This window comes from Pseudarthrobacter sp. MDT3-1 (assembly GCF_054510755.1).
In genome coordinates this window covers 1-57,671 of the sequence record NZ_JBTNDX010000024.1, presented here as the reverse complement: position 1 = coordinate 57,671, position 57,671 = coordinate 1, and the positions used below count along the sequence as shown (strand labels likewise).

General features: G+C 63.6%; 46 protein-coding genes, 2 tRNA genes and 1 pseudogene (1 of these 49 running past the window's edge). 26 read left to right on the top strand and 23 right to left on the bottom strand.

Features of this window, described 5'->3' with window-relative positions:
• The 7 genes in view from ACX80X_RS16805 to pknB are tightly spaced (at most 15 nt apart) and all read left to right on the top strand, a layout consistent with a single transcriptional unit that may run on beyond the window.
• Nucleotides 1–487: the 3' portion of an FhaA domain-containing protein gene (locus ACX80X_RS16805; RefSeq protein ID WP_252600938.1), read on the top strand. It extends 257 nt beyond the left edge of the window; 487 of the gene's 744 nt are visible here — the last part of the coding sequence; the start codon falls outside the window, past its left edge; it ends in the stop codon at nt 485–487.
• Nucleotides 484–966, top strand: coding sequence for an FHA domain-containing protein FhaB/FipA (locus ACX80X_RS16800; protein ID WP_252600935.1), 483 nt, complete (start codon nt 484–486; stop codon nt 964–966). Before ACX80X_RS16805 ends, ACX80X_RS16800 begins: the two co-directional genes overlap by 4 nt.
• Nucleotides 967–968: 2 nt before the next feature.
• Entirely contained in the window at nt 969–2,606 is a 1,638-nt protein-coding gene (locus ACX80X_RS16795) for a PP2C family protein-serine/threonine phosphatase (RefSeq protein ID WP_252600933.1), read from the top strand.
• Entirely contained in the window at nt 2,603–3,991 is a 1,389-nt protein-coding gene (locus tag ACX80X_RS16790; protein ID WP_252600931.1) for an FtsW/RodA/SpoVE family cell cycle protein, read from the top strand. Before ACX80X_RS16795 ends, ACX80X_RS16790 begins: the two co-directional genes overlap by 4 nt.
• Nucleotides 3,988–5,448, top strand: coding sequence for a penicillin-binding transpeptidase domain-containing protein (locus ACX80X_RS16785; protein ID WP_252600929.1), 1,461 nt, complete (start codon nt 3,988–3,990; stop codon nt 5,446–5,448). The genes ACX80X_RS16790 and ACX80X_RS16785 overlap by 4 nt, the downstream gene beginning before the upstream one ends.
• Complete coding sequence (locus tag ACX80X_RS16780) at nt 5,445–7,112, top strand: protein kinase domain-containing protein (protein ID WP_252600927.1); 1,668 nt, start codon at nt 5,445–5,447, stop codon at nt 7,110–7,112. Before ACX80X_RS16785 ends, ACX80X_RS16780 begins: the two co-directional genes overlap by 4 nt.
• Nucleotides 7,113–7,127: 15 nt before the next feature.
• The gene (pknB, locus tag ACX80X_RS16775; protein WP_308216197.1) at nt 7,128–9,065 is read left to right on the top strand and encodes a Stk1 family PASTA domain-containing Ser/Thr kinase; all 1,938 of its coding nucleotides are present in this window, start codon (nt 7,128–7,130) and stop codon (nt 9,063–9,065) included.
• A gap of 102 nt (nt 9,066–9,167) precedes the next feature.
• Here pknB and ACX80X_RS16770 read toward each other — a convergent pair whose 3' ends face one another.
• The 3 genes from ACX80X_RS16770 to ACX80X_RS16760 are packed head-to-tail and all read right to left on the bottom strand — an operon-like array spanning nt 9,168 to nt 10,779.
• The gene (locus ACX80X_RS16770) at nt 9,168–9,809 is read right to left on the bottom strand and encodes an aminodeoxychorismate/anthranilate synthase component II (RefSeq protein WP_252600925.1); all 642 of its coding nucleotides are present in this window, start codon (nt 9,807–9,809) and stop codon (nt 9,168–9,170) included.
• Nucleotides 9,806–9,976: a hypothetical protein gene (locus tag ACX80X_RS16765; protein ID WP_167349826.1), complete on the bottom strand. Its 171-nt coding sequence runs from the start codon at nt 9,974–9,976 to the stop codon at nt 9,806–9,808. The genes ACX80X_RS16770 and ACX80X_RS16765 overlap by 4 nt, the downstream gene beginning before the upstream one ends.
• A gap of 2 nt (nt 9,977–9,978) precedes the next feature.
• Nucleotides 9,979–10,779 carry a class E sortase gene (locus ACX80X_RS16760; RefSeq protein WP_374210036.1) on the bottom strand — a complete coding sequence of 267 codons (801 nt, stop codon included), beginning with the start codon at nt 10,777–10,779 and terminating at the stop codon, nt 9,979–9,981.
• A 175-nt stretch (nt 10,780–10,954) separates the two neighbouring features.
• On the opposite strand from ACX80X_RS16760, the gene ACX80X_RS16755 reads away from it, so the two are divergent.
• Complete coding sequence (locus ACX80X_RS16755; RefSeq protein WP_056342777.1) at nt 10,955–11,209, top strand: cell division protein CrgA; 255 nt, start codon at nt 10,955–10,957, stop codon at nt 11,207–11,209.
• 18 nt (nt 11,210–11,227) lie between these two features.
• Nucleotides 11,228–11,860 carry a DNA-3-methyladenine glycosylase I gene (locus ACX80X_RS16750; RefSeq protein WP_252600924.1) on the top strand — a complete coding sequence of 211 codons (633 nt, stop codon included), beginning with the start codon at nt 11,228–11,230 and terminating at the stop codon, nt 11,858–11,860.
• Nucleotides 11,861–12,083: 223 nt separating this feature from the next.
• Here ACX80X_RS16750 and ACX80X_RS16745 read toward each other — a convergent pair whose 3' ends face one another.
• The 3 genes from ACX80X_RS16745 to ACX80X_RS16735 form a co-directional block, all read right to left on the bottom strand.
• The gene (locus tag ACX80X_RS16745) at nt 12,084–12,557 is read right to left on the bottom strand and encodes a carboxymuconolactone decarboxylase family protein (protein WP_252611319.1); all 474 of its coding nucleotides are present in this window, start codon (nt 12,555–12,557) and stop codon (nt 12,084–12,086) included.
• Nucleotides 12,558–13,212: 655 nt separating this feature from the next.
• Complete coding sequence (locus ACX80X_RS16740) at nt 13,213–14,094, bottom strand: rhomboid family intramembrane serine protease (RefSeq protein ID WP_252600918.1); 882 nt, start codon at nt 14,092–14,094, stop codon at nt 13,213–13,215.
• Nucleotides 14,095–14,102: 8 nt separating this feature from the next.
• The gene (locus ACX80X_RS16735) at nt 14,103–14,648 is read right to left on the bottom strand and encodes a peptidylprolyl isomerase (protein ID WP_141138883.1); all 546 of its coding nucleotides are present in this window, start codon (nt 14,646–14,648) and stop codon (nt 14,103–14,105) included.
• A 155-nt stretch (nt 14,649–14,803) separates the two neighbouring features.
• Between ACX80X_RS16735 and ACX80X_RS16730 the strand changes: the two genes are divergently transcribed.
• Both ACX80X_RS16730 and ACX80X_RS16725 read left to right on the top strand, forming a co-directional pair.
• Nucleotides 14,804–15,775, top strand: coding sequence for a hypothetical protein (locus tag ACX80X_RS16730; protein WP_252614798.1), 972 nt, complete (start codon nt 14,804–14,806; stop codon nt 15,773–15,775).
• A 136-nt stretch (nt 15,776–15,911) separates the two neighbouring features.
• Complete coding sequence (locus ACX80X_RS16725) at nt 15,912–16,787, top strand: glycosyltransferase family 2 protein (RefSeq protein ID WP_252600910.1); 876 nt, start codon at nt 15,912–15,914, stop codon at nt 16,785–16,787.
• A gap of 26 nt (nt 16,788–16,813) precedes the next feature.
• Here ACX80X_RS16725 and ACX80X_RS16720 read toward each other — a convergent pair whose 3' ends face one another.
• The 12 genes and pseudogenes from ACX80X_RS16720 to dnaA form a co-directional block, all read right to left on the bottom strand.
• Nucleotides 16,814–17,758, bottom strand: coding sequence for a DMT family transporter (locus ACX80X_RS16720; RefSeq protein WP_252600908.1), 945 nt, complete (start codon nt 17,756–17,758; stop codon nt 16,814–16,816).
• Nucleotides 17,759–17,845: 87 nt separating this feature from the next.
• Nucleotides 17,846–17,921, bottom strand: a tRNA-Ala gene (locus ACX80X_RS16715).
• Between the two features lie 72 nt (nt 17,922–17,993).
• Nucleotides 17,994–18,110, bottom strand: a complete 117-nt coding sequence (locus tag ACX80X_RS16710; protein ID WP_210412373.1) for a DLW-39 family protein — start codon at nt 18,108–18,110, stop codon at nt 17,994–17,996.
• Nucleotides 18,111–18,179: 69 nt separating this feature from the next.
• A tRNA-Ile gene (locus tag ACX80X_RS16705) sits at nt 18,180–18,253 on the bottom strand.
• Between the two features lie 99 nt (nt 18,254–18,352).
• Complete coding sequence (locus ACX80X_RS16700) at nt 18,353–19,024, bottom strand: DUF3566 domain-containing protein (RefSeq protein ID WP_252600906.1); 672 nt, start codon at nt 19,022–19,024, stop codon at nt 18,353–18,355.
• Nucleotides 19,021–21,699: a DNA gyrase subunit A gene (gene gyrA, locus ACX80X_RS16695; protein WP_252600904.1), complete on the bottom strand. Its 2,679-nt coding sequence runs from the start codon at nt 21,697–21,699 to the stop codon at nt 19,021–19,023. Before gyrA ends, ACX80X_RS16700 begins: the two co-directional genes overlap by 4 nt.
• 59 nt (nt 21,700–21,758) lie before the next feature.
• Entirely contained in the window at nt 21,759–23,849 is a 2,091-nt protein-coding gene (gene gyrB, locus ACX80X_RS16690) for a DNA topoisomerase (ATP-hydrolyzing) subunit B (protein WP_252600903.1), read from the bottom strand.
• Nucleotides 23,850–24,223: 374 nt separating this feature from the next.
• A complete protein-coding gene (locus ACX80X_RS16685; RefSeq protein ID WP_056342749.1) occupies nt 24,224–24,781 on the bottom strand; it encodes a DciA family protein in 558 nt (185 codons plus the stop codon).
• Nucleotides 24,774–25,976 carry a DNA replication/repair protein RecF gene (gene recF / locus ACX80X_RS16680; protein ID WP_252614799.1) on the bottom strand — a complete coding sequence of 401 codons (1,203 nt, stop codon included), beginning with the start codon at nt 25,974–25,976 and terminating at the stop codon, nt 24,774–24,776. The genes ACX80X_RS16685 and recF overlap by 8 nt, the downstream gene beginning before the upstream one ends.
• 45 nt (nt 25,977–26,021) lie before the next feature.
• Nucleotides 26,022–26,865 (bottom strand): annotated as a pseudogene (locus tag ACX80X_RS16675) (NADP(+)-dependent, decarboxylating phosphogluconate dehydrogenase).
• Between the two features lie 103 nt (nt 26,866–26,968).
• A complete protein-coding gene (gene dnaN / locus ACX80X_RS16670) occupies nt 26,969–28,093 on the bottom strand; it encodes a DNA polymerase III subunit beta (RefSeq protein ID WP_058930635.1) in 1,125 nt (374 codons plus the stop codon).
• A gap of 527 nt (nt 28,094–28,620) precedes the next feature.
• The gene (gene dnaA / locus ACX80X_RS16665) at nt 28,621–30,042 is read right to left on the bottom strand and encodes a chromosomal replication initiator protein DnaA (RefSeq protein ID WP_056342735.1); all 1,422 of its coding nucleotides are present in this window, start codon (nt 30,040–30,042) and stop codon (nt 28,621–28,623) included.
• Between the two features lie 468 nt (nt 30,043–30,510).
• On the opposite strand from dnaA, the gene rpmH reads away from it, so the two are divergent.
• From rpmH to ACX80X_RS16625, 8 genes are all read left to right on the top strand, one after another.
• Entirely contained in the window at nt 30,511–30,648 is a 138-nt protein-coding gene (rpmH, locus tag ACX80X_RS16660) for a 50S ribosomal protein L34 (protein ID WP_003800212.1), read from the top strand.
• Nucleotides 30,649–30,689: 41 nt separating this feature from the next.
• A complete protein-coding gene (gene rnpA, locus ACX80X_RS16655; RefSeq protein ID WP_056342732.1) occupies nt 30,690–31,100 on the top strand; it encodes a ribonuclease P protein component in 411 nt (136 codons plus the stop codon).
• Entirely contained in the window at nt 31,093–31,488 is a 396-nt protein-coding gene (gene yidD / locus ACX80X_RS16650; RefSeq protein ID WP_252600890.1) for a membrane protein insertion efficiency factor YidD, read from the top strand. Before rnpA ends, yidD begins: the two co-directional genes overlap by 8 nt.
• 16 nt (nt 31,489–31,504) lie before the next feature.
• Entirely contained in the window at nt 31,505–32,482 is a 978-nt protein-coding gene (gene yidC, locus ACX80X_RS16645; RefSeq protein ID WP_252600888.1) for a membrane protein insertase YidC, read from the top strand.
• Nucleotides 32,482–33,048, top strand: a complete 567-nt coding sequence (locus ACX80X_RS16640; RefSeq protein WP_252600885.1) for a Jag family protein — start codon at nt 32,482–32,484, stop codon at nt 33,046–33,048. The genes yidC and ACX80X_RS16640 overlap by 1 nt, the downstream gene beginning before the upstream one ends.
• A 20-nt stretch (nt 33,049–33,068) precedes the next feature.
• Nucleotides 33,069–33,719 (top strand): 16S rRNA (guanine(527)-N(7))-methyltransferase RsmG, encoded by a 651-nt coding sequence (rsmG, locus tag ACX80X_RS16635; protein WP_459312713.1) that lies wholly within the window; start codon nt 33,069–33,071, stop codon nt 33,717–33,719.
• Between the two features lie 86 nt (nt 33,720–33,805).
• On the top strand, nt 33,806–34,879 hold the full coding sequence (locus ACX80X_RS16630; RefSeq protein WP_252600879.1) for a ParA family protein: 1,074 nt from the start codon (nt 33,806–33,808) through the stop codon (nt 34,877–34,879).
• Between the two features lie 66 nt (nt 34,880–34,945).
• Complete coding sequence (locus ACX80X_RS16625; protein WP_252611303.1) at nt 34,946–36,229, top strand: ParB/RepB/Spo0J family partition protein; 1,284 nt, start codon at nt 34,946–34,948, stop codon at nt 36,227–36,229.
• A gap of 5,342 nt (nt 36,230–41,571) precedes the next feature.
• Here ACX80X_RS16625 and trxA read toward each other — a convergent pair.
• The 5 genes from trxA to ACX80X_RS16600 form a co-directional block, all read right to left on the bottom strand.
• Nucleotides 41,572–41,898, bottom strand: a complete 327-nt coding sequence (trxA, locus tag ACX80X_RS16620; protein WP_252600874.1) for a thioredoxin — start codon at nt 41,896–41,898, stop codon at nt 41,572–41,574.
• 37 nt (nt 41,899–41,935) lie between these two features.
• Nucleotides 41,936–42,892 carry a thioredoxin-disulfide reductase gene (gene trxB, locus ACX80X_RS16615; RefSeq protein ID WP_252600871.1) on the bottom strand — a complete coding sequence of 319 codons (957 nt, stop codon included), beginning with the start codon at nt 42,890–42,892 and terminating at the stop codon, nt 41,936–41,938.
• Between the two features lie 249 nt (nt 42,893–43,141).
• Nucleotides 43,142–44,701 carry a protein kinase family protein gene (locus ACX80X_RS16610; protein ID WP_252600867.1) on the bottom strand — a complete coding sequence of 520 codons (1,560 nt, stop codon included), beginning with the start codon at nt 44,699–44,701 and terminating at the stop codon, nt 43,142–43,144.
• Between the two features lie 181 nt (nt 44,702–44,882).
• Complete coding sequence (gene murJ / locus ACX80X_RS16605) at nt 44,883–46,988, bottom strand: murein biosynthesis integral membrane protein MurJ (RefSeq protein ID WP_252600865.1); 2,106 nt, start codon at nt 46,986–46,988, stop codon at nt 44,883–44,885.
• 92 nt (nt 46,989–47,080) lie between these two features.
• Nucleotides 47,081–47,629: an NUDIX hydrolase gene (locus tag ACX80X_RS16600; protein WP_246848665.1), complete on the bottom strand. Its 549-nt coding sequence runs from the start codon at nt 47,627–47,629 to the stop codon at nt 47,081–47,083.
• A 159-nt stretch (nt 47,630–47,788) separates the two neighbouring features.
• Between ACX80X_RS16600 and ACX80X_RS16595 the strand changes: the two genes are divergently transcribed.
• From ACX80X_RS16595 to ACX80X_RS16565, 7 genes are all read left to right on the top strand, one after another.
• Entirely contained in the window at nt 47,789–49,297 is a 1,509-nt protein-coding gene (locus tag ACX80X_RS16595) for a CCA tRNA nucleotidyltransferase (protein ID WP_252600862.1), read from the top strand.
• Nucleotides 49,294–49,878, top strand: a complete 585-nt coding sequence (locus ACX80X_RS16590; RefSeq protein ID WP_252600859.1) for a histidine phosphatase family protein — start codon at nt 49,294–49,296, stop codon at nt 49,876–49,878. The genes ACX80X_RS16595 and ACX80X_RS16590 overlap by 4 nt, the downstream gene beginning before the upstream one ends.
• Before the next feature lie 618 nt (nt 49,879–50,496).
• On the top strand, nt 50,497–50,658 hold the full coding sequence (locus tag ACX80X_RS16585) for a hypothetical protein (RefSeq protein WP_252611300.1): 162 nt from the start codon (nt 50,497–50,499) through the stop codon (nt 50,656–50,658).
• A 61-nt stretch (nt 50,659–50,719) separates the two neighbouring features.
• Nucleotides 50,720–52,186 carry a glycosyltransferase family 87 protein gene (locus tag ACX80X_RS16580; protein ID WP_459312710.1) on the top strand — a complete coding sequence of 489 codons (1,467 nt, stop codon included), beginning with the start codon at nt 50,720–50,722 and terminating at the stop codon, nt 52,184–52,186.
• Nucleotides 52,179–53,618, top strand: a complete 1,440-nt coding sequence (locus tag ACX80X_RS16575; protein ID WP_252611296.1) for a phytoene desaturase family protein — start codon at nt 52,179–52,181, stop codon at nt 53,616–53,618. The genes ACX80X_RS16580 and ACX80X_RS16575 overlap by 8 nt, the downstream gene beginning before the upstream one ends.
• 149 nt (nt 53,619–53,767) lie before the next feature.
• Nucleotides 53,768–55,756: a penicillin-binding transpeptidase domain-containing protein gene (locus tag ACX80X_RS16570; protein ID WP_459312708.1), complete on the top strand. Its 1,989-nt coding sequence runs from the start codon at nt 53,768–53,770 to the stop codon at nt 55,754–55,756.
• A gap of 98 nt (nt 55,757–55,854) precedes the next feature.
• Nucleotides 55,855–57,537, top strand: coding sequence for an ABC-F family ATP-binding cassette domain-containing protein (locus ACX80X_RS16565; protein ID WP_459312706.1), 1,683 nt, complete (start codon nt 55,855–55,857; stop codon nt 57,535–57,537).
• The last annotated feature ends 134 nt before the right edge of the window (nt 57,538–57,671 follow it).

Here is a 57,671-nt window from a genome sequence, read left to right as displayed (position 1 = left end):
CAACCACGTCCGGAGCCAGGGCTACACCCTCCAGGGCTCGGTGCGGATCTCTTTCCGCCGGTCCGAGGATCTTCGCGCTGGCAACTTCGAGATCGTCTCCTCCACTGAGAAGTCCAAAGCCGGCCCCGGAGTCTCCTCGGCCAGGCCCAACATGCCCGCAGCCCCCAGCCGCCCGCCCGTACGGCTGCAGCCCGTCCTGGACATCGACGGCCAGCGCTACTCGCTTAATGCCCCCTCCGTCGTCCTGGGCCGGTCCTCCGAGGCCGACATCCTGATTGACGACACCGGCGTCTCGCGCCGCCACCTCGAGATCCGCACCGCCAGCGGCGTCACCAGCGCTGTGGACCTCGGCTCCACTAACGGCAGCTACGTCAACGGCCATAAACTGGCAGGCAGCACCGAACTGACCGACGGCTCCACCATCACGATGGGACGGACAAAGATCATCTTCCGCCTGCTTCCCGCCAACCCTGGGGGCCGCCCATGAGTGACCTGACCATCACTGCCCTGCGGTTTGGGTTCCTGATCCTGCTCTGGGTCCTCGTCTTCAGCATCGTTTCGGCCATGCGCAGGGACCTGATGGTGGGCCGCAAAGCCGCCGCAGGCACCCCCACCGCCCGTCAGGTCCGCAAAAACCCGGAACTGGCCGAGGCTCCGCCGCAGCCGCTCAAGCAGCAGGCCCACCAACTGGTGGTCACCGAAGGTCCGCTCAAGGGAACCACCATCCCCCTGGCCGCCAGCCCCATCCTGTTGGGCCGCGCTCAGGAAGCCACACTGGTACTTGAGGACGACTACGCCTCCGGCCGCCACGCGCGGTTGTTCCCGCAAGGCAGTCGATGGTTCATCGAGGACCTTGGCTCCACCAACGGCACCTACTTGGCCGACCAGCAACTTACCCGGGCTCTGCCCGTTGAGCTTGGTGTACCCGTGAGGATCGGCAAGACGGTCATCGAATTGAGGCCGTAGCCATGGCCGCTGACATTCCCGCCGGCGGGGCCACACCCGTCCAGCGGCCCCTCATCATGCGCTATGCCGCGCGCTCGGATGTGGGACGCATCCGGGCCAAGAATGATGACTCGGCGTACGTCGGCCGCCATTTGGCAGTGGTCGCGGACGGCATGGGTGGCCACGCGGGCGGCGATGTTGCCTCCGCCGCCACCGTGCTGGACATGCTGCATCTGGACCACGGCGACTACGACGGCGACGCCGGCACGGTCCTCGCCGACGAGATCCAGACGGCCAACTCCCTGCTATCCGAGCTGGTGCATATCAACCCCAAGCTCGCCGGCATGGGCACCACCGTCACATCCCTGCTGCTCGCCGAGGGCAAGCTGCACTTCGCGCATATCGGCGACTCCCGGGCGTACCGCCTGCGTGATGGCGAGTTTGAACAGGTCAGCGTGGACCACACGTTCGTCCAGCGGCTGATCGATGAGGGCCGGCTCCGGCCCGAAGAGGCCGAAACCCACCCGCACAAAAACGTCCTCATGCGCGTTCTAGGCGACGTCGACGCCAGCCCCGAGCTGGATCTGGACACCCTGGACGTCAAACCCGGGGAGCGCTGGTTGCTGTGCTCGGACGGGCTCAACTATGTGGCCGGACATGTGGTGGAACGGACCGTCCGCGAGACAAAAGATCTGCGTGAGTGCGTCGAAACCCTGATTAACCTGACGCTGGAAGCCGGCTCACCGGACAACGTCACCGTGGTCATGGTGGAAATCACCGAGGAAACGTCCGACGACGTCAGTACCGCCGCCGTCGACATCATCCCTTCACAGCTGCTCACCGAAGCCCTCGCCGCGGGCGGCGAGGCCGCCAGCGCTTCACCGGACCCCGAGGCGGCCGACGACAAAAAGCCCGCCGCCGACAAAGCCCCCGAAAAGCCAGCCGCAAAGGAACCCCCGCCCTCCACCGACCCCCATCTCGGCGAGCACCTTTCGGCCGAAGTGCTGCGGCAGGAACTCGCATCGCGCCCGCACGAACTCGTCGGTGCTGCGGCCACTGCGGCCGAGTCCGGCTCCATTCCCACCATCGCCGGCCGCACCGTGGCCCGGCGGGCCGCCACCGTCCTGACGCACAAGGCCGACGCCCCCGTTGCGGAGGCGGATGACCTCCTGGGACAGCCCAAACCCCGCCGCTGGGTCACTTTATCCATCGCCGCGTCCGTGCTGGTGGTGCTGACCGTGGGCCTCTGGCTCGGCTACGCCTGGACCCAGACCCGCTACTACATCGGGGAATACGATTCCCGCGTGGCCATCTACAACGGTGTGTCGCAGCGGCTTGGTCCCCTTCAGCTTTCAACCCTCGAAGCCGTAACAGAGATCCGGATGGATTCCTTGCCCCAGTTCTCCCAGCAGCGCGTCCGGCAGACAGTTCCCGCGCGTGACCTCTACGACGCCCAGCGGATCGTGAAGAACCTCGAAGGCACCGGCACCATTGCTCCGCCGGATGAGTGCCTGACCCCCTCGCCCACTCCGGCCCCAACAACTGCGCCGGCTGCAACACCCACCGCACCTGTCCCGTCGCCGGACCCGTCCGCTCCTGCGGCAGCGCCGGCCCCTGCCGCCTCACCCACCCCCACTACCGCCTGTGAGGGGGGCCAGTGAGCCAGCTCAGCACCATCCCCAAGCCCCGGCGCAACGTGGAACTGTTGCTGCTGATCCTCGCCCTGTCTGTGGGCATCGGCGCCAACATGCTGGTGGGCGTTGACCAGGCGAAGGCGTTCGACTCCGATTTCTGGTTCCAGTCCAGCCTCCTCGCGGTGGCCGCCCTGGTCTTCCACGTTGTCCTGCGAATCCGGGCTAAATATGCCGATCCGGTGATACTTCCCTTGGTGGTGGCACTCAACGGCCTGGGTCTCGCGATGATCCACCGCCTCGACGCCCCCGGGGAGGACACCGGCAACAACCAGCTGCGCTGGACCCTGATCGCCATGGCCGTGGCCATCGGCGTGATCTGGTTCCTCAAGGACCACCGGGTCCTCCGTCGCTTCACCTACATCTCGCTGGCTGTGAGCGCGCTCCTGCTGATTCTTCCACTGGTGCCCGGCATCTCGGCCGGCGAAATCCTGGGCGCCCGGGTCTGGATCCGGGTGGGTCCCATGACATTCCAGCCGGGTGAGATCGCCAAGATCACCCTGGCTATATTCTTCGCCGGTTATCTTTCCTCCAACCGCGACCTCATTCTGCTGGCTGGCCGCAAGATCGGCCCGCTGCAGTTCCCCCGGTTCAAGGACATGGGGCCCATGATCACCGCCTGGCTGGTGAGCATCGGCGTGTTGATCTTCCAGCGCGACCTCGGGTCTTCCGTGCTGTTCTTCGGCCTGTTCATCGTGATGATCTACGTGGCCACCAGCCGTATCAGCTGGGTGGTTATCGGCTTGGGCCTCATCCTGGGCGGCGGCTTCGTGGCAGCCCAGGTGTTTTCCCATGTCGAAGTCCGCATCTATGGCTGGCTGAACGCCTTCAGCCCAGACGTGTACGAGACCGGCAGCCGGCAAGTCATCGAGGGACTCTTCGGCATGGCCAACGGCGGCCTGGTGGGTACCGGCCTGGGCCAGGGCCGGCCGGACCTGGTCCCCTTCGCCAACAGCGACATGATCATCGCGTCCATCGGCGAGGAGCTGGGCCTGATCGGACTGTTCGCCGTAGTGCTGATGTACGTCATGCTGTTCACGCGAGGGTTCCGGGCAGCACTGGGCACCCGGGATGCCTTCGGGAAACTGCTGGCCTGCGGACTTTCCTTCGCCATCGCCCTTCAGTGCTTCGTGGTGATCGGCGGAGTCACACGACTGATCCCGCTGACCGGCTTGACCACGCCGTTCCTTGCCGCCGGCGGTTCGTCGCTGCTGGCCAACTGGATCATCGTTGGCCTGCTCCTGCTGATCTCCCATACGGCGCGGGGACCGGTGGACACCACACCACTTCCTCCCGGCGGCGCTGCGGAACCTGCAGGAATTGATACTCCCACCGAGGCGGTGAAACGAGCGTGAACCAAGCAATCCGTAATTCCTGGGTGGCAGCGATCGCCATGTTTGCCCTGATCTTCGGCGCCATCAGCTTCGTCCAGGTGGTCGGTGCCGATGACCTCAAGGGCAACCCCCTGAACCAGCGGGCCATTCTGCAGAATTACTGCAACGACCGCGGCGCCATCATCGTGGGCGGGGAGCCGGTGGCCGAATCGGTGGAAGGCACCTCGGAGGTCTGCCAGTTCCAGCGGACCTACGCGCAGCCAGCACTCTATGCAGGCATCACGGGCTACTTCTCGAAGAACTACGGTGCCACCGGCCTGGAAGTTGCCATGAACGCCCAGTTGGCCGGCAGCTCCGACCAGCAGTTCTTCGACCGGATCGGCCAGCTCTTCCTGGGCAACCAGCCGAAGGGCGCCTCGGCGGAACTCACCATCGATCCCGCCATCCAGAAGCTCGCCTACGACCTCATCCCGGACGGCCAGCGGGGATCCATTGTGGTCACCAACCCCAAGACCGGCGCCATCCTGGCCATAGTGTCCAAGCCGTCCTATGACCCCAACCTGATCGCCACCCAGGACCCCAACGCCGAAACCACCAACATCAACGAGCTGGTCAAGGTCCCCGGCATCAACCTGAACCAGAATGTCAGCGGACCCACGGGCGAGTTGCTCGCTCCGGGATCAGTCTTCAAGCTGGTGGATACCGCCGCGGCCCTCGCCTCAGGGAAGTACAACAAGGACAGCGTGCTCCCCAACCCGGCCGAGATGCCCTTCCCTGGGATCCAGTACAAACTGCCGAACTACGCCGGAGGCAACTGCTACACCCAGGACAAGGCCAGCTTTGCCTTCGCCCTGCAGCAATCCTGCAATACGCCGTTCGCCAGCATTGCCCTCGACCTAGGCCGCGACGCCATCGCCGAGCAGGCCGCAAAATTCGGCTTCGGCGAGGATCTGGGCGACCAGCTCAAGCTCGCCTACGCCAGGGGCAGCGGATTCCCCGATGACATGGACGGGCCAGGCCTGGCCCAGTCCGCCATCGGCCAGAAGGACGTGCGCGCCACTCCGCTGCAAATTGCCTTGATGACCTCGGCCATCGCCAACAACGGCGTCCAGATGAGCCCCAGCCTGGTCAAGACCGTGCGGTCCCCGGACCTCAGGGTCATTGACGAGCCCCAGCCTGAAGCGCTCCGGACGTCCACCACCCCGGAAATTGCCCGCCAGATCACCGAATGGATGACCAGTGCGGTGAGCCAGGGCATAGCCCGCGGGGCGGCCGTCCCCGGCGTCCAAGTGGCCGGCAAGACCGGAACCGCTGAACTGGGCAACGGCCTGAACAACTCATGGTTCACCGGGTTTGCCCCGGCGAACAACCCGGAGGTGAGTGTCACCATCGTCATGGAAGGCGTCGACATCACCACCGGCGCACAGCTAACCAGTCCGAACGCGAAGAAGATTTTTGAGGCGGTGTTGAATAAGTGAGGCCTACAACGGGAATCACCCTCGGCGGCAGATTCCAGCTGACCACGCGGATTGCGATCGGCGGGATGGGAGAGGTCTGGAAGGCCAAGGACCAGGTCCTGGGCCGGATTGTCGCCATCAAGGTACTCAAGGAGGAATACACCGGTGACCCCGGTTTCCTCCAGAGGTTCCGCGCCGAGGCACGCCACACCGCCCTGTTGAACCACGTGGGCATCGCCAATGTCTTTGACTACGGCGAGGAGGATGGCTCGGCCTACCTGGTCATGGAGCTCGTTCCGGGCCAGCCGCTGAGCAGCATCATCGAGCACGAGCAGGTACTGTCCCCGGACCGGACGCTGTCCATGATGGCGCAGACCGCCCGCGCCCTTTCCGTCGCCCACGCCCAGGGGCTGGTCCACCGCGACATCAAACCCGGTAACCTGCTGATCACCCCCGACGGCCGCGTCAAGGTCACCGACTTCGGCATCGCCCGCCTGGCCGACCAGGTCCCGCTGACACAGACAGGCCAGGTAATGGGCACCGCCCAGTACCTCGCCCCCGAGCAGGCCACCGGCCAGACCGCTACCGGCGCCTCGGACATCTACTCACTCGGCGTGATCGGTTACGAGTGCCTCACCGGGCACCGGCCCTTCTCCGGCGAATCCCAGATCGCCATTGCCCTGGCGCAGGTCAACGACGCCCCGCCGCCGCTTCCGGAGACCCTGCCCAAACCGGTCCGCGCGCTGCTGATGTCCATGCTGTCCAAGGACCCCAAGAACCGCCCGGCCAACGCCATCAAGCTGTCGGAAGCCGCCGAGGCCATCCGCAACGGCGATATTGACGCCGCGCACGCAGCGGTTCCCGGCATGCTGCTCTTCGAGGCAACCACGGGCCCCATTACCGCGCCGGTGGACATTGCCACGGCACCCACCGGAGTCATCGCCCAGAAGGACAGCAACACGACATCGACGTCCGCCCTGCCCGTGCTGGGTGCCGCTGCCGGCGGCGCTGCAGTCGGCGCAGCGGCCGCGGGAGCCGGGAGCACGCTTTCGCGTGCGGACGCCCTGGCCGCGGAGCGCAGCTGGGTGCAGGAGGAAGAGAAGTACGACGACGAACCGGAGGACGAGCCCGAGCGTCGCGGCCGCAGCCCCTGGACGTGGCCGCTGGTCGCCTTGATCGTGCTGGTTCTGTTCGCGCTGGTGGGGTTCTTCCTGACGCAGGCCGGGATTTTCAACCCGGCCAGCACCACCACTAACTCTGCATCCAGCAACCCGCCGTCCACCAGCGCCAGCCCGTCAAAAACCTCGGCGTCCGCTACGCCTACCCCCACCCGGACCACCGACGCGCCCACGCCCACGCCCACCCCCAGCACCGTGGACATCATTTCGGCGGCCTACCTCGGGAAGGACTACCGTCAGGTCCAGGGGACGCTGGAAACCATGGGCCTGTCCGTCCGGGTCATCCCGCAGCAGAGTACTTCCGCCGCCGGAACGGTGTTGCAGGTCAACCCCACGGGCACCGTGCCCAAGGGGGCTGAAGTGACTGTGACCTACGCCGTCCCGGTCCCGGCCAGCACGCCGACAGCTCCGCCATCCACGCCGGCCGCCCCTGCTGAGCCAACGTCCACCCTCCCCAAATGCAACCCCGGCCAGCTGCCGGGATTGCCTCCTACCTGCGCGCCGTAGCGGTCGGGATTGACAGTGAGTGATTCGGCCCGCACCCCGCTCCACCGGGAGGACAGCCTCCCGGTGGATAACCAGCGTGTCCTCAGCGGCCGCTATGAACTCGGCGGAATCATCGGCCGCGGGGGGATGGCGGATGTCCACCGCGGAGTGGATACCCGGCTTGGCCGGACCGTTGCTATCAAGCTTCTCCGCCCGGATATGGCCCGTGATCCGCAGTTCCAGGCGCGCTTCAAACGGGAAGCGCAGTCCGTGGCGGCGCTGAACCACCCGTCCATCGTCGCCATTTACGACACGGGCGAACATACGGTTCCGGATGGCTCGGAGGACAGTGTCCGGGTGCCCTACATCGTAATGGAGTTTGTTGAGGGCCGGACCATCCGCGACCTGATCCGGGCCAAGGAAGTCAGCATTGACCAGGCCATCGACTTCTGCCTGGGCGTGCTTTCTGCCCTTGAATACAGCCACAAAGCGGGCATCGTCCACCGGGACATCAAACCTGCCAACGTGATGTACTGCGAAGGCTCCAATTCCGTGAAGGTCATGGACTTCGGGATTGCCCGGGCAATCGCCGATTCATCCGCCACCATGACGCAGACCCAGGCCGTGGTGGGCACTGCCCAGTACCTCTCGCCCGAGCAAGCCCGGGGCGAAACAGTGGATGCGCGCAGCGACCTCTACTCCGCAGCGTGCCTGCTGTACGAAATGCTCACCGCCCGCCCGCCCTTTATTGGTGACAGCCCCGTGTCCGTGGCGTACCAGCACGTCAGGGAAATCCCGGAGCCCGCGAGCAGCGTGAACCCGGAGGTCTCGGCCGCCCTGGACAGTGTCCTGGCCAAGGCTCTGCAGAAGAACCGGGCGGACCGTTTCCAGGACGCGGCCGCCTTCCGGCGTGCGCTGCGCGCCGCCCGGGCGGGCGTGTCCGTGCCCGCGCTGGCCGCAACCGAAGCCCCCACCGATCCCAACGACCACGTCCCGACGCCGGAACGCCCGCCCGTGACAGAGGCGTTCGGGCTCACCGGAGCCGGCTTCCTGGACGATGTCCCCACCGGCCGGCAGCGCAGCGCGGACGACACCCGGACTGACGGCGTACCGGTCATGGCGGCCGCCACCCGGGGACAGTCGGATGTCGATGAACTGCCCTTGGGCTTCGCTCCGGAACGCGAGCGGACCGCCCGGCAGAAGTCCCGTCGTCGTACGTGGATTGCCACACTGGTGATCTTCACCCTGCTGGTTCTTGGCGGCGGCGGTCTCTGGTTGTACAACATCATGAACCAGCCAGCTCCAGCGCCGCCCAAGGTGGCGGTCCCGGCGGTGGCGGCCCTGACGGAGTCGGCGGCCCTGCAGGAACTTTATGGTGCCAACCTGCGGCCGCAGATCAAACGGAACAAGCACGAGACCATACCCAGCGGGACGGCCATCGGCACTGACCCGGTGGCCGGAACCTCGCTTGACCCCAATGCGGAGGTGATCCTGAATATCTCTGAAGGCCCAAGCGCCGTCAAGATTCCGGAGAACCTTCCGGGCCAGACAGAAGCCGCGGCGCGGGACATCCTGCGCCAGGCAGGACTCGTGGGAGCCCCTTCCACCACCACAGCCAACAGCGCCACCGTTCCCGGCGGCAGGGTGATTACCACCAGCCCGGCACCGGGCCAGATGGTGGGGGTGGGCACCACGGTGGAGATCGTGATTTCCACCGGCAAGGTGTCCATGCCTGAACTGCGCGGCCGCACGCGTGCCGAGGCGGAAACGGCGCTGAAGGAACTGGGCCTGGTCCCCAACGTCCAGGAAGTGGAGAACTCCCAGGTGGAGGCGGGCCGGGTCACGGATCAAAGTGACCCCGTGAATGCCGCCGTCGATCAGGGCAAGACCATCAATATTGTGGTGGCCAAGGAACCGGCCCCGCCGCCATCGCCATCGCCAACGGCCACGCCCTCAGCCACTAAAAAGGGCTAGGCCTCCACCCGCTCCTTAAAGCAACGCGGGGCCACTTCGCGCCCATCCCGAAGGGGAACATGGGCGCGAAGTGACCCCGCGTTGTTCGTGCGTGTGTTCCGGTCAGTGCTGGATGAGGGGGCTCAGCGTGGAGGCACGGGCGGCGGCTCCCGCCATTCCCAGGGACTCGAGCCAGTTGCCCAGCATCTGGTAGCCGCCTTCGGTCAGGACCGACTCCGGGTGGAACTGCACCCCGCACAGCGGTGCAGTGCGGTGCTGCAGGCCCATCACGACGCCGGTCGCGGTCTCGGCGGTGATCTCCAGGACGTCGGGGATGGTGTCCCTTACCGCTGCAAGCGAGTGGTAGCGCGTCGCTGTCACGGGGGAGGGGAGCCCGGCGAAGACGCTGGTGCCGTTGTGCTCCACCAGCGAGGTCTTGCCGTGCATCAGCTCTGGCGCGTGGGTCACTGTGCCGCCATAGGCTTCGGCCAGGGCCTGATGGCCCAGGCACACACCGAACATCGGCTTGTTGTTCGCCCCGCACCACTTGATCAGCTCAATGCACACGCCCGCCTCGGCGGGGTTACCCGGACCGGGTGAGATGAGGACGCCGTCGCGCGTTTGTGCCATCTCGATGGCTTCAGCGAGGGTCACGTCGTCGTTGCGGACAACGGTGGTCTCGGCGCCGAGTTCCTGGAGGTAGCCCACCAAGGTGTAAACGAAGCTGTCGTAGTTATCTACGACCAGGATTTTGGTTGTGGTCATGGCTGGCTTGCAGAACCAATCGTTGAGTCGGTGAATGCGGTGAACCCGGACATCCATGGGAACAGGAACTGAACCATCAGGATCAGTGCGCCGGCGATGAGCACCAGCGACGTGAGGATCCGCAGCCAGAGGGGGCCCGGCAGGTGGCGGAAAATCCAGCCGTACATACTCAGTTTCCTCCCACCGCTGCGGCCACCTGGGCGGCGATCTCGGCCGGCGGGCCCGCCGAGGCAGGCTGCCAGCTATCCAGCAGCGCGTACGCGATGATGCGTTCCTCGGCGCCGAAGCGCGGATTGCAACTGGTCATGGTGAGGAAGCTTTCGGTGGGAGTGACGCCGGGGCGGGTGGGGACCGGTTCCAGGACATCGGTCCGGGACGGCATCACAATCTGGTTGTTGCGGAAGACATAGATGTAGTAGCCGTCCTTGGTCTGGACGTAGATTTTGTCCCCCGGGACAAGGGTGTGGATATTGTCCAGGACGGCACCATGGGTCTGCCTGTGGCCGGCCACCGCGAAGTTACCGGCCGCGCCGGGCATGGCGGTGTTGGCGTAATGGCCAAGCCCCAGCGTATCCAGGACATCCCCGGTGGTTCCCTGCACGATGGGCCGCGTGTAGTTGGGGCCAAAGCGGGGGATATACATGATGCCGATGGTGCCGGCATGGCCTGGCGCCGCGGCAACGGCCGGGGTGCCGTAATCCACGGGCGCTGCCGATGGATCCGGTTCCGGACTCGCGGGCACCGCGCCGCCCAGCCCCTGGGCGAACTCCTTGATGACGGCACTCTGCTTGGCGTCGGATTCGATGTTGGTCCACCACAGCTGCCAGCCCACAAAAAGCAGGAGGATAATGCCGGCTGTGATGAGCAGTTCGCCGAGCACCTGCACTGTGCCACGCAGAATGGAAGCGCGCGCGGGCGCCGCACGGGCGGCCCTCCTAGCGGCGCGCCTCGCCTTCTCCTGCACTACCACGCGTTCTCCTCCGGGGTGGCCGCGCTGGGCGTTTGAATGCCCTGAACTACGGCTAGAATTGACTGCTAGTAAGAATCCAGATTTGACCAAGATCGCGCAGACCGCTGGCAACTTCCTTCTTGCAGGATATCAAGCCCGCGGCGCCGAGCTTGCTCCAGTCCGCCAAGGAGAGCACGTGCCCGAGTCAAAGCCTCGCAAGAAGACTTCCAGCGCCGCGCAGCCCGCTTCCGGGGCGCAGGCGTATAAGCCCAACGCTGTTTGGTTCAAGCCGGTGATGTTCGGCCTGATGATCATCGGGCTCTTCTGGATCATCACGTTCTACATCAGCGAGGGCCGGTTTCCTGTCCAGGCCTGGGAGTCGTGGAACATCGTGGCCGGCTTCGGCATTGCCATCATCGGCTTCCTGATGACCACGCGCTGGCGTTCCTGACCTGACCGCAGGACCCGCATGACTCCCGCTGCCGCCGCCCAGCCCCTAAACGAGGGTGTGGACGGAACAGTCCTGGGCGACGACGGCCTCGCCCGTCCGCCGTGGGCCGCCGTGGATCCGCTGTTGCGCGAGTACTACGACTCCGAATGGGGCCTGCCCGTCCGGGACGAACAAGGCCTGTACGAGCGCATCTGCCTTGAAGGCTTCCAGGCAGGTCTCTCGTGGGCAACGATCCTCCGGAAGCGCCCCGCCTTCCGTCAGGCTTTCCTCGACTTCCAGCCGGACGCTGTTGCCGCTTTTACGGAAGCGGATGTTGAGCGCCTGCTCCAGGATCCCGGCATCGTCCGCAACCGGCTCAAGATCCGTGCCGCCATCACCAATGCCCGGGCCACCATCGCGCTGCGCGAGCGGGAAGGCCTGGTTGACTTCGTGTGGCAGTTCCAGCCCCGGGCCACTCCCCAGCCGGTCACGCACGCGGAGATCCCCACGCAGTCACCGGAATCGGTGGCGCTCTCCAAGGCGCTGCGGACGCAGGGATTCTCGTTCGTTGGCCCCACCACCATGTTCGCGCTGATGGAAGCCATCGGCATGGTGGACACCCATCTTCTGGACAGCCACCGGCGCGGATCCTCAGGCGTCTGGACCGGCTGACCTGCCGCTCCGCGGGGAACTGACCGGACGCCCCGCCGGCGCCTGTTGTCCACAGCTGTTGGGAAAGTTATCCACAATGTGCATAACTTTCCCGGGGCCGGAAGCGATATCCGCCCGTGCAGGCCATGGCGCACGGGACCGGATCCAAAGCGCTCGGACGGACAGTTATTAACAGTGTGGATTGGCTGTGGATAATTCACACCGCCCGAACGGAATGTCCCAGTCAGCGGTCCCGGCGGACCGGATGGTGGCTGGTGATGGACACCCGGTTAAAGGCATTCATGGTGATCACCAGCCAGCTGACCGCCGAAAATTCATCGGCGCTGAGGTGCTGACGCGCATATCCTTCCTCAAGCTCGGTTGTCCGGTGGTCCGGCAGTTCGGTGATGCATTCTGCCAGGGCAAGGGCAGCCCGCTCCTTGTCCGTGAACAGGGCTGTCTCCCGCCACGCCGGCAGGACAGCAAGCCGCTGATGGCTCTCCCCGGCCTCCATGGCGTCCCGTACATGCATGTCGAGGCAATAGGCACAGCCGTTGATCTGGGAGATCCGCACGTTGAGCAGCTCTATGGTCTTGCGGTCAATCCCGGCCGCGTCGGCGGCTTCGCGCACTTTCAGCCCCAGACCGTTGAGAGCGCGCCATACCGCGGGGTGCTGCTTGTCGAGGTAGATGTGCTGGGTTGTTGCGGTGGCGCTCAAGGCGGTCCTCCTGGCTGGAAGCTTGTTGGGTCCGATGCTGCGTAGGAACACCCTCGCACACACACGTGTTATCCACTTACTAACACTGGACTACCCACAAGTTGTCCACAGTTGTGGATAACAATCCACAGGACGGCCCGAGCGGACCCCTCAGCTGCCCCAGTCGGGGAAACACCGAAGGTTAACTACATGTCTGTAAGTTGTTAACACTGTGAATAACCCTGTTGATACGGGCAGGCCGGATCCCCTCCTATGGGCCCCCGGCGCGGGAAATTGCCAGGATATCCACAGGTCGGGCTCAAATGGCTTGTTTTTCCACTTAACCACAGGCGCATCCCCAGGTCTTGTCCACAATTGTGGACAACAGGATGACGAAATCCGGCAAAAGGGCGGACACCCGGGAGCAGGGGCACATCGAAATCCTGAACTACACCCGTGTAAGTTACTAACAGTGTGGATAACCCCTGTGGATAACTTAGGCGCCGTCGTCATGGGCCTGACGCGGACCACGGGCTGCTCGCACGCCGGGACGCCCGCAGCAAGTGAACGGGCAGCGCGGTGCGGAGGCCTCACGAGGCACAGAAAAGACCCCGGCGTCCGTTGGGACACCGGGGTCTAAGCGGTCTGTTGGAGCTGGGCCTGAGGACCCGGACGGTCAACCGGCCGTGACGCGGAGCCAGCTCGCCAGGGCCAGCAGGAGAAGGACGGCGACCAGTCCGGCCGCGTGCAGCAGGCCCTGCCGCGGGCCCCGGGGCGTGTATGCAATCACGGCAGCGCACAGGGCGCCTGCGACGAGCCCGCCCAGGTGCGCCTGCCAGGCGATCTGGGGGACCACAAATCCGATCACGCCGTTGATGGCGATCAGGACCCACAGCTGCCGCGTATCCCCGCCGCGGTGTCGCTGTACCAGCAGCATCGCCCCGAAGAGTCCAAAGATCGCCCCCGAGGCGCCCACCACTCCGGCAAGAGGCACGCCAGGCACGTAGCCGGGGGTCAGCAAGAGATAGCCGACAGACCCTCCGATGGCAGAGATGAGATACAACGCCAGGAAGCGGACCCGGCCCAGAAGCGGTTCGAGTGCCTGGCCGAAAATCCACAGCATGTACATGTTCAGCACAATGTGGAGGATGAATCCCTGGGAGTGCAGGAACGCCGCCGTCAGCATCCGCCACGGTTCGAACTCACCGAATTCGGGAGTGGCAAAAACATTGGCGAACGCCAGGTTCTGGTAGATCCACTCGCCGGGCACCACCCATTGCAGAACGTACATCACCGCGCACAGGGCGATAATTCCAAACGTCACTATTGGTTTTCCGGTTGCCACGGCGCCGCCGTAGACAGTCTTGACCGCCGGCGTCGTGCGCTTTGTTTCGTTGACGCAGTCAACACACTGGAATCCGACGGCGGCCGCCCGCTGGCAGTCCGGGCACGCTGGGCGGCCGCAGCGCTGGCAGCGCACATAGGAGGGCCGGTCCGGGTGCCTGGGGCACACCGGAACCTGCGCGGACGGCTCGGCCGCCGGAATTCCGTAGCTCATGTGATGGGTTAGAGCTGCTCGATGTCGATGCTGTTGATGGTGACGTCCTCAACCGGGCGGTCGCCCATTCCGGTGCGGACGCCCTCGATGGCGTCGACGACCTTCTTGGAGTCCTCGTCAGCAACCTCGCCGAAGATGCTGTGCTTGCCCTGCAGCCAGTCGGTGGGGATGGTGGTGATGAAGAACTGCGAACCGTTGGTGCCCTTGCCCGCCTGGATGCCGGCGTTGGCCATGGCCAGTTTGTAGGGGGCGTTGAAGCTGAGTTCGGGGTGGATTTCGTCATCGAACTTGTAGCCGGGTCCGCCCACGCCGCGGCCCAGCGGATCGCCGGCCTGGATCATGAAGTCCTTGATGATGCGGTGGAAGATGGTGCCGTCATACAGCGGCGTGCCAGTCTTGTCCTCACCGGTCTCGGGGTGGGTCCAGGCCTGCTCCCCGGTGGCCAGGCCAACGAAGTTCTTGACCGTCTTCGGCGCATGGTTGCCGAACAGATTAACGACGATGTCGCCGAGGCTCGTGTGGATGGTTGCTTTTGCAGTTGCGATTGCAGTCATGCCGCCTATTCTTTCACGGCAGGTCAACGTGGAAGGGGCTGGACCGGCAGTTCCGCGCTGGGTGAAATCAGGTGTAAATCCGCGGGAAGAATAGCCCGTGCAGGTCAAGGCACGTAGGCTAACAACAGAACCGTCACATTAATCGGGAGGTAGTTGTGAAGAAATCGGATCGTATTGCCCGTGACCTTGAACAGTCAGTCAACAGCGCAGTTGAGAGCGCCAAGGACTGGGCATCCCCCCGCGTGGAAGCAGCAGTGGATTGGGCAGTTCCCCGCCTGCAGCATGGCCTGGACACCGCATCTCCCAAAATCCAGGAGGGGCTCAAGACCGCGGCCCACAACCTTGCCGACGGCGTCGCAACAGTGACGCCGCGCATCCAGGAGGGGCTCGCCCAGCTCGCCCCGAAAATCCACGACGCCGTTGAGGTCGCCACTCCGCGCCTGTACGAAGCGCTGGACAAGGCCACTCCCGTTATCCAGAACGCCCGGGACCGCGTGGTGGTGGAATACCTGCCGCGCCTTTCGGACCAGATCGGCCACGCGTCCGACGCCGTGCACCGCACCTTGGAAAGCGCGCCGTCCCACGTGGACGCCGTCGCCCAGCGGCTTGCCGATTCCGGCGTCGTGCATTCCCTCCAGGAGCAGGCACAGTCGGCCGGCACGCAGCTCAAGGCCGCCGCGCACGAAGCCGGTAAGGCCGTAGGGGTCCAGATCGCCCAGCCGCAGAAGCCCAAAAAGCGCGGCTGGCTGGTGTTCGGCATCATCGCCGCAGCCGTTGCCGCCGGCGTCGCCGCCTGGAAGGCTTCCAAGCCCGTGGAAGACCCGTGGAAGACCCCTTCTCCTGTCACACCTACTCCGGCGCCGGTTCCTGCCACCACCGTGAACGACGCCAAGGACACGGCCGGGGACGCAGCCAGCAAGGCTGCGGCCGCCACCGCTTCGGCCGCGGACGCCGTGGCCGGCCAGGCAGAGGATGTTGCCGCCGACGCGGAGGACGCGGCCGAGAAGGCCAAGCACGTCGCCGATGAATCGGCAGACGCAGCAGCCAAGGCGTCCACCGATGCCAAGACCGCCATCAAGAACACTGCGGCCAACATGAACGGTTCCGCGGACAAGGGCAGCAACTAGCACTTCCGGCGCCCTCGCGCCGCCCACGGAAGGGGCTCCGCCTGGTGCGGGGCCCTTTCAGTGTTTTCCCAGTGTTTGTCCGGGCTGGACCCAGTCGCTGGCGGGACGAACCCTGATCGGTGCTAAATTTGAACTGATGTCAGCCGATAAATCCTCTGGGGATGCCTTGAACGACGCAGCACAGCTGCCGCTCGTGTCCATTGTCATCCCGGCTTACAACGAGGAAAGTGTCATCCGGCAGTGTCTCATCGCTGCGGTGTACCAGTCGGTGCCGGCCCACGAAATCATCGTGGTGGACAACCTCTCCACTGACCGCACCTCCGCCATCGTGGCGCAGATGCAGCTGGAGTATCCGGAAAGTCCCATCATCCTGCTCAGCCAGGACCGGGACCAGGGCCTGATTCCCACCCGAAATTTTGGCCTAAACCATGCCACCGGCGACGTCCTGGGTCGCATTGATGCCGATTCCGTTGTCGAGCCGGACTGGGTGGAGCAGGTCCAGAAGGCCTTTTTTGATCCGTCAGTCCAGGCAGCCACCGGGCCGGTGGTCTACTACGACATGCCGATGCGGCGGTTCGGGCTCAAGGCAGACGACAAGATGCGTCAGCTGATGCTCAAGCTCGCCAAGCACCAGTACCACTTCCTGTTCGGCTCCAACATGGCCCTGCGGGCTACGGCATGGGAAACCATCCGGGACGAAACCTGCCGGGACGAGAAGGACGAGATGCACGAGGACATCGATCTCTCCCTGCACCTTGCCGACCACGAACTCAAGGTCCAGTACTGGCCCCAGATGGTGTCCGGGATGTCCGCCCGCCGGCTCGAGGATTCACCGCGGGACTACCGGTACTACGTGACCCGCTTCGACCGCACGTACAAGGCGCACAACGTCAAGAAAATGGCCCTCAAGGCACCCATGGTGGTGTTCTTCTCGGTCTACTTCCCGGCGAAGCTCCTGCGGGCCATCCACACGGTCAACACCGCCCAGTCTGTCCGCCGCGGCGGACAATAGGCCCGGTTTCCGGCTGTTGCGCGGCCTCAGTCCGTTCCGAGTTCAGCCAGACGATCCGACGGCGGTTCATCCCCACGCGCGGCGGAACCTTCGCGCCGTTTCCTGAAGCCTGACCGCTGTCCCAGAACCACGACGGCGAGGCCCACGAGGATGAGCCCCAGCCCGCCGTAGGTGCCTGCAGGCAGTGTCTCGTGCAGGAAGACCGCGGCCAGCACGGCTGCGCCGGGGATCTCCAGCAGGATGATCATCGACACCAGCAGCGGGCTCATGGTGGCCAGCAGGTGATTGAAGGCTGTGTGGCCCACCAGTTGGGCACACACGGTGATGGCCAGGATCCCCACCCAGCCAACGGCGTCGAACCCCACCAGCGGCTGGCCGCTGAAGAGCGCCAGCACCGCCACAAAGGCAGCGCACATCCCGTAGCAGAGCGTGGTGTATGTTCCCGTGGTCATGGTCTGGCGGGCCTTGCCGCCGGCGAGCGTGTAGAGGCCGGCCAGGGCCCCACCGGCGACAGCCAGCAGGTCACCCAGAAGCGCGTCCGGCGAGGATCCCATGTCGAACCCGGTGATGGTGACAACACCACCAAAGGCGATCCCCAGCCCTGCCAGCACCTGCCAGCGGTGCCTGGTGCCGCGGAACAGCTGGAAGACCGCAATCCAGGCCGACTGCAGGCAGACCAGGGCGGTGGCGGCAGCCACGGAGGTGAGCTGGAGGGACGTGATGAAGCAGGCAAAGTGCAGGGCCAGGGCGACGGCGGCGAGCAGCGACCAGCTGAACTCGGGGCCGGTGATCCGGCCGAACTGCCGGGGTTCGCGGACCACGGTGGGAGTGGCCATGACGGCGGCCCCGATGGCGTTGCGCCAGAAGGCGATGGCGAGGGCACTGACGGTGGTGGCACCGAGGGTCGCGGCGATCAACGGCCCGGACGACGCCACACCCAGGACGCCCACGGCCGCAAGAAGAAAGTTCACCGTTCAACCCTACTGTCCTGCTATAACACTGTGCCGCCTTAACGACAGAGTCCCGGACAGCTTTTCAGCTGTCCGGGACTCTCCTTATGGTGGAGGCACGGGGACTCGAACCCCGAACCCCCTGCTTGCAAAGCAGGTGCGCTACCAATTGCGCCATGCCCCCATAAGAAGCAACCCGTCAATCATACCCTAGAACCGTGGAGCCTTTTGCAAGCTCCCGGTCCGGGAATCCGGCCTATTCGACCTTGTCGGTCGACTGGCTCCAGACTGTTTTCCGGGCCTCGGATTCCTGTGCTTTCCTGTAGAGCAGGACGCCTGCGATCGCAGCTGCAAGTACCAGCAACTTCTTCACATGCTCCCCGTTCCGATCCTGCCTGCCGTGAAGCAAACCGAACCTTCCTTCGAACCTGCACAGGTTCCGTGGGCGTACCAGGACTTGAACCTGGGACCTCTTCGTTATCAGCGAAGCGCTCTAACCGCCTGAGCTATACGCCCCGATGCCTCATCGGGCCGAGACATGACTTTACAGCACATCCCGGCCCGATCTCAAATCGAGGCATTTCGCCGGAGAATTTCCGGTGAAATTAAGGGTTTTCAGTCGTCCGTGAGGGTGACGCCGATGCCACCAACAAGCGTTGCGGAGATGTTGTAAAGCACCGCTGACAGCATGGACAGCGCCGTCAGCAGGACAACGTTCACCACGGCGATAATCGTGGCAAAGGAAGCCACCTGGCCCAGGGATGCGACCTTCTTCAGTTCGAACCCGCCGCCTTCGGAGCCTGCCAGGGTGCCCAGGAGGCTGTCCACCTGGTCAAAGATTCCGGTGAGGTCCAGGACAGTCCAGAGGACGATGGCGGCCACCACGGTGACGATTCCCAGCGCCACCGACAGCAGGAATGCCATCTTCAGGACCGACCAGGGATCCACCTTGCTGACCAGCAGCCGTGCACGCCTGACCTTGGCCTTGGGTGCAGGCTTGACCAGGCCGGGCTGGGCCTGCGGAGACCGGCCCTGCACTGGGCGCTGGCTGTCCTGTGCTGCCGCCTGCCTGCCCTGTCCGGCACGCTGGCCGGTCTGGCCTGCCGGAACCCGATCCTGCGCAGGGCGCTGGCCGGGAACGGCCGGCCGCTGCCCCGGCGCGCCTGCAGGGGCCGGTGGGCGCTGCTGCGGACGGACGGGGGCGTTCACCCGGGGTGCGGCCGCGGGCGGCGGCGTTCCGCCGGGTACATTGCTGCTCGGCTTGGGATATGAGTCGGGATTACTCACTCGTTACCTCCGGTGTAGTCTTCGTTCGGCTCAGCGTCGCCGGAGGCGTCCTCTGACTCAACAGCCGGTGATGTTTCTGCCGTTGTTGCTGACCCTGCGGATCCCTCGGGGGACCCGGCCTCTTCAGCCAACGTTACGTCATCGTCCACGGATTCTTCGCCCTCGAGGCCGCGTTCGCTGTTCCTGGCCACTTCAATGATGCGGTCATTCTTGTCCGGCTTCGCGAAGATAACACCCATGGTGTCGCGGCCCTTGGCCGGTACGCCGGCCACGGATGAACGGACAACCTTGCCGCCTTCCATGACCACCAGAACCTCGTCCTCTTCCTGAACAATCAGGGCGCCCACGAGGTGGCCCCGTTCCTCTTGGTACTTGCCCACCTTGATGCCCAGGCCGCCGCGGCCCTGCAGGCGGTATTCCTCCACCGCGGTGCGCTTGGCATACCCGCCCTCGGTGACCACAAAGACGAACGAACCGTCCGTGACGACGTCCGCCGCCAGCAGTTCATCGTCCTCGCGGAACTTCATGCCGGTGACACCGGACGTGGCCCGGCCCATGGGACGCAGGGCATCGTCGGTGGCGGTGAAGCGGATGGACTGGCCCATGCGGGACACCAGCATGAGGTCATCCGTTTCGGAGACAAGCTGGGCGGAAACCAGCTCGTCCTCGTCACGCAGGTTGATCGCGATGACGCCGGCGGAGCGGTTGGTGTCGTAGTCCTCCAGCCGGGTCTTCTTGACCAGGCCGCGCTTGGTGGCCAGCACCAGGTAAGGGGCCTGCTGGTAGTCCCTGATGTCCAGGACCTGGGCGATGTGCTCGTCCGGCTGGAAGGCCATCAGGTTGGCGACGTGCTGGCCCTTGGCATCACGGCCGGCCTCCACCAGTTCGTACGCCTTCGCCCGGTAGACCCGGCCGAGGTTGGTGAAGAAGAGCAGCCAGTGGTGGGTGGTGGTCACGAAGAAGTGCTCCACCACGTCGTCGCCGCGGAGCTGGGCGCCCTTGATGCCCTTGCCGCCGCGCTGCTGCGACCGGTAGTTGTCGCTGCGCGTGCGCTTGACGTAACCGCCGCGGGTAATAGTGACAACCATTTCCTCTTCGGGGATCAGGTCCTCCATGGACATGTCGCCGTCGAAGCCCATCAGGATCTTGGTGCGGCGGTCATCACCGTGCTTGGCCACGATTTCGCCCAGCTCGGTGCTGATGATTTCACGCTGGCGTTCCTCGGAGGCAAGGATCGAGTTGTACTCGGCGATCAGGGCCTCAAGTTCGGAATGGCGGTCCTGGATCTTCTGGCGTTCCAGGGCTGCCAGGCGGCGCAGCTGCATGTCCAGGATGGCCCGGGCCTGCAGTTCGTCGATGTCCAGCAGCTGCATCAGTCCGTCGCGCGCGGCTTCGGTGGTGTTGGACGCACGGATGAGCGCAATGACTTCGTCCAGCGCGTCCAGTGCCTTCAGGAGGGCACGCAGGATGTGCGCCTCTTCCTCGGCTTTGCGCAGGCGGTAGCGGGTACGGCGCGCAATGACGTCCAGCTGGTGCGTTACCCAATGGCGGATGAAGGCGTCCAGGCTCAGCGTGCGCGGAACCCCGTCCACGATGGCCAGCATGTTGGCGGAGAAGTTGCTCTGCAGGTCGGTGTGCTTGTACAGGTTGTTCAGCACCACCTTGGCCACGGCGTCGCGCTTGAGCACAATGACCAGCCGCTGGCCGGTGCGGCCGGAGGTCTCGTCGCGGAGGTCCGCAATGCCGGATATCTTCCCGTCCTTGACCAGTTCGGCGATCTTGATGGCCAGATTGTCCGGGTTGGCCTGGTAGGGCAGTTCGGTGACAACCAGGCACGTACGGCCCTGGAGTTCCTCGACGTTGACCACGGCGCGCATGGTCACGGAGCCGCGGCCCGTCCGGTACGCGTCCTCAATGCCCCTGTGGCCGAGAATGGTCGCGCCGGTGGGGAAATCGGGTCCCTTGATACGGAGCAGCAGCTCTTCGAGCAGTTCCTCGCGGCTGGCCGTCGGATTGGCCAGGTACCACTGGACGCCGTCAGCTACTTCGCGGAGGTTGTGCGGCGGAATGTTGGTGGCCATGCCCACGGCAATGCCGGACGAACCGTTGACCAGCAGGTTGGGGAAACGGGCCGGCAGGATGGTGGGTTCCTGGTTCTTGCCGTCGTAGTTGTCCTGGAAGTCGACGGTTTCCTCGTCAATGTCACGGACCATCTCCATGGCCAGCTGGGACATTTTCGTTTCGGTGTACCGCGGGGCGGCGGCACCGTCATTGCCCGGCGAACCGAAGTTGCCCTGGCCCAGGGCCAGCGGGTAGCGCATGGTCCAGTCCTGGATCAGGCGGACCAGCGCATCGTAGATCGCGGTGTCGCCGTGGGGGTGGTACTGGCCCATGACCTCGCCCACCACACGGGCGCACTTGTTGAAGGACCGTTCCGGCCGGTAACCGCCGTCGAACATCGCGTACAGCACGCGGCGGTGCACGGGCTTGAGGCCATCGCGCACGTCGGGAAGGGCACGGCCCACAATAACGGCCATGGCGTAGTCCAGGTACGAGCGCTGCATTTCCGTTTGCAGGTCCACCTGCTCCACGCGGTCAACCAACACGTCGCCTTCAAGAACGGCTTCCGGAAGATCGGCGGATTCCGCCGGGTTCTCTGGTGTCTCGTCACTCATCGTTTATATTTTCCGTTTCAGGTATATGTCGGGCTTGGAATATCTACTCGGTGAACCGGTCAGATATCCAGGAACCTGACGTCCTTGGCGTTCTGCTGGATGAAGTTTCGGCGGGACTCCACGTCTTCGCCCATTAGTGTGGAGAAGGTCTGGTCCGCTGCCAGGGCATCGTCCATGGTGACCTGCAGGAGGGTCCGGTGGTCCGGGTCCATGGTGGTGTCCCACAGCTCGGTATAGTCCATCTCACCCAGGCCCTTGTAGCGCTGGATGCCGTTGTCCTTCGGGATACGGCGGCCGGCGGCCTGCCCGGACAGGAGCTTGGCATCGCGCTGCTTGTCGCTGAAGACGTAGTCGTGCGGCGCGTTGGACCACTTGATCCGGTACAGCGGGGGCTGCGCCAGGTACACGTAGCCGTTTTCGATCAGCGGGCGCATGTAGCGGAACAGCAGCGTCATGAGCAGCGTGGTGATGTGCTGGCCGTCAACGTCAGCGTCGGCCATCAGCACGATCTTGTGGTACCGGAGCTTGCTGAGGTCGAAGTCCTCGCCGATGCCGGTGCCGAACGCGGTGATCATGGACTGGACCTCGGTGTTGCCCAGGGCCTTGTCCAGCCGGGCCCGCTCCACGTTCAGGATCTTGCCGCGCAGCGGCAGGATGGCCTGGGTTTCAGGGTTGCGGCCGCGTTTGGCGGAACCGCCGGCGGAGTCGCCCTCCACGATGTACACCTCGCAGCGGGCGGGATCCTTCGAGGAACAGTCGGACAGCTTGCCGGGCATCCCGAAGGATTCCAGCGGGCTCTTGCGGCGCGCATTGTCACGGGCCTTCCGGGCGGCCATCCGGGCCTGGGCTGCGGAAATGGCCTTGCGGATGACATCTCGGGCGGGGCCGGGGTTGCGTTCCAGCCAGTCACCCAGGCCGTCGGTGACAACGCGCTGGACGAAGCCCTTGACCTCGGAGTTGCCGAGCTTGGTCTTGGTCTGGCCCTCAAACTGCGGCTCGGCCAGCTTCACGGAGATGACCGCCGTGAGGCCTTCACGGATATCGTCACCGGTGAGGTTGTCGTCCTTTTCCTTGATGATGCTCTTCTCCCGCGCGTAGCGGTTGATGAGGGAGGTCATCGCGGCGCGGAAACCCTCTTCGTGGGTGCCGCCCTCGTGGGTGTTGATGGTGTTGGCGTAGGTGTGGACGCTCTCGGAATACGCGTTGGTCCACTGCATCGCCATCTCCAGCGCGATGTGCCGTTCCGTGTCCTCGGTTTCGAAGGAAATGACGTCCTCGTGGACAACATCAACCTTCTTGCCCGAGTTCAGGTGCTTCACATAGTCCAGCAGGCCGTCGTCGTACTGGTACACCACGGTGCGGTGCTCAGCGGTGACTTCACCTTCGGTGACCACCACGTCAAGGTTAAGGTCCTCATTGGCGTCCGCGTTCGACGCTGCGGTGCGCTCGTCCGTGAGCGTGATCCGCAGGCCCTTGTTCAGGAAGGCCATCTGCTGGAAGCGGGCGCGGAGCGTCTCGAAATCAAACTCAGTGGATTCGAAGATTCCCGCGTCCGGGTAGAAGGTCTGGGTGGTGCCGGTGGTGGCGCTCTCTTCGCCCTTGACCAGCCCGCCCTGGGGCTTGCCGCCGTCGGCGAAGGACATCCGCCAGACGTTGCCCTGCCGCCGGACTTCAGTGTCCACCCTGCTGGAGAGCGCGTTCACCACGGAGATACCCACACCGTGGAGGCCGCCCGAGACTGCGTAACCGCCGCCGCCGAACTTGCCGCCGGCGTGCAGGATGGTCATAACCACTTCGACAGTGGGCTTGTGCTCGGTGGGATGCATGTCCACGGGGATGCCGCGGCCATCATCTACAACTTTGACGCCGCCGTCGGCCTGCAGGACTATTTCGATGTGCGTGCAGTACCCGGCCAGCGCCTCGTCAACAGAGTTGTCCACCACTTCATAGACCAGGTGGTGCAGGCCGCGCGGCCCGGTGGAGCCGATATACATGCCCGGGCGCTTGCGGACGGCTTCGAGGCCCTCAAGTACGGTGATGTCGCTTGCGCCGTATTCCCGGGGTGTCACGGCCTCCGCCGGCGTATCGGGGGTAGGGACGTCCTCCGTTGCGCGTTCCACTGCCTGGGTATCTGTATTGTCGTTAGCCACAGGTGCTGTCGACTCCTCTTTTTCGATGATGGCCGGCGGCGGCCTTCCAGTGGAAAGCATCCGCCAACAGGCACAAGCTGATGGCGCTGACGGATACGTCGACGTGCAGGACCGAAGTCCGCCTGCGGAGAGCGTGCGGAAAACGGACTCAGTCAACGTTTCACCGGCGCCCAGTTATCTGCTGTGATTCTATCGTGAAATGGGCCGCAAACCCGCATTCCGGCGGGCGTCGCGGGACCTTGATGTGCCGATGCGAGGCCATTGACCCCGCCTAGGGCGCCCTCAAGGTCCCGCCTCCGGGTGCCTATACGCCCTAAGGCCGTTAGCTCGCCCTACACGCCGCCGGACGAATATTCAAGAGTCGACGGCGGCGGCTAACCGTAGGTATCGCGCGGCCCGCGGCCGTTGACGGTACGTCCGCCCTTGCGCCAGCTGGGTGCTGACGGGCCGAGCACCTGGATGCTGGTGACCACGCCATCGCCCAGTTCCGTGCGGAACTTCTCCAGCAGGCTGTTGCTCAGCAGCCGCAGCTGCGTGGACCAGGCCGTCGAGTCGCAGCGCACGTGAAGGGTGGTATCGGTGAAGCTCTCCGGGGTGCAGTGCGCTGAAATTTCCGGGCCAACCAGCGTGGCCCACTCTGCCATGACCGAACCCACCGCTACTGGCGAGCTCCAGCCGCGTTCGGCCACGAGGCGTCCCACCACTTTGCCGAGCCCCAGCGGATCACGGCCGGTGGAATGGAACTGGCTGAAACCCCGGGTATCCCGGATCCCACCCTTTGTCTTGGCGGCGCCGGCCTTGGGGGGTGCCTTCCGGCGGATTTCGCCGCGTGCGGCCGCGGCCTCACGCATGCGGTTCAGCGCAGCCTGCGGCGCGTCGATGTTGTCAGGATCCCGGCCAGGCTGCAGCCCGCCCTTTTCATCCTTATTCATCGATTCCTCCCGGGACGACCTTCACCCGCCGGCCGGAGAGTTCCTCCGGGATATCGGCGTCGACGGCGGCGGTCACCAGGACCTGTTCCGCGCCGGAGACTATTGCCGCCAGTTTACGCCGGCGCTGCACATCCAGCTCGGCGAAAACGTCGTCGAGGATGAGGATCGGTGCAGACCCGCCGGTCCTCGCGTCATCGAGCATGACGTAATAGGAAGCAAGCCGGAGTGAGAGGCACATCGACCAGGTTTCGCCGTGCGAGGCGTACCCCTTGGCGGGCGCTTCGCCGAGAATCAGTTCGAGCTCATCCCGGTGCGGCCCCACCAGGGAAATTCCGCGCTCAAGTTCCTTGCGGCGGGAGGCTGCAAAGGCCTGGACATAGCGGCCGGTGAGGTCCTCAACGGTGAGGTCCCGCAGATCTTCGGCAGCGGCGGACCCATCCGTCAACGAACCGCCACCGGCACCCGGTGCCGCGCCGCCGTCGTCGTCCATCACATTTTGGAGGGTGGACCGGTAGAGGGCGTTGGCTTCCTTGGACCCATCCGTGAGCTGGGCATACGCCTTGGCCAGGTGCGGGCTCAATAGTTCCACCAGTTCCAGCCGCGCGTGCAGCAGCTCGGCGCCCGCCCGGGCCATGTGCTGGTCCCAGACATCGAGGGTGGCCTCGTGTCCGGCAGTGAATTTTCCGGCCCGGGCGGATTTGAGCAGGGCATTGCGCTGCTTCAGGACACGGTCATAGTCCGTGCGCGTCGCCGCGTGCCGGGGCATGAGGCTGACCAGCAGCTCGTCGATGAACCGGCGGCGGTTGGACGGATCTCCCTTGACGAGCGCCAGGTCCTCGGGGGCGAAAAGCACCGTCTGGCAGATCCCCAGGAGATCCCTGGCCCGGACGGGATTGCTGCGGTTGATCCGCCCCCGGTTGGCGCGGCTGGCGTTGATCTCAAGTTCCAGGACCGTGGTCTGCCCGCCGCGGACCAGGCGGGCCCGGACCAGCGCGCGGTCCGTGCCGAACCGCAGCAGCGGGGCATCGGAGCTGACCCGGTGCGAGCTGAGGGTGGCCAGGTACCCGATGGCCTCCATGAGGTTGGTTTTGCCGATGCCGTTTGCCCCGACGAGCACGGTGACCCCCGGTTCGAGGGGAAGGTCAACCTGGGCGTAGCTGCGGAAGTCAGTGAGCGAAAGGTGTTCTAGGTACACGCGGTGTTCGACAATTCTCGGAACCGGCGGGTCCCGGGGTGGAGGTTACTGGGCGGGACGGGTGGCATGCCCGCCGAACTGGTGGCGCAGCGCGGAAACCATCTTCATGGCGGGCGAATTCTCCTCGCGGGAGGAGAAGCGTGCGAAGAGTGCAGCCGTGATGGCCGGTGCCGGAACCGCGTTGGCGATGGCTTCCTCAACGGTCCAGCGTCCTTCGCCCGAGTCCTCGACGTAGTCATCGATGGATTCCAGTCCCGGGTCCTCGTCCAGTGCCTTGACCATGAGGTCCAGCAGCCACGACCGGACCACGGTGCCCTTCTGCCAGGCGCGGAACGTACCGGGCAGGTCGTCAACAATGTCCTTGGCGGCCAGCAGTTCGTATCCTTCGGCGTACGCCTGCATCAGGCCGTATTCGATGCCGTTGTGGACCATCTTGGCGTAGTGTCCGGCACCGATTCCGCCGACGTGGACAAAGCTGTCCGCCCGCTCGCCTTCGGGACGGAGCACATCAAAAACCGGCAGGGCCCGCTCAATATCGGCAGCGTCGCCGCCAGCCATGAGCCCGTACCCGTTCTGGAGGCCCCACACTCCGCCGGAAACGCCGCAGTCGGCGAAACGGATCCCCTTCCCGGCCAGCGCGGCACCGTGTTTCTGGTCCTCNGTCGAGCTTGTCCCCGAGTTCGGTGACGACGGCATCGGTGATGTCGCCTGACGGGACCATGACCCAGATCAGCCGCGGGGCCGGAACGGCCGCAATGAGCTCATCCACGGAGGCAACGTCGGTGACCTCGGGGTTGCGGTCAAAGCCGGTAACCTCAATGCCACCCTTGCGCAGGCGTTCGCGCATGTTGAAACCCATCTTGCCAAGGCCGATCAGTCCAATATGCACGGGGGTCTCTTTTCTGCGCGGGGTTGGCTGTTGCTGAACGGGGCAGCCCAACTAGGTCGCACTAAGTGTCGTTATGAGCGCCCATAACGACGTTTTCTGCTACCTAGTTGGGAAGGCGGACGGGCATAACCAGGTAGCGGTAGTCGTCCTGGTCCTCACCGTCGGCGTCTGCCTGAGCCGTGATCATCGCGGGCTTCGGCGCCGTGGTGAAGGAGAACCTGACGTACTTCGTTTCGATGACGCTCAGGCCCTCCACCAGGTAGTGCGGGTTGAAGGCGACGGTGATGTCGTCACCGGAGAGCTGGGCTTCGAGTTCTTCGGAGGCCTGGGCATCTTCGCCGGTGCCGGCGTCCAGGTGCAGCAGTCCTTCGGTGAAGGCGAGGCGTACCGGGGTGTTGCGTTCGGCCACCAGCGACACGCGGCGGACGGCTTCCACAAGTTCCTGCGTTTGGACTGTTGCGTGGATGGGGGTGGAATCCGGGAACAGCGAGCGGATCTTGGGGTAATCGCCATCCACAAGCAGCGATGTGGTGGTGCGGCCGCCGCTTTCGAAACCGATCAGGCGGCTGTCATCGTCAGCAAGGGCGAGGTTGATGTCGCCGCTGTTGCCAAGGGTCTTAGCCACTTCGTTGAGGGTTTTTGCCTTGACCAGCGCACTGGTGGAAATTCCCGGTGTGGTGGGCTTCCACGGCACTTCGCGCATGGCCAGACGGTAGCGGTCGGTGGCCAGAAGCGTGATGAGGTCGTCCTCGATCTCCATCCGGACGCCGGTCAGGATGGGGAGAGTGTCATCCTTACTGGCCGCAATGATCACCTGGGACACAGCTTGGGCGAATGCGTCACCCGGGACGGTGCCGCTGATGGCGGGTAACGCAGGCAGCGGCGGGTATTCGGCCTCGGGCATGGTGGCCAGGTGGAAGCTGCTGCGGCGGCAGGTCAGCGTCACCTTGTTGCCATCGGTCTCCACGACCACCGGAGCGGAAGGAAGGCTGCGGCAAATGTCTGCGAGGAGGCGTCCGGAAACGAGGATGGTTCCCTCGGCGGTGATGTCCGCGGGGATGTCCAGCCGTGCGGAGGTCTCGTAGTCAAAGCTCGAGAGGCTGACGGTGCCGGCTTCAGCCTTCAGGAGCAGACCCGACAGCACTGGAACCGGCGGCCGCGGAGACAACGACCGGGCTGTCCAGGTGACGGCTTCTGCCAGGACGTCCCGTTCGACTCTGAACTTCACGGAAGGGTGCCGCCTTTCATTGCTGCTGCCTTGTCTGAACCGGAAACTCCCACAGGGAGCCCAAAAGTAGTGGCGCCCCAACAACGGAACCTGCATGGTTCATCGAGTGCTGAACCACAAAGAAACCCGAGGATGGGAGCGCTGCTGACAGCTTAGCCGGAAGACGGCTGATTAACCCATCCCCGGTCAGGACGCCTGGGGTCCGGAGGCCCTTGGGCCTGGGCCGGTTCGGGTGCGGATCGAGATTGTTATTTGAGGGAAATCAATTTATTGGGATTAGTAGTGTTAATAACTGCTGTGGATACTGTGGATAACTCGATCCGGCCGCAGGATCCAGCGGTTAAGCCCTGTTCATGGATTGTGGGTGACGCAGGTTTTAAACAGGCTGTGGATGGGGATAACAATTTTTGGGTTTTCGCTGATCCACAGGCGGCTTAAGGGTTTTAAGCCCATTAAGTTCGGTTGTCCCCTTAAGTATCCACAGGGTTATCCACATGCACCTGTTAATAAGGTATAGAGACGACGGCTTAGGAGTTGCGCTGCTGCTGCTTGATCCTGTTGGTGAGTTCGGTGACCTGGTTGTAGATCACACGACGCTCAGCCATCAGCTCACGGATTTTGCGGTCCGCGTGGATCACAGTGGTGTGGTCGCGGCCGCCGAGTTCCTGGCCGATCTTCGGCAGGGACATGTCCGTGAGCTCGCGGCAGAGGTACATGGCGATCTGCCGGGCGGTCACCAGCGTGCGGGTCCGGGACTTGCTGCAGAGTTCCTCCATGGTGAGCTTGAAGTACTCCGCCGTCTGGATCAGGATCTGGCTCGACGTGATTTCCTGGGCGCCGTCGTCCGTGATGAGGTCCTTGAGGACCATCTCAGCCAACGCAACATCGACCGGCTGGCGGTTCAGGCTGGCGAATGCCGTCACCCGGATCAGTGCGCCCTCGAGTTCGCGGATATTGCTGGAGATCTTGGAAGCGATGTATTCCAGGGCATCGTCCGGGGCGGAGAGACCTTCGCTGAGCGCCTTCTTCCGCAGGATGGCGATGCGGGTCTCGAGCTCGGGCGGCTGGATGTCGGTGAGGAGGCCCCACTCGAAGCGAGACTTCATCCGGTCCTCGAAACCTGCCAGCTGCTTGGGCGGCAGATCCGAGGTGATGACCACCTGTTTGTTGTTGTTGTGCAGGGAGTTGAACGTGTGGAAGAACTCCTCCAGCGTCCGGTCCTTGCCGGCCAGGAACTGGATGTCATCGATCAGCAGCACGTCCACGTTGCGGTACGTGGTCTTGAAGCTGGCGCCTTCGTCATCGCGGATGGAGTTGATGAAGTCGTTGGTGAACTCTTCGGAGTTCACGTACCGGACCCGGATTCCGCTGTACAGGCGGCGGGCATAGTGGCCGATCGCGTGCAGGAGGTGGGTCTTGCCCAGCCCGGAATCACCGTAGATGAACAGCGGGTTGTAGGCCTTGGCGGGCGCTTCGGCCACGGCCACGGCAGCTGCATGGGCAAAGCGGTTGGACGAACCGATCACAAAGGTATCGAAAACGTACTTGGGGTTCAGCCGGCCGAACTCGTGGGAAGTGCTCGGCAGCATCGGCTGCGGCTTCTGTTCGATCAGCTGGTCCGGCGAGTAGGAAGGTTCGACGACGGGTTCCGGCTCCGTGTGAAGGGGCACCAGATCGGTGTCCACGTCGATTGCGCAGCGGATGTCCTCGGAGAAAACGTTATGCAGGGCGTCATCCAGGGCGTCCTTGACCTGGGTCTGAAGGACTTCACGGGTCAGTTCGTTGGGTACGGCCACCAGGAGGGTGGATCCGATCAGGCCCTGGGCCTGCGCCAGGATGACAAAGCCCCGCTGCCGTGGAGATACGCGGTCGTCCTGCTCGAGCAGGCTCACAACCCGACGCCAGGAACTTCCGACAGTATTGGCGTGGTTGGCTTCGTCTACTGTCATCAATCAGTTCCTCAAACTTGCGTGCCTGCATTACGTGCAGCCCCAAGTCCCGAACCAGGACTCTGGTTCAGCTTCATCCACAGGGTTATGCACAGTCCGTGGATAATCGGCTACTGAGCCACTCTAGGGGAACAAAAGGCCAGAAGATAGCTGGGAAGTAGCTTGTGGATAATTACACCGTTGTGGTTCGAAAACAGGCCTTGTGAGCCACTTCATCCACAGGCTGTGGGGCCAGGTTAACCACAGCCGGGGACAGGGACGCAGGGGTACCCCGGTTTGACTCTGGCAGGCATTTTGCCCTAACGTTGTGAAGTCCTTTGTGTACGCTTTTTGGCCCCTTCTGAATCTCTCTGACGCACCGCGTTGGAGCAGCCGGGGGAAGCGTGCATATACAAAACTTAGCGTCGGCCAGTTCTTCCCCTTTTACTGATCGGGTGGGCGCACCTTTGATCCACTGGAGTAACTAACGTGAGCAAGCGGACTTTTCAGCCGAATAACCGCCGTCGAGCCAAGAAGCACGGCTTCCGCCTTCGTATGCGTACCCGTGCCGGCCGTGCCATCCTGGCAGCCCGTCGTGGCAAGGGCCGCACCGAACTGTCGGCCTAGATAACTGACTCGTCGGTTTAACTTTTCTTTGCGAGTTTAAGGTGCTGGCCACCCGTAACCGTTTGAGGACTGCAACCGATTTTTCAACAACTGTACGTTCCGGTGTCCGCAATGGACGCCGGAACGTAGTGTTATATGCGGCAGCTATTGCTGCCGACGAACCCAGCCGGATCGGGTTCATCGTTTCCAAAGGTGTCGGGAACGCTGTGGTCAGGAACCTCGTTAAGAGGAGACTGAGAGAAGCCGGTGCTGCCTCGCTGCGCGAGTACGGTACCGGGTTCGCCATAGTGGTCCGGGCGCTGCCTGCGTCCGCTGCCGCCAGCTGGGATCAACTGCTGGCGGACTACAACGCCGCACTGGAATCAACCATGAGCCGGTTGGGCAGCCGCCTTCCGCGGGCTGCTGTAAACGGTTCGACCGGTACAACACAGGAAGGGACACAGCGTGCGTAAGGTAACTGCCGCCGTCGTCCACTCCCTTCATCCTGTTGCTGCCGCCGTGGGCACCTTCCTCTGGAACCTGCCCAGAAACATTCTTATTCTGCTGCTGATGGCATACCGCAAGGTGATTTCTCCCTTGTATGGCCAGGTCTGCCGTTTCTTTCCTTCCTGCTCGGCGTACGCCCTTGAAGCGATCACTGTCCATGGGGCGGTGAAGGGCAGCTGGCTTGCAGCCCGTCGCCTTGTGCGCTGCCATCCGTGGAATGCCGGTGGTGTGGACCATGTCCCCGCCGGCCACCGCCACTGGCCCGATCACCGGACCCCCACAATTGTTGTGCTGAACAACCCGGACAAGTACCTGGCTGCTCAGACTGATGGAGAAGGCCGCCTTGCGGCCTGACGAATAGGGATATCGTATGGACTTCTTTGAAACAATCATGTTTCCGTTCAAGTGGCTGGTTTCCATCATCATGGTGGGCTTCCACGAGGGCCTGACTGCGATCGGCCTGCCTGCGGCCAACGGCTGGACCTGGACACTGTCCATCATCGGGCTGGTGCTGGTGATCCGTGCCGCCCTGATCCCCGTTTTCGTCAAGCAGATCAAGGCGCAGCGCGGCATGCAGCTGTTGCAGCCGGACCTGAAGAAACTCCAGGACAAGTACAAGGGCAAGACTGACCAGCTTTCCCGCCAGGCCATGGCGCAGGAACAGATGGCCATGTACAAGAAGCACGGGACCAACCCGTTCTCGGCCTGCTTGCCCATGCTGATCCAGATGCCGTTCTTCTTCGCGCTGTTCCAGGTGCTCTCCGGCATCAGCTCCAACGCCAAGGCGGGTGTGGGTGTCGGTGCGATGAGCCACGACCAGGTGGTGCAGTTCGACGAATCCAGCATCTTCGGTGCTCCGCTTTCCGCCACCCTCCTGCATGGAGGAGGAGGCGACGCGCAGTTGGCTGTCAACATCCTGTCGATCGTGATGATCCTTGCGATGACGGCTTCGCAGTTCATCACGCAGAAGCAGATCATGGCCAAGAACATGTCCGAAGAGGCCATGGCCAGCCCTTTCATGCGCCAGCAGAAAATGATGCTGTACATCCTGCCGCTCGTGTTCGGCGTGGGTGGCATCAACTTCCCCATCGGTGTCCTTATCTACTGGACCACCACCAACCTCTGGACCATGGCGCAGCAGTTCTTCGTCATCCGCCGCATGCCGACGCCGGGATCCCCAGCCGCCAAGGCACTCGCCGAACGCCGTGCGGCCAAGGGCCTGCCGGTCCTGCCCATTCTGGGCGGGAAAAAGGCCGACGCCGAAGCGGAGGCAGCTGCCGCAGCTGCGGTCCTCGAGCAAAAGGGACAGCGCGTCCAGCCACAGCGTAAGAACAGGAAGAAGAAGTAATGTCAGCCGAGAGCACCGAACACGCCCTTTCCGACGAGATCATTGACGATCAGGACGAAGCCTCGACCGACGCCGATGCTTCGCCCAAGGGATCCGCTGCCAGCCGCCTCGAAGAGGAAGGCGACGTTGCCGCCGATTACCTGGAGGAACTCCTTGATATCGCTGACATCGACGGCGACATTGACATTGAAGTCCGGAACGGCCGCACTTACATTTCCATCGTTGCCGAGGAAGGAACTGATGGTCTCGACAGCCTCGTAGGCGAAGACGGCGAAGTCCTCGAAGCCCTTCAGGAACTGACCCGGCTCTCTGTTCTCTCCGCAACGGAGAACCGTTCACGCCTGGTCCTGGACATCAACGGCTACCGTCAGCAGCGCGCCGTCCACCTGCAGAAGATCGCCGAGGATGCGGCAGCTGCGGTCAAGGAGTCCGGCAAAGCCGTGGCACTGGAGCCGATGAGTGCCTACGAACGCAAAATCGTTCATGACGCCGTCGCTGACCTGGGACTCGTCAGCGAGTCCGAGGGCGAAGGCGCCGGGCGTCACATCGTAGTATCCGCAGACTAGAGAATGCTGAACCGCTAATCATGGTTGACATCACGGCAGCAGAATTGCTGGCGGCCGAGAAGATTTTCGGTGACCGCCTGGACCTGGCCAAACGCTACGTGGAGCACCTGGCCACGTCCGGAACCGAACGCGGGCTGATCGGGCCGCGTGAGATCCCACGGTTGTGGAGCCGGCATGTCCTTAACTGTGCCGTTATCGAAAGCGAGATCGCGGACGGCAGCCATGTTGCCGACGTCGGAAGCGGAGCCGGACTTCCCGGACTTTGCCTCGCGATCGCGCGTCCGGATCTCCAGCTGACACTGATCGAGCCGCTGGAGCGCCGGGTGATCTGGCTCCAGGAAGTGGTGGACGATCTCGGCCTGACAAACGTCACGGTGATGCGGACGCGCGCGGAGCTTGCGGTTGGCATGGTGGACGCTGATGTTGTGACTGCCCGGGCTGTTTCCGCGCTGAGCAACCTCGCCGGTCTGACCATCCCCCTGCTCGCCGGCAAGGGTGAAGTTGTGGCCATTAAGGGACGCAGTGCAGGCGAGGAAATCGAAAAAGCAGCGAAGGTCATCCGGAAACTCGGTGGCGTCCAGACTTCTGTAGTGACTGTCGGTGAAAACCTCCTGGAGGAACCCACCACGGTGGTACGGATCGTCGTTAACAAGTCCCGAAAGTTCTCCTAGTCCTGGCCCGGTAGCCTTGGTCTGCAGGGCGAAGCGGTTAGGCTAGACAACGGCAGCAAAAGCCGAACGAGAGTGAGTGTGTCCCAGTGACCAGTAGCGAAGCCTCCACACAACGGATACCCCCGTTTGTGTCTTTGGGGTCAGCACGATCAGTTGCTGGCATGGGCATGGGTTCCGCGCCCGGACGAGGGGAAAGTCACCCTAATCCGGTTGCGGAAATGGCAATTCTTGCGTCTGTTTCACGTGAAACAACAACGGGTGGCCGGATCAACGTTATGGACACCATGGACGATTCCAGTCCTATCGCCCGGGAACTCGCGCACGAGACCAGGCGCCGCGAACGGCTGGTTGGCCGGAAACTTCCCAAGCCGGAGAAGACCCGTATCTTTACGGTGTCCAACCAAAAAGGCGGCGTGGGCAAGACCACCACCACCGTGAACATCGCTGCTGCCCTGGCCGCAGCCGGCCTGAACGTCCTGGTCATTGACATCGATCCCCAGGGCAACGCCTCCACCGCCCTCGGCGTCGAGCACCATGCCGATGTGGACAGCATCTATGACGTCCTCATCAACGATTTCCCTCTCGCTGACGTCGTGGCCCCCTGCCCGGACATCAGCAACCTGATCTGTGCTCCTGCCACCATTCACCTGGCCGGCGCGGAGATTGAGCTTGTTTCGCTTGTGGCCCGTGAACAGCGGCTCCGCCGGGCGATCGACGTCTATGCCAGGACCCGGGCAAAGAACGGCGAAGAACGCCTCGACTACATTTTCATTGACTGCCCGCCCAGCCTCGGGTTGCTCACGGTTAATGCCTTCTGTGCTGCCGGTGAGGTCCTTATCCCTATCCAGTGTGAGTACTACGCACTGGAAGGCCTCAGTCAGCTCCTCAAGAACATCGAGATGATCCAGAAGCACCTGAATGCGGATCTGGTGGTCTCCACTATTCTCCTCACGATGTATGACGGACGGACCAACCTTGCAGCCCAGGTGGCAGCCGAAGTTCGCCTGCACTTCCCCGAGCAGGTCCTTGGTGCTGTAGTCCCCCGCTCCGTGCGGATTTCAGAAGCTCCGAGCTACCAGCAAACCGTCATGACGTACGATCCTTCCTCCAGTGGAGCCCTGTCTTACCTGGAAGCCGCAGCCGAAATCGCTGAACGCTAGAATCTTCAAGAACTGCAACAACCGGAGTCCGGCAAGGTCTGACTCTTCCATCGGAGGGATTTATCCATGAGCGAAAAGCGACGTGGCCTAGGCCGCGGTCTTGGCGCACTCATTCCAAGTTCCGCCGGTAGTGCGTCGGGCAACGGCGGCGCTGTGTCGCGGCCTGTGGATCTCTTCTTCCCTGAAGGCCGTAAGAAAGTCGTGTCCCCTGATGACGCTTCAGGAAATGGTGGGGCAGCTTCAGATGCTTCATCTTCGGAGTCGGTTGCTTCCGAGTCGGATGCGCCGGCCCAGGCCAACGACGCATCGGTAACGAAGAAAGCAGCTGCGCCGAGAACGGCCTCCCCCGCGAATCCGCCAGCCAAGGCAGCAGAGAAGCTGCCGGCCGCAAAAGCTCCTGTAAAGGGCGGTGCAGCTACATCAACGGTGGACGGTTCGCCCATGCCGGTTGAAGGCGCGACTGGCGAGTCTGTGTCCGAGGCACCTGTATCCCAGAGCAGTACGCCGGATAACGGTGTTGACCTCGTGGAAGTCCCCGGCGTGCGTTTTGCTGAGATTCCGGTCACCGACATCCATCCGAACCGTAAACAGCCCCGTTCAGTCTTCGATGACGATGACATGGCGGAGCTCATCCACTCCGTGCGCGAAATCGGCGTCCTCCAGCCAATTGTGGTTCGTACTTCAACCGAGGAAGGTGGAGAACCGTACGAGCTGGTGATGGGTGAGCGTCGCTGGAGGGCAGTACAGGCGGCCGGAATGGCGACCATCCCTGCCATTGTCCGGGACACCACTGATGATGACCTCCTCAGGGATGCACTGCTGGAGAACCTGCATCGCAGCCAGTTGAACCCGCTCGAAGAGGCAGCGGCCTACCAGCAACTGCTTGAAGACTTCGGAACCACTCACGAGCAGCTTGCGGACCGCATTGGCCGTTCACGTCCCCAGGTTTCGAACACGCTGCGTCTCCTCAAACTTCCGCCCCTGGTTCAGCGTCGTGTGGCGGCCAGCGTTATTTCCGCTGGCCACGCGCGCGCGCTGCTCGCCCTGCCGGATGCAGCAGCCATGGAACGCCTCGCCCAGAAAATCGTGGCTGAAGGCATGTCTGTTCGGGCAACCGAAGAGGCCGTCACTCTCTATCAGGATCCTGCGAAGCCTGCCAAGAACAACATCCCTCGTCCGGGAGCCCGCCATGAGCGCCTGGACTATCTGGCATCCTCGCTGTCAGACCGCTTGGACACCAACGTCAAGATTTCCCTGGGTGTCCGCAAGGGGCGTGTCAGCATTGAATTCGCCAGTGTTGAAGACCTGAACCGCATCATGGAAGTTCTTGCGCCAGGATCTGAAAACTAGCGTTCTCTGTTCAAAGAAGGGCCTGTTTCACGTGAAACAGGCCCTTCTTTCGTCTGTATCGACGCCATCTTTGCATTCCGGAGCTGATACTGGCGTGGCCATGGTGGTTGTGACGCGCCCCGGGCTCGAGCCCGCGGTCCGCATGGCGTACCCCTCTGGGCCCGATGAAATAGTTCCGTTGTGGGACGCGAGTTTGGCACTGTCTGCTGCCTTCGACTCCTCTAAAGACTGGAGTCCTCCAAAGACTGGTCTCCTCCAACGACTGTCGTCTCTGCTTGTGTTCCCGCTGCAGCGGTGGACTTCTGTGGCTCCGGGTTGCTGACGCACTGGAGGTGGGCACTGAGGGCGATGTAGATGGCGGAGCGCGAACTCTCGAGGCGGCGATCAGGCAGGAGTGGTGGATTCGACGGATCGCTGGACACTCCGATGCGACTCGTGATGCTTGTCACCCAATGGGTTCCGTTGCTCCGAAGCAGTGAAGAATGCGTCGATTCGCACATTTCCAATCAGTCCGTGCGGTGCTTATCCTGCCAAGCGGCGGGAACACCGTCATCGTTGCGCTTGCCCCGATCTGTTCCAGGGATCTGGTGTGCAGCGTACGTACCCGTGCAGATGTTGGCCTTAGCCTGCGGCTAACTCGTTGACTACGGGGATACGCCAGGGTGGACGTCTCCCCCGGAGACCTGTCGCGAGATAGTCTTCTGACCTTCAATCTGCTTCGGCAACATCCGGGTGGGTTCGGCAACGTCCGGGTTCGGCAACGTCTGGTCCAGATGGGAAGGCGCCTCGCGGTTGCTGTTTCACGTGAAACATCAACAGGGTATGCGCCGGATCTAGGCGGCGGCGCCATCGAGAACGAACATGAAGTTGGTATAATCTAAAGTCCTCGGCCAGTGATGTCGCCGGCGCGTCACCTACGCTGCGGCTGCGGAAGTGAATTCGGTTTTCCAGCATCCGAGGGGCTTCGCCCGCAGCCAAAGCGGTGGCTAAAAAACTCCTGCAGAAGCAGTTCACCAAGCTTCGTGAGGGTAGCCGAGATTGCTGAGCAGGTTCGGCCTACGCCCAGCCGTCTTCTAAATGGTTTCACGTGAAACATCGTGACGAGTCCAGCTCACCGTGCCTGGCATCTCCCCACGGCCCCGACACACCGATACCCCGACGTCCTCACGGCGCCGGCGAGCTGGCTGCGTCTCGGATTGTAAACTTGCATTCCAAGCGCCCTCCCATCTCGATCGCCGTGGGAACAGAGACAATTCCCAGACCTTGGAGTTGACGGCTTAGAGCCTACTATGGCCTCTTCACGCCTCGAGGATAATGCCGCCCCCAATCCCCCGGCCGGCAGTGACGCCCGCCACTGGTTATATCCTGCTGACCCAGCGCATGCCCGCCCAGGGTTCTGGGAGCTTGGGAAGCCGTCCAGAGGGCTAGTATCCAGCGGAGAGCCATGGCCGGGGTCCAGCATGTCCCGTTCCGTGGTGGCCCCAACCCTGACGCCTGAGTTCCACTCGCCGGGCAGTTAGCCTGAACAGATAGCTTCCTGGCGCATCCGAGGACTTTTGAGCTGGCGCACGCCGGCGCACCGGTAGCATCGGTTGAGGCAGGCAGGCAGGCAGGCAGGCAGGCAGGCAGGCAGGCAGGCAGGCAGGCAGGCAGGCAGGCAGGCAGGCAGGCAGGTACGACCGCGGCCCCCAACCGGGCCTTTCATCAAATAGTCTTCTGTGGAGACGGTACGTCGACGAATTGAATCTGCAGGGCGCCTCGATACACACCAATCTCAGGAGGGCGCATCGATCCCCTGGCTGGGCCAACAGTGTCGCCGGCTGCCTCATACGGGACCACCACCCTGGGCAGGGCTGCGACACTCCAAGTCGTTACAGCATGACTCTGGCAGTGCGCCATAGTGCGTCTCTGGACCAGCTCCGCAACTTGGCTTCGCCCCTCTAGGACCTGACCGCGGGGTGCACAGAATTGGCCCAGTCCGGGAGTGTCCGGGAGTGGAAGGAATTGGTGCAAGCCGAGTCGTCTTGCTGTGCAGCAGTTTGAGACAGGCGGGACCGTCCGGAAAGGTTCGGATCCGACGGGGAAGCGACCACAACTGCAACCACGTCAGATCATGGCCCGGCTGAAGATGAATCAGCTAGCCAGGCGGACAGCAGCCTGGTTTGAGGGAAAGGGAGTATCCGAAAGACTATGTTTCCGTGGACCACTCTTCATCATCGTGTGCGGCAAACTTGCCACAACAAGAGATGGAGCCAGGACAGGCTTGGGCCCGTAGGTGTGAATTGCATGGTGGATATCGTTGTGGATAACTTTGTGGATAGATTGCTTGGTGGCAGGCATCACGAAGAGATTTGGCCCACACGAGCGGATCCTGCAACGAGCGGTACGCACGAGCATTGGATAGCGCCTGCAGTCCCGTTTCACGTGAAACCTTACCAAGGTCGATTCAGACTCTCTTTCGGGACGGAAAGCGACTTCAATAGTTGGATTTCCGGCGATATTTCCAGTCCAACGTGAGCATGCGCTTCGTCCGTGGTAGTTGTCCTGGAGCAAAGCCGGCTCGAGGGTGTCGGCTGATCTAAAGGACGGCACTAGGGGTCCTGCATCCACGATTTGCAGACCGGTGGATAAGCCTGTGGATATCAGTGTGGATATCAGTGTGGATATCAGTGTGGATATCAGTGTGGATATCAGTGTGGATATCAGTGTGGATAACATTTGGGGATAACTTCGAAGTCGGTGGACATCAACGCGATTGAACCCTCCAGTCGAACCGAACAGTCACACTTCCGATGGATACGATTCCGTCATCCGCTGACATTCGTCACCTGCTCTAGGTCTTTGGGGTGGAGTTGGTCGGGCACCTAGGGCTCCGCCCTTCGGACAGGAAAGTCGGTATTGGCCAGCTGGCTCATGACCTGCCCACGCGTGTTGTTCCGGTCGGGAGCTGCAGTGCGGACTGACATGTTAAGACCGAGCAGGCGGTTCCGATACCGTCCTTCGCTGACAACCGAGCAAGTTGGCTCTGGTTCTGTCCTGCGCTGACTGGACGGCAACCGTAGCGATCTTGCGAACAGAGATGTGCGTAGCGGCGAAGCCACAACGCCTATTTTGGCCACGGGCAGGTACACGGCGATCACCTTCGTCCAGTCCTGGTTCAGGCTGACGGTCCCCCATCGACGCAGCAGGCCGGAGGGCTTGGGCGAGGGCTCAGCCTTCACGCAAGCGTCTATAGAGCCCGGTGGCAGGATTGAGGGCGCCCGGCAGTGTCTAGAATTCCTGCGGTGAGGAGAGTATTCCTCGTGTGCCTGGGCTGTGTACGGGTTGTCCGGGTGTCTACGACGTGTCGGTCGTGGAGCAACCAGGTTGACGTGGGGATGCGGCCAGTTGGCAGTTGGCCTCAGAAGATAGCATCGAGCACATGCGAAGCCGGCGTCCTTAGCATCCATCCCGGGAAGCTTGGTCGGAGATTTCGCTCAGTTTGTTTCACGTGAAACAGTACGCTCGAGGTCTTGCCATCCGCGAAGCCGTCGCCGGGGCGGGACTGTTTCACGTGAAACAGTCCGGCGTAGAAGAACATCCGTGTCCTCGTGCCGTCTTTGCCGGGCCCGCACCCGTGGCGCGCATGAGGTCTTCTGGTATGGCCCGTCTCTTGGCATGGGCCCGCTGAGACGACCACGGCGTTGTGAAGGGGTGCGGCCCCAACAAGTGGGTGTCGAGACCGGCGTGGGCTGCGGCCGAGGGCAATATCGGGCTTGGACAATCTCCGCATGTGCTTCCCATTCGGGCCATCGGCATCAATGGACATCTCGGACAATACGAACGACGATCCCGATGGACCCACCAGCGCAGCGAGTACAGACTGAATGCGCTGCGCGTGCCCTATCCGTACGGCCCCTGAATTACCACCCGAGGCTGTAGGTATCGGCGGAAGGGCATAGTGAGTCTCCAGGCCGACGGTCTCGAATTCGTCCGCAGGCACCTTGTCTGTGCTGCTGGCGGGTTCCCAACGCTGTGTGAGTATGCTCCCGGGGGTCGCTGAATCTTGAGTTGCGCGCTGCTGTGTCGTCGACATGCTGTGGACAAGACTGGACTGTTGAAACTGGTCAGGCTGGCACTGAACTGGATACCGTCGCGGCAGGATACCGACGTGCTGTGGTTTGGCGATGAGACTTGTGCGCATTTTCGATCAGGAAGTCGTTTTCGAGAGTGGCCAGTCAGTTACGAGGGGACGGTGCCATTTGATGTCGGGGATCTATTCCAATTGCTCGGATCCTAGCGTCATAACGGTCACCTGGCGTCCCCGGCGTTCCTTGGCTTCCCCCGTCCAGCGACGACTCCCCCGACCAGCCCCGATTCCTCCAACCACCGGCGTTGACTCTGACCACACCCTTGGAGCCGTGATCTTCTAGGCGTCAACTGCGAGAATCGGCGTTTGATTTAGACCATGGACGGCCAGCGAGGCTGGAACGCCGGCCTGGTCAGGGTGCTTCCGGTAGTCTGATGCTCCGGTTCCATATTGTCCTCCGCAAGGTGAAATGGGACGTCAAGGCCACTAGGCCACCTAATCTAATTGGCATTCGCTGCTCAGAGTTCGATCCAATCTCTGAGTGCGCCGCGGGTATTCTCCTCAGCGAATGGACGGGACGCAATACGGCGACATCGCGTGAACCATATCCTTGAGGACTGGCTCCAAATGCCGTCGGGCAGGCCAATAGGACTGAAGGGAGCAGACTCACGCAGGCTTCGGCCGTGTTTCACGTGAAACATAGTGCGGGGTACGCATCAGTGCGCAGAGTGTGACCGTCACGAAAGTGGAAGCCTGGGTTGATTGATTTACCGTCGTGAGCCGAACTGAACTTAGCTGAGTTCAAGTATGTCGAACTGAATCGCTGCGGCATTGTCGTGCGGCAAGGGCACTCGGATGTAAGGATCAGCATGCACTGACGCCGAAGAAATTTCGTCCGTCCGGCGAGCATGGCCACACCGTACGCCGCTTGGCTTGGCGAATCGTCGATGTTCGCATGAATCCATGTTTCGCGATCGCCAATGTTTCACGTGAAACAACAATCCGAATCCGGAAAGGCGAACTCTAGGATGGCGCCGGGACGTCTGACCGGAATTTACAGCCCACTCTCCCTCATTGATAAGACACTCATCCCTGTACTGGGTCTCCTGGAGCGACTCTGAGCAATCAGTGAAGTTAGGAAACAATTGACGGTTGATTCAATGTGGTTGTGCTTCCACGGGCCAGGTCTTAAAGGCCCGTGGCCACCGCTTCATGGAAGCAGTGGCCACAGGACGGTGTCACTAGTCACATGGGACCGAAGTCCCCTACCTGATTAGGAAAGGACGTCCGCAAATTCCTTTTCGAAGAACTGCTTCGGCCTCGCGCCGATAACAGTGCTCTTCACCTGGCCGTCCTGGAAGAGGTAAACGGCGGGGATGGACGTGATTCCGTACTCGGCGGCGATGGCGGGGTTGTCGTCGACGTTGAGCTTGACGACACTAACCTTCTCGCTGTATTCGACCGAGATCTCGTCGAGGATGGGTCCCAGCTTGCGGCAGGGGCCGCACCATTCAGCCCAGAAGTCCACAATTACTGGCTTGTCGGCGGACAGTACGTCCGCAGCAAAACTTGCATCTGTTACGTCTTTAGCGTTGCTCATAACCTTGTCTCTCTCTTCGAACGGCGGGTACGCGGATTTACGCGTGAAGGTCTGCGAGGTAGTGTTCCACGTCGATCGCGGCAACACATCCGGAACCGGAGGCCGTGATGGCCTGACGGTAGGTGGGATCAACAACATCGCCGGCGGCGAAGACGCCAGGGATGCTGGTCTTGGAACTCCGGCCCTCGACGGCGATGGTACCGGCCGCCGTGATCTCCAGGGAGTCCTTGACCAGGTCGGTGCGGGGGTCGTTTCCGATGGCGACGAAGACGCCGGTGACGGCGAGGTCGGACACGGTGCCGTCCTTCAGGTTCTTGATCTTGAGCCCGGTGACTTTGTCCGATCCGATGACGTCGTCAACGGAGCTGTTCCAGATGAACGAAATCTTGTCGTGGGCCAGAGCACGGTCCGCCATGATCTTGGAAGCTTTGAGTGTGTCGCGGCGGTGCACAACGGTGACGGACTTGGCGAATTTGGTCAGGAAGAGGGCTTCTTCCATGGCCGAGTCTCCTCCGCCGATGACCGCAATGTCCTGGTCCTTGAAAAAGAAACCATCGCAGGTTGCACACCAGCTCACGCCGTGGCCGGAGAGGCGCTTTTCGTTCGGGAGGCCCAACTCACGGTAAGCGGATCCGGTGGACAGGATGATGGCCCGCGCACGGAAGGTCTCGCCGGTACCGATGGTGACAGTCTTGATGTCGCCGTTGAGGTCCAGTGCTGTGACGTCCTCGAACTGGATTTCCGTTCCGAACCGCGCTGCCTGCTTCTCGAAGTTCTCCATGAGGTCCGGCCCCATGATGCCTTCGGGGAAGCCAGGGTAGTTTTCGACGTCGGTGGTGTTCATCAGTTCGCCGCCGGCGGTAACTGATCCGGCCAGAAGCAAGGGCTTCAGGTTGGCGCGCGCCGTGTAGACAGCGGCCGTGTACCCGGCCGGGCCCGAGCCGACGATGATGACATCACGTACTTCGGACGCGGTGTTTTCTGCGTTGCTCACTGAACGGTGAACCTCTTCCTTAGTCGATGCGCCGGCTTTTGCGGCCAGCCACATGGCACAACTGAATCTAGGTGGTGAATATTCCGGGCGTCGCGCGAACGGAGGAACCATCAGCGGTCATAGCCCCGTCATGTGGACGGGACGCCCTTCCAGATTACCGTCTGAAAACAGCTGAGCCGCGTCTGATACTTCGGAGCAATACTCCAGGCAGAACAGACGCGGCTCAACGGGAACGACGCAGGTGTGGTCCTACTGGATCTTGATCTCCGCCAGGCGGATGCCAAAGCCATAGCGGGTCTTCGGGGCGGCCAGCTTGGGAAGCGTCTTGATGGACACGATCACGTACTGTGCCTCCACCGGCTCGGCCAGCGGCATGGTCAGATCTGTTGACGTGAAGCTGTTGGTCCCCACCAGCCTGGCTCCGTCCAATGACGGACGGTCATTGGTGAAGACACTGAGATTGCCGCCCGAGGCCCCGAGCTGAGTCAGGGTGATGGATGAAACCTTCGCCGGATTCTTCAGCTTGACGAACAAGGGCACGCCATCGGTTGCGAGGCCGCCCCAGCCCTCGGTGGCAAATTCCATGTCTGACCAGTAGCTGGCTGCGTTGCCGTCAAACGCCTTCACAAGATCCACGTCGTAGGTGCCTGCGAAGTCAAAATCCCCCTGGCGGGTGATGCTGTCGATGGCAGGCGGTGCCGCCGGCGGTGCGGAGCTCGGGTTAGGGGAAGCCGACCCGGAGTTTGGCTGGGTGGAGCCCGTCGAATTGGAGGTTGGGGCGGCCTGGGGGCCAGATTTGAATAGACTGCCCAGGTTTGTGACCGCAAAGACCAGCCCGGCAATCAACACCACGGCGAGCAGCCCGCCAACCAGCCAGCGCATCGAGCGGGGCTCACGCTCGGGCTCGTCGTCATCGTAATAGTCATCCGTCCCGCCGGAAGGCGGTACTGCGGCCGCCGGAGACACTTTCCGGGCAACCGACGGGAAGGCGCCCGCTGCGCGATCGGAGTGTTCCGGCGCTCGGGAGACCACGGGTTCGTCGTAGGATGCGTCCTGGGAGCCGTTGGAATAGTCGTCCTCAGACCACAGGGAGACCTTGGGCGAATCGGATCCGGCACCTGCCTTGGGCTCGGCCGGTCCGGAAACTGGCCGGTTCTCCGCAGCCTGCACCGGTTGCGGCGCAGTGACGTGCTGATGTGCGGCAGTGGCGCCAGCAGCGGCGGCGCCTGCTCTAACGGCCCCGGCCTTGGCAGGGCCCGACGCCGGAAGGACCGCCGGGCGGAGCGGCGGACGGGCCGGAACAACCGGGGGTACAAGCGGCGGAGCAAGCGGTGCGGCAGACCGGAATGGGTCAACCTGGCTGGGGTGATTGTCCGAATAGTTGATATATCCGGCGTCGACGTTCTCTTCGTCGTCGTACGGTTCCGGTTCGTGTGAACGCACCTGGCCGAAAATTTCGCTTCCCAGGGTATCCGTGAAGAACGGCTCGACGTAAGGCGCGTCGGAAGCGACCACGAGGTCCAACAGGTCTGCCGCGGACGTGTGGTTGGTGATGAGGTACGTGGTGGCCTCAGTGACCCCAAGGTCCAGGACCTGGACGTTACCCGGGCGCTCACCAGTAGCCACCTCGCGGGCGCTCTGGGCCACCTGTTCGGTGTTGTCCGGGCCGGCGACCAGAATGCTGACCGGTCGGTTGAGAACCTGGTCCACCCCGTCCAGCACCAGATCCTGGTCGTGTGAGGTCAATACCGTGGCTGTGACCTTGTAGCGGCCGCCGAGTACTGATCCAACGTCGATCGGGTGGGACACTTGTTCCTCCTAGACTGTCCGGGAATGCCGGCGTAGATGATGCCACCGCCGGTCAGAAACCGGCTAAAAGCCAGCCGGCGAGCCGGTCTGCGCTTGCCTGCAACTACCCCTGTTCACTGTCGATCCTAGCCGATCGGCTAGGACCGCCGTGGTCGACAGGCAACCAAAAACCGCGAGAAGATCACTTTTTTCGAGGCCGGCGTGGCCTGAAATGGGGGTTCTGTCCGGCCTGGCCCTGGAACGTGCGCCGGCCGGGAAGGGGAATCTCGTCGCGCAGCAGCCCGCCCCGCGCTGTGCCGGGCACGTCCTCTGCGGGAAGGTATCCCGCGGCGGTTTCAGTGCCCCCGCTAGACATTGCTTCAGTTTCCCCTTGGGCGCCATCAGCTGGCGCCGTAGGCGCTGCCTGGCGTTCCGGTACGGGTCCTGCGCGGAAGGAGGCGGCGTCGAATTCGCCGGAAATCCGGGGAATCAGGCCGGTGTCCACCGCGACCGTGGCGCGTTCCGGCGTCGGACGTTCCGTTCCGGAAACGTCGGCACCCGCAGCCGACGACGGCGTTCCCCCGCCGCCGGACCGTCCCGTGCCGCGTCCCAGCCGTCCCAACAGGGGGCGCATGAGGTCCCGGAGCTCGGCGACGTGGAAGACCTTCAGCAGGAAGACATAGGCAACCAGCATGATGGGTCCGACGACGATAACGGTCACCAGGGCGGCGAGCCGGTCCTTCCAGGCGAAGCCGTCGGCGCTGTAGCTGCCCATCAGCCACAGGGCACCAGCGCCCGCCATCGCAGAACCGAGCGCTGCATAACCCATCCGGATGTAGGAGTTGGCGATCCGCGGCCCGTCGAGGTGGCCCAGGAGCCGGCGCAGGAAATAGGCGCTGATGACCACCGAAAGTATATTGCCCACCATATACAGGAGGGCGATTGCGTAGATGATCTGGCCCACCGGCAGGAACTGGATCCCGAAGGCACCGGCCACATAGACCACGGCAAGCAGCAGTTGGATATGGAACGGCGTGCGGGCGTCCTCATTGGCGTAGAAGACCCGCGACATCATGAAGTTGGCGCTCATGAACGGGGTGCTGAGAGCGAGGATGGTGAGCGTCTGGGCCAGCATGACGCCGTCCTGGCGCGGACCACCGGAAAAGAACATGCCAAGCGGGCCCGCCAGCGCGAAGAGTGCCAGCGCGCCAAAGACGGTGGCCACCGCCATCGTGCGGAGGCCGTGCGAGAGGGCGTCGCGGAGTTCCGCGCGGTTGCCATCCTGCGAAGCGCGGGTCATCCGGTTAAACAGGACAGTGGCGAGCGAGAGCGCAATGATGGAGTGCGGCAGCAGGTACAGCTGGCTGGCCACCTCCAGGACTGCGTTACCGGGCAGCATCTCGGCCGCCGGATCCCCCGCTTCCTTCAGCCGGAGGCGCTCAGCACCGGGAATTGTGGCGATGCGCATGACATACAGGAACGCCAACTGCCCCACGGCGGCCGTCAGGAGCGTCCAAACGCTCAGCCTAGCGGCCTGGCCAAGGCCTACTCCGCGCCAGCCAAACCGGGGCCGGAGACCCAGCCGCAGGCGGATCACCGGGATCAGCAGGATAGCTGTCTGGGCCACCACGCCTATGGTTGAGAAGCCGGCCACAAGCAGGGTCTGGGACGGGCCCCAGTTGTCCAGCGTGTGCGGGTTCATGCGGTTCTCGCCGAAGATCCAGATGAACATGCCCAGGCCGCCAATGGCCACCAGGTTGTTCATGATGGGGGCCCACATGGCAGGCCCGAACGCACCATTGGCGTTGAGGACCTGTGTCAGCAGCGCGTAGAGGCCGTAGAAGAAGATCTGGGGCAGGCACCAGAAGGCGAACGCGACTGCCAGGGCCTTCTGCTGCGGCGAATAACCCTGGGTGGTCAATTCGATGACCCACGGAGCAGCGAGCGTGACCAGCGCGGTGAGGCCCAGCAGTAGGAGCACGGCCAGCGTCAGCAGCCGGCTGATGTAGTCCGCTCCCCTGTCCGGGGCCTTGCTCGCTTTGATGATCTGCGGGACCAGGACGGCGTTGAACACACCACCGGCCACCAGCAGGAAGATCAGGTTGGGCAGGTTGTTGGCATTGATGAACGTGTCGTTAACCGTGGAGCCGAGGCCCAGCGCGGCACCCAGCATCCAGGTCTTGCCGAAGCCCAGGAACCGGGACACCAGGGTGCCAGCAGCCATGATGGCGCTGGACCGGGTTTCACTCGCTGTTCCGCTCGGGGCGGCGGGGCCGGCTTTGTCGGAGGGGGGATTGGTAGCTGACATCGAGTTCATCGTCTCACCCGGACGCTGTTTGTACCGCAACGGACAGGCTATATGCCTGTATAGGCATATACGCAGCTTCGGCGGAGACGGCCTTAGAGGTGTTCTGGCAGGACGTCCCGGGCCAGATCCGCGATGCGCCGCTCGTTGGGGAACGAGAGCTTCCGTGCGAGTTCCTTGATGGGGACCCATGCGACGTCCACGGCTTCGTGGTCCGGATCGTTTTCGATGGTGAGTTCGCCGCCGGTGGCGCGCAGCAGGTAGTGGTGGACGGTTTTGTGGACGCGGTGCCCGCTGACAGTGAACCAGTAGTCGATGCTGCCGAGCGGGGCCAGGATGTCGCCCTCGATGCCGGTTTCCTCGGCAATCTCGCGCACTGCTGCCTGCTCGTTGTCTTCCTTGCCTTCCGGATGGCCCTTGGGAAGGCACCACTCCAGCCGTCCGCCCCTGTTAAGGCGGGCAATGATCGCAACCCTTAGTTCGCCGTCGGACGTGTCCACCACAACGCCGCCGGCGGAAATTTCCTCCACCGTGGGAAGCGAGGCCGGGGCCGAGTGCAAGGCAGGCGCGACGTGGGCACCAATTGCCGACGGCAACGGTGCGTTTGTCCTCCTGCCGGGAGCGCTCGGTACGGGATGGGCCATGGAGTCCACTCTAACGACTCTTGTCCGATCATGATTACCGGAACATGACATCAAAGTGGACTGCGTATGACGCACTTTGAGGGGCTGCAGGCGAATAGGAGCGATCTTGAGGAGATTTTGGCCTGCCAAGCCGCTGGTTTCTGACAAGCTTAAGTAACTATGGCGCACGCACATCACAAGATTGATTCCAACACCGTCGATTTCCAGGTTGACCCGGTGGTCCTGGAGCTCGGGCAGCGCTTTGTCGACGCCGGCCACGAGCTGTCCCTGGTGGGCGGTCCGGTACGGGATCTCTTCCTGGGACGCGCCTCGCCGGACCTGGACTTCACCACGGACGCCACGCCGAGCCAGACAGTTGCCCTGATCAAAAAGTGGGCGGACAACTTCTGGGAGATCGGCCGGGCCTTCGGGACGATCGGGATGCGGAAGGCCGGCTTCCAGATCGAGATCACCACGTACCGGGCCGATGCTTACGATCCGGAGTCGCGCAAGCCCGTGGTGGCCTTCGGCACCTCCCTGACCGACGATCTCCTGCGCCGCGATTTCACGATCAACGCCATGGCCCTGCGGCTCCCGTCGCTTGAACTCATTGATCCGTTCGGCGGCGTCCGGGATCTCAACGCCGCCGTCCTGGCAACGCCCGCTTCACCCGAGGCCTCCTTCTCCGATGATCCCCTCCGTATGATGCGCGCCGCCCGGTTCGCATCGCAGCTGGGCATCTCCGTGCACGACGACGTGCGGCTTGCCATGAGCCAGATGGCCGAGCGGATCAAGATCATCTCGGCTGAACGGGTCCGTGATGAGTTGGTCAAACTCATCTGCGGTGCCCACCCCCGAGTCGGTGTGGACCTGCTCGTGGAAACCGGCCTCGCCGAGTTCGTGCTGCCTGAGGTGTCCGCCCTGCGGCTGGAATCTGACGAGCACCACCGCCACAAGGATGTCTACCAGCACTCCCTTCAGGTCCTGGAACAGGCCGCTGCCCTGGAAACGGACGCCGACGGCGCGTTGCCGGCTCCCGACTTTGTGCTGCGGTTCGCAGCACTGATGCACGACGTCGGCAAGCCGGCTACGCGGCGCTTCGAACCGGGCGGCGCGGTCAGCTTCCGGCACCACGACATGGTGGGATCCAAGCTCACGGCAAAGCGGATGAAGACTCTCCGCTTCGACAACGACACCATCAAGGCCGTGGCCCGGCTGGTGGAGCTGCACATGCGTTTCTACGGTTACGGTGACGCCGGGTGGAGTGATTCGGCCGTCCGCCGCTACGTTACGGACGCCGGCCATCTCCTGGAACGGCTGCACCGGCTGACCCGCTCTGACGTCACCACCCGCAACCAGCGGAAGGCCGAACGGCTCGCCTTCGCCTACGACGACCTGGAAGACCGGATCGCCGTTTTGCGCGAGCAGGAGTCTCTGGACGCGGTCCGGCCCGATCTGGATGGCGCCAAAATCATGGCCATCCTGAACCTCAAGCCTGGTCCCGTGGTGGGCCGTGCCTACAAATTCCTGCTGGAGGAACGGATGGAACACGGACCCCTTCAACCGGACGATGCCGAAGCGAGGCTGCTCGCCTGGTGGGCGGAGCAGCCCGAGGCAGCACCCCCGGTTCCGGAAGCAGCAGAGCCTCCCGCCGCCGTCGAACTTTCCCCGAACGAGGAGTCCAAATGATTAACCCGATGACCGCGCCCCGCCCCCAGCTCTGGATCCTGCGCCACGGCGAGACCGAGTGGTCCAAGAGCGGGCAATACACCGGGCTCACCGACCTGCCCCTGACCGTGGAAGGCGAACAGCAGGCCGTGGAGGCCCGAAAGGTGCTGGACCAGGTGGACTTCGACCTGGTCCTGACGTCCCCACTGCGCCGCGCGCGGCGCACCGCCGAACTGGCAGGTTACCCTGACGCGCAGCATGAGCCGCTGGCAGTGGAATGGAACTACGGCGACTATGAGGGCATCAGTTCGGACCTGATCCGCAAGGACAACCCGGATTACCTGATCTGGACGCATGGTGTGCCCAACGGCGAGACCCTGGACGAAGTGGCAGCCCGCGCCGACAAGATTGTGGCCAGTGTGCTGGAATCCGGCCTGGACAACGTGCTGATCGTGGCGCACGGGCACTTCTCCCGGATCCTCACCGCGCGCTGGCTGGAACTGCCGCCCGCCGAAGGCCGCCATTTCATCCTGGGAACCGCGAAAGTCTGCACGCTCGGCTGGGATAAGCGGACACCGGCCATTGTCCGCTGGGGACTCTAACGGCGCATTCATAAACTTTCTTGAAAAACTTTGCTAATTAAGTGGCGCATTGCTCTATTCGTAGGGTAATTTTATTCCTGACCCCAGAGCGTCTTTGCCGGGGTCGCGGCGCGCGTTGTCCGGCTAGTCAGCCGAGGCGGCGGCATAACGGAAAAGGAGGTTGGGAAAAATGATTACTTTGACTAGCGGATGGAAGATGACCATCACCGCGAACCCGGCCTCTGCTGCTTTTGCGCGCCGTCTTAACGGAGTGTCTGCCTCCTAACCTTCTTGCAACTGATGACGCCCCCGCGGCGGCGTCACTTGCAACGAGGTATATCCAGGCCACTTCCTTCTCGGATGGCTCGCGCTAGTGGCTCGCTCTAGGCGACGCCTGCTGGAAGTCTCCTGTCGGCGCAGCTTCAGGGCTGGTCCTCGCGGCGACGCGGCATCCCCATAGTTCGGAACTCAGCTTCTTTGTTGGGGTCTGCACCCGCCGCTGCAAGTAGGGTCCTTCTTCGCATTTGCGAACAATTCATAAATACCGGGCATTTCCCTGCCTAATTATGCCGTTATTGCTCTGGCACTAAATGGCCTTAATTGTCATGCCCAATTTTACGCCGAAAGGAGGTGACCACCATGATCAAGAGAATCAAGAAAGCATTGTTCTCCCTGCGGCGGCCTGTCCGGAATGATCGTCCTTTCCGGGATGGCCGCCGGGAATTCAACGGGCAGCTCCTGGACCGGCGGCGCGAAGAGGTTTTCGTCCTGTTGCACCAGCAGATGGGCGGTATGAACTGAAGGCTAGTGCCGGATATCAAGTCCGGTCCGGCGGGGCAGCGTCCCGGGTAAGCTCTCAGACATGCAGGAGACGAAGCCACCGGCGCACCCACGGCGCGCCCGCTTGGTTGTTCCGAGCCGCAGCGACCTGCTGCTGAAGAACTTCACGGAACTGATCGGCGGGCCGATGGGTGCCCGGTCGGCGCCCGGCCTCGTCTCCCCCGGCGTTTTTACCGTGGAACGTGTCCTGATCATCTTGACCGTCGTGGCGGCGCTGGCCAGCCTCGCCATCAAGGGCTACTGCCGGGCCAACGGCTGGTCGAGCCCCGGCCAGTTCTATTCCACGTGCTATTCCGACTTCCCGGAATTCTTCCGCAACCGAGGCCTGGGGGACGGCACGTTCCCGGTCCTGAGCTCGGGATCTCTCTTTGAAGACCCCGTCCTGATGGGACTCATTGCCGGGGTGACTGCCTGGATGGTCCCGGGCCAGGGCATCAGTGACGCGCGGATTCTTGGCTACTTCGACGTTAATGCCACTCTGGTTGCAGCCGTATGGATTATCACCGTGCTGGCTACGGCCCGGATGTCACAGCGGCGCCCCTGGGATGCGGCCATGGTGGCGCTGGCACCTGGCATCGTGCTGGCCGGAACCATCAACTGGGACATGTGGGCCGTGGCGTTGTTGGCGCTGGGGATGCTGTGTTTTTCGCGGGAAAGGCTGGTCCTCGCCGGCACCCTGATCGGCCTCGCCTCAGCGACGAAGCCCTATGCCGCCCTGATTCTCGGAGCCGTTCTGCTGCTGGCCCTGCGGACCGGGCGGATCCGCGCGTTCGTGGTTACGGCCGTTGCCGGCGCCGCGGCCTGGCTGGCCATTAACGTGCCTGTTGCGGTCTCCAACCCGTCCGGCTGGGGGTACTTCTTCAGGTTCACCGAGACGAGGGAAGCCGGCTACGGGTCGTTATGGTTCGCGTACAACCTGGTGGCCCGGCGCCTGCGCTGGCAGGTGCTGGATCCCGCAACCATCAACTGGCTGGCCCTGGCTGTGTTCCTGCTGGCCTGCACCATGATTGCCGCGGTGGCGCTGACAGCAGCACGCCGGCCGCGGCTGGCCCAGTTGGCGTTCCTCATCGTGGGTGCTTTTGTCCTGACCAGCAAGGTCTATTCGCCACAGCATGTCCTGTGGCTCATCCCGCTGTTGGCGCTGGCCCGGCCGCGGTGGCGGGATTTTCTCATTTGGCAGGGCGTTGAAGGCCTGCACTGGGCAGCCGTCTGGATGTACCTGGGCCAGGTGGCCAGCCAGGGCCCGACCCAGCACAATATTGACATGCCCTACTACGTCCTGGCCGTGGCAGCACATATGCTTGCAACGGCATATTTGATGTTCCGGGTTGTATGGGACATCTACGATCCGGACTACGATCCCGTCCGCCGCCATCGCCTCGATGATCCACAGGGAGGGCCGTTCGACGGGCTCCCGGACTGGTTGCGGTTCAGCCCCCGCCATCCCTCGCACGCGGTGCTCCCTTGGCGGGCGAAACACCATGCCTGACGTCGCCGTCGTCGGGTCCGGACCCAACGGTCTGGCTGCAGCCGCCGTAATGGCGCGCGCCGGCCTCTCCGTCGAAGTCCACGAGGCGGCGGACACCATCGGAGGCGGTACCCGCACCGCCGAACTGATGCAGCCGGGGCACCTCCATGACATCTGCTCGGCCGTGCATCCCATGGCGCTGGCATCACCCTTCTTCCGCGACTTCGAGCTGGCACGCCGGATAGACCTGGTGGTCCCGGAGCTTTCATTCGGATCACCGCTCGACGGCGGACGGGCGGCCCTCGGATATCACAGCCTCGAACGGACGGTCCAAGGCCTGGGCCGGGACGGCGACGCCTACCGCCGGCTTCTTGGCCCGCTGGTTGACCGCATTGACGGCGTGATGGATCTGACGCAGCACCAGCTGATGAGGATCCCCCGGGATCCCCTGGCGGCGGCGCTTTTCGGGCTGCGGACACTGGAGCAGGGATCGCGGCTGTGGAACGCGCGGTTCCACGAGGACCTTGCGCCCGCACTGCTCAGCGGCGTGGCCGCCCATGCGGTTTCGCAGCTGCCCTCGCTGGCCTCTGCAGGCGCCGGGCTCATGCTCACCGCACTGGCTCACGCCCAAGGCTGGCCGATTCCGCTGGGCGGATCGGCCTCCATTGCGGCCGCGCTGGAGGCCGACATCCGTGCCCACGGCGGGGTGATCCATACGGGGGCGACGATCGAGAGCCTCCAACAACTCCGCGGCGCGCGGGCCACTCTGCTGGACGTGGCCCCACGGGGCCTGCTGAACATTGCAGGCGACAGCCTCCCGGCCAGGTACCGGCAAGCCCTGGAGGGGTTCCGCTATGGGAATGGTTCCTGCAAAGTGGACTTCATCCTGTCCGGACCCGTTCCGTGGGCAGCAAAGGAACTGGGGGACGCCGGAACGGTGCACGTCGGCGGCACGCGTGCTGAACTTGCCCGTGCCGAGAACGAAGTATCCGCCGGGAAACACCCGGAACGCCCTTACGTCCTGGTGGCCCAGCCATCACGGTTCGACACGGGCCGGGCGCCGGCCGGCCGGCAGATCCTGTGGGCATACTGCCATGTGCCTGCCGGATCAACCCGCGACATGGGCGAGGCCGTCACCGCGCAGCTGGAGCGCTTCGCGCCCGGGTTCCGGGATGTGGTGATGCAGGCCCGGGTGACTACTGCGGCGGAACTGGCCAGCTACAACCGGAACTACGTGGGCGGGGACTTCAGTGCCGGCATCATGGATGTGCGCGGACTTATCCAGCGCCCTGTGGTTTCCAGCGTTCCATGGCGGACGCCGGTGCCCGGCGTGTATCTCTGTTCCTCCTCTACGCCGCCCGGCCCTGGGGTAACGGGCATGCCAGGGTTCTTCGCCGCGAAACATGCCCTTAAGGACATATTTGGTCTTGGGGTCCCTTCGCTCGGCCTCTGAACCCCGCCTCTATCCCGGCGCGAATGGACACTTAAGCCCCTGGCAGCGGTCCTCAAGTGTCCTTTCGCGCAAATCATTGGGGCGCCAAGTGTCCGTTCGCGCGGGATGGGTGACAGCAAGCGCGTTCCAAATCGGGGCATAATAGCGCCGTGGGGAACTCAAAGAAACTATCGCTTGCCATAGCTGGACTCATCCTCGGCGCCTCCTTGGTTGCCTGCGACGACGGCAGAGGGGGTGCCGAAAGCGCGGCCAAGCAGTTTGCGTCCGCTCTTTCCACGCTCGACGTCGGCTCGGTCGCCTTTGATGGCAAGGACTCCCGGGTGGCCAAGCAACAGGTCCAGGACGTTTTCAAGGCCCTGGAGCCGGACAAGCCCACAGTGGCGACCGGCGAGCTCACCCTGGACGGCGACACTGCAACCGTCCCGCTGGACTACACCTGGAAAATCGGCACCGGCGAGTGGAAATACACGGTCTCCGCAGAGTTCACGAAGTCAGGGGACAAATGGCTCGCGGTCTGGAACCCGGCAGCTCTGGTCCCCGGACTCGCCGACAACGAAATCCTCAGCAAGGGCACCCAGTCGCCGCAACGCGCCGACATCCTGGGCGCAGGTGACGCGAAGCTGGTCACGTACCGTCCCGTGGTCAACGTGGGGATCGACAGACTGCTTCTGGGATCCGCGGACGCCGCCGCGTCAGCCACCAAACTGGCCGAACTGGTGGGCGTGGATCCCGCCGCCTACGCCCAACAGGTTGCGGCCTCCGGCGCCGAGGCGTTCGTCCGGGCCATCACTCTCCGTGATGAGGGCCGCACCGTCACGGACGCGCAGATCACGGCCATTCCCGGTGCCCGCGCCATCCCGGAAGCCCAGCCGCTGGCACCCAGCCGCACATTCGCAAGGGCAGTCCTCGGCACCGTCGGCGAGGCCACGGCCGAGCAGATCGAGGCGTCCGACGGCGTCCTGACCGCCGGCGACGTGACTGGCATCGGCGGGCTCCAGCAGCAGTACGACGCGCAGCTCCGCGGCACAGACGCCGTGGTGATCCGTGCCCAGCGGGCCGACCTGACCCGCGAACAGATCCAGGCCGCCGGAACGGATCCCCGCAGGGTGGTCTTCGAGATGGCCCCGACACCGGGCACGCCGCTGAAAACCACCCTTGATCCGAACCTCCAGTCACTCGCCGAGAGCACCCTTGCCGGTGTAGGTCCGGCGTCGGCCATCGTGGCGCTCCGCCCCTCCACGGGGGCCGTTCTCGCCGCGGCCTCAGGCCCGGGAAGCAACGGCTACAACACGGCCATGCTGGGCCAGTACGCGCCCGGGTCAACCTTCAAGATCGTCGATTCGCTTGCCATGCTCCGCAACGGCCTGACGCCCGATTCGAAGGTGGAATGCACACCCACCCTTACCGTGGACGGCCGGACGTTCAAGAACGCGGAAGGTTACCCGGAAACGTCTCTGGGGTCCGTGGCACTCCGCGATGCCTTTGCCCACTCGTGCAACACGGCGTTCATCGCTGCGCGCGACACAGTCACTCAGACCCAGCTCGAGGCTGCTGCCGTCGCCATGGGCGTGGCGGTGGAGGCCCCCGCGCTGGGCGCCGCGGCCTTCCTGGGGTCCGTTCCGGGCGACGCGGCGGGCACCGAACATGCCGCCTCGATGATCGGCCAGGGCAAGGTGCTCCTGTCCCCGCTGGCAGCGGCCATCATGGCCGGTTCCGTGGGCAAGGGATCCCCCGTCTCACCGCAGCTGGTCCTGAACCCCGACGCCGGGGCTGCCGCGGCAGACACCTCCGACGAGACGACCGCGGAGGGCGCGTCGCCGTCGTCGACCGTTACGCCGGAGGCACCGTCCAAGGCGTCCGGCCAGCCCATCACCGCCGCCGAGGCCGCGGCGCTGTCCGACATGATGCGGGCTGTAGTCACGTCCGGCCACGCGGGTTTCCTGTCCACCGTTCCGGGCGCGCCGGTGGGCGCCAAGACCGGCACGGCGGAGTTCGGCAAGGAGAACCCGCCCAAGACGCACGCCTGGATTGTGGCCGTCCACGGTGACATGGCGGTGGCCGTGTTCGTCGAGGACGGCGGCCTCGGAGCCACCACGTCCGGGCCGCTGGTCAAGCAGTTCCTGACCGCCGCCGGCTAGGTCCCCCAGTTTTGTCTAGATAATGCGCGCCGAACTGCCTCGAAGGCCGATTATCTGGACAAAAACCCGGGTAGGGCGGGCGTGGGAAGATTGATGGCGTGGCCCACATAGACATTTCCGGCATTGACTACTTCCTCTCCGATGGCACCCAGCTGCTCAACGGCGTGACTTTCAAGGTCCCGGACGGTACCAAAACCGCCCTGATCGGCCCCAACGGCACGGGCAAGACCACCCTCTTCCGGATCATTTCCGGCGACCTCGTACCGGACGAAGGTGTGATCGGGCGCTCCGGAAACATGGGCATCATGCGCCAGTTCGTGGGCCAGGTCCGGGACGATTCCACCGTCCGAGATCTGCTGGTATCCGCCGCTCCGCCGGCCCTGGCCGCCGCGGCCAGGGAGGTGGACGAGGCCGAGCTCGCGATGGTGGAGCACGACAACGAGCCCAGCCAGATGCGGTACGCGCAGGCCATCGTGGACTGGGGAGATGCCGGCGGTTATGACGTGGAGACTGTCTGGGACGAGGTCTGCATGGCCGCGCTGGGACTGCCCTTTGACCGCGCACAGCACCGCCCGGCGTCGAGCCTTTCCGGCGGCGAGCAGAAGCGGCTGGTGCTGGAGGCCCTGTTTGCCGGACCTGACCAACTCCTGCTCCTGGACGAACCGGACAACTACCTCGATGTGCCCGGCAAGCGCTGGCTTGAGGACAAGCTCAACGAGTCCAAAAAGACTGTCTTCTTCATCAGCCACGACCGCGAGCTGCTCAACAATGCCGCCGGCCGCATCGTGACCCTTGAGCCGGGCATCAACGGAGCCGGCGCCTGGGTGCACGGCGGCGGCTTTGGCTCCTACGTGGACGCCCGCGCTGACCGGAACGCCCGCTTCGAGGAGCTCCGCAAGCGCTGGGACGAGGAGCACGTGAAGCTCAAAGAACTCGTCAATATGTACAAAAACAAGGCCGCCTTCCGCTCCGACATGGCCAACCGCTACCAGGCCGCCCAGACTCGCCTGGCCAAGTTCCTCGAGGCCGGCCCGCCGGAAGCATTGCCGATCGAGCAGAATGTGCGCATGCGCCTGAAGGGTGGCCGGACCGCCAAGCGGGCCGTTGTGGCTGAGAAACTGGAACTGACCGGGCTGATGAAGCCGTTCTCCACCGAGGTGTGGTTCGGGGACCGCGTGGGTGTGCTCGGCTCCAACGGCTCCGGCAAGAGCCACTTCCTGCGCCTGCTCGCCACGGGCGGGACGGACCCGGAACGGGAGCACCTTCCCGTGTCCGACGTCGATATTGCTGAAGTGCCGCACGAGGGAACCGTGAAACTCGGCGCCCGTATCCGGCCCGGCTTCTTCGCCCAGACCCACGTCCGGCCCGACCTCCTGGGCAAGACCCTGCTGGAGATCCTGCACCGCGGCGACGAGCACCGGTCCGGCCTGGGCCGGGAGGCAGCCGCCGGCGCATTGGACGGCTACGGCCTGGCGTCGCAGTCGGAGCAGAAGTACGAAGCGCTCTCTGGCGGCCAGCAGGCGCGGTTCCAGATCCTGCTGCTACAGCTCTCCGGCGCCACGCTCCTGCTGTTGGATGAGCCCACGGACAACTTGGACCTGCATTCGGCCGAGGCACTGGAAAAAGCCATCGACCACTTCGAGGGAACCGTCCTGGCAGTCACCCACGACCGCTGGTTCGCCCGCACCTTCGACCGGTTCCTGGTGTTCGGTTCCGACGGCCGCGTCTACGAATCCGCCGAGCCTGTGTGGGACGAAAAGCGGGTTGAGCGCGCCCGCTGACGCTCTCTCACTTCCTGCAGGTTTCCGGCCGACGCTCGAAAATTGTCAAGCTGTGTGGAGTCACTGGGCTAGTTTTTGGGGTGTTTTGGTCTCGGGCAGGTTGATCCCGACGTATTTGGCGGGGGCTGGTGTGG

Coding starts and splice junctions, on each gene's coding strand:
- ACX80X_RS16800 (WP_252600935.1), top strand. CDS start 484: ATGAGTGACCTGACCATCACTGCCCTGCGGTTTGGGTTCCTGATCCTG.
- ACX80X_RS16685 (WP_056342749.1), bottom strand. CDS start 24,781: ATGAATAAGGATGAAAAGGGCGGGCTGCAGCCTGGCCGGGATCCTGAC.
- ACX80X_RS16735 (WP_141138883.1), bottom strand. CDS start 14,648: ATGACTGCAATCGCAACTGCAAAAGCAACCATCCACACGAGCCTCGGC.
- murJ (WP_252600865.1), bottom strand. CDS start 46,988: ATGTCAGCTACCAATCCCCCCTCCGACAAAGCCGGCCCCGCCGCCCCG.
- ACX80X_RS16725 (WP_252600910.1), top strand. CDS start 15,912: ATGTCAGCCGATAAATCCTCTGGGGATGCCTTGAACGACGCAGCACAG.
- ACX80X_RS16795 (WP_252600933.1), top strand. CDS start 969: ATGGCCGCTGACATTCCCGCCGGCGGGGCCACACCCGTCCAGCGGCCC.
- ACX80X_RS16770 (WP_252600925.1), bottom strand. CDS start 9,809: ATGACCACAACCAAAATCCTGGTCGTAGATAACTACGACAGCTTCGTT.
- ACX80X_RS16595 (WP_252600862.1), top strand. CDS start 47,789: ATGGCGCACGCACATCACAAGATTGATTCCAACACCGTCGATTTCCAG.
- ACX80X_RS16750 (WP_252600924.1), top strand. CDS start 11,228: ATGACTCCCGCTGCCGCCGCCCAGCCCCTAAACGAGGGTGTGGACGGA.
- rsmG (WP_459312713.1), top strand. CDS start 33,069: ATGGTTGACATCACGGCAGCAGAATTGCTGGCGGCCGAGAAGATTTTC.
- yidC (WP_252600888.1), top strand. CDS start 31,505: ATGGACTTCTTTGAAACAATCATGTTTCCGTTCAAGTGGCTGGTTTCC.
- gyrA (WP_252600904.1), bottom strand. CDS start 21,699: ATGAGTGACGAGACACCAGAGAACCCGGCGGAATCCGCCGATCTTCCG.
- ACX80X_RS16590 (WP_252600859.1), top strand. CDS start 49,294: ATGATTAACCCGATGACCGCGCCCCGCCCCCAGCTCTGGATCCTGCGC.
- ACX80X_RS16600 (WP_246848665.1), bottom strand. CDS start 47,629: ATGGCCCATCCCGTACCGAGCGCTCCCGGCAGGAGGACAAACGCACCG.
- ACX80X_RS16585 (WP_252611300.1), top strand. CDS start 50,497: ATGATCAAGAGAATCAAGAAAGCATTGTTCTCCCTGCGGCGGCCTGTC.
- ACX80X_RS16580 (WP_459312710.1), top strand. CDS start 50,720: ATGCAGGAGACGAAGCCACCGGCGCACCCACGGCGCGCCCGCTTGGTT.
- ACX80X_RS16740 (WP_252600918.1), bottom strand. CDS start 14,094: ATGAGCTACGGAATTCCGGCGGCCGAGCCGTCCGCGCAGGTTCCGGTG.
- trxA (WP_252600874.1), bottom strand. CDS start 41,898: ATGAGCAACGCTAAAGACGTAACAGATGCAAGTTTTGCTGCGGACGTA.
- ACX80X_RS16765 (WP_167349826.1), bottom strand. CDS start 9,976: ATGTACGGCTGGATTTTCCGCCACCTGCCGGGCCCCCTCTGGCTGCGG.
- dnaA (WP_056342735.1), bottom strand. CDS start 30,042: ATGACAGTAGACGAAGCCAACCACGCCAATACTGTCGGAAGTTCCTGG.
- ACX80X_RS16575 (WP_252611296.1), top strand. CDS start 52,179: ATGCCTGACGTCGCCGTCGTCGGGTCCGGACCCAACGGTCTGGCTGCA.
- ACX80X_RS16625 (WP_252611303.1), top strand. CDS start 34,946: ATGAGCGAAAAGCGACGTGGCCTAGGCCGCGGTCTTGGCGCACTCATT.
- ACX80X_RS16640 (WP_252600885.1), top strand. CDS start 32,482: ATGTCAGCCGAGAGCACCGAACACGCCCTTTCCGACGAGATCATTGAC.